The organism is Ammonicoccus luteus (assembly GCF_050880385.1).
Lineage (GTDB): Bacteria > Actinomycetota > Actinomycetes > Propionibacteriales > Propionibacteriaceae > Enemella.
The window spans coordinates 55,632-112,977 of sequence record NZ_JBNZCI010000002.1 but is presented as its reverse complement, the minus strand read 5'-3'; the positions used below and the strand labels follow the sequence as shown (position 1 = coordinate 112,977).

The window sequence follows — 57,346 nt, the reverse complement described above, 5'->3', positions numbered from 1 at the left end:
TCGGGCACCGATGAGCACGGCACCCCGATCTCGGTCCAGGCCGAGAAGGAAGGCATGACGACGCGCCAGTTGGCGGACAAGTACAACCGCGTCATCGTCGACGACCTCCACGGTCTCGGCTTGTCCTATGACCTGTTCACCCGCACGACGACCCAGAATCACTATCGGGTCACCCAGGACGTGTTCCGGGGATTGTTCGACAACGGGTACGCGATCGCGAAGCCCACCAAGGGTGCCATCAGCCCGTCGACCGGACGGACGCTGCCGGACCGCTATATCGAGGGCACCTGTCCGCTCTGCGGCGATGACGGCGCGCGGGGCGACCAGTGCGACAACTGCGGCAACCAGCTCGATCCGGTCGACCTGAAGAATCCCCGCTCGCGCATCAACGGTGAGACCCCGGAGTTCGTGGAAACCGAGCACTTCTTCCTCGACCTGCCGGCCCTGGCGGATTCGCTCGGCTCCTGGCTGTCACAGCGCACCGACTGGCGGCCCAACGTCCTGAAGTTCTCGCAGAACCTCATCGAGGACCTGCGCCCGCGAGCGATCACGCGCGACCTGGACTGGGGCGTACCGATCCCGCTCGACGGCTGGCGCGACCAGCCGATGAAGCGGCTCTATGTCTGGTTCGATGCGGTCATCGGCTATCTCTCGGCGTCGGTCGAGTGGGCGCGCCGCTCGGGTGACCCGGACGCCTGGCGCAAGTGGTGGTGCGATCCTGAGGCGCTCAGCTATTACTTCATGGGCAAGGACAACATCGTCTTCCACTCGGTGATCTGGCCGTCGATGCTCCTCGGCGTGAACGGCGAGGGCAACCGCGGCGGTGGGCCCGAGGTGTTCGGCCAGCGGTTGAACCTGCCGACAGAGGTCGTGTCATCGGAATATCTGACGATGTCCGGCTCCAAATTCTCCACCTCACGCGGCACGGTCATCTATGTCACCGACTTCCTCAAGGACTTCGGTCCGGATGCGCTGCGCTATTTCATCGCGGTCGCCGGTCCGGAGAACAATGACACGGACTTCACCTGGGAGGAGTTCGTGCGTCGCACCAACAATGAGCTCGCCAACGAGTGGGGCAACCTCGTCAACCGGTCGATCTCCATGGCACACAAGAACAACGGGGGAGTGCCCGAGCTCGGTGAGGTGCACGCGGTCGACGCGCAGCTCCTGGAGACCTCCAAGGCCGGCTTCTCCACCGTCGGGGACCTGCTGCGCCGCAACAAGTTCAAGAACGCCGTCAGCGAGGCGATGCGCATCGCCGGCGCGGCCAACCGCTATCTGTCCGAGACCGAGCCCTGGAAGCTCAAGGAGGATCCGGCCCGGCGCGACACTGTCCTGCACACCGCGCTGCAGGTCGTCTCCGACGTGAACACGATGATGACGCCGTTCCTGCCGCACGCCTCGCAGAAGGTCTTCGAGGCCCTCGGCGGCGAAGGGGTCTGGGCCGCGCAGCCGGAGGTCCGCGAAGTGTCCGAGGAGGGCAACTCGGACTATCCGGTGATCACGGGGGACTACACCGATCAGCAGGCCGTCTGGGAATCCCGGCCGATCAAGGCCGGTCAGCCGCTCGCCAAGCCGTCGCCGCTGTTCGCCAAGCTGGACGACAAGCTCGGCGAGACCGGCCCGGAGTGGGCGCCCATCCAGGTCTGATCCAGGATCGACCTCGTCTGGGCGCTTGGGGTCTCCCCGTCAGAGCCCCAGCGCGGCCTGCACGTCCTCCTTGAGCCGAACCATCAGGCCGGCAGCTTCTGACTTCGACCCCGCCAGATCCCGGGCGGTCACCTCGGGGGCGACCCGGGTCTCGAAATAGCACTTCAACTTCGGTTCGGTGCCCGATGGTCGCACGGTGGCCGTGACGGTTTCACCGCGCAACTGGATCGCATCGGTCAGGGGCAGACCGTCGACGCCCTCGGCATAGTCCACGACAGCGATCGGTTCGCCACACAGCTCCGCCGGGGGCTCGGCACGCAGTCGCGCCATCGCGGTGGCGATCACCGTGAGGTCCTCAACGCGCACCGACAGCTGGTCGCTCAGGTGCACGCCGTGCTCCAGCGCCAGCTGGTCGAGCCGGTCTGCCAGCGTCCGCCCGGCCGCCTTCTCCTCGGCGGCCATCGCGAGCACGAGGGCCGCGGCAGAGATGCCGTCCTTGTCGGAGACCCCTTCGGGGTCGCAGCAATAGCCCAGGGCTTCCTCATAGCCATAGGCCAACTCCGGCACCCGCGCGATCCACTTGAACCCGGTCAGCGTCAGTGCGGACCGCTGCCCGTGGGCCGCGGCGATCTTCGCGAGCATCGTGCCGGACACGATCGTGGTCGCATAGACACCGGTCACTCCCCGGCGCGCAAGATAGTCGCCCAGCAGGATGCCCAACTCGTTGCCGTGCAGCATCCGCCAGTCGCCCAGCCCGTCGGGGATCGCCACCGCGCAACGGTCCGCGTCCGGGTCATTGGCGACGATCAGGTCCGCACCGCGTTCCTGGGCAAGGGCCATCGCGAGGTCGAGCGCACCCGGCTCCTCCGGGTTGGGGAAGGCGACCGTCGGGAAGTCAGGATCCGGCTCGGCCTGCGCCGCCACCTCGAGGGGCGGCGCGAAACCCAACCGGTCGGCGACCTGCCGGACCACCTTGGCGCCCACCCCGTGCAACGCCGTGTGGACCCAGGAGAGGTTGCGTGGGCCGGCATTGCCGACGAGGCGGGCGACCCGCTCGAGGTATGCCTCGACCAGCTCTTCGCCGATCATGTGGTGGTCGGTGGAACGGTGGAGCATGAAGAGGGGTTTCTTGGAGGTCCGCAGCAGTCCAGCGGCAATCCGTTCATCGTGCGGGGCCACGATCTGCACACCATCGCCGAGATAGACCTTGTATCCGTTGTCCGCCGGCGGGTTGTGGGAGGCGGTGACCACGATCCCCGCGTTGCAGTCGAGGTGCTTGATGCCGAAGGCGATGACCGGAGTCGGCATCGGTTCGCTGGTGAGCATCGAATGGAACCCGAGACCGCCGATGATCTCCGCGCTCTCGCGCGCGAAGTCGGCGGACTTGTGTCGCGCGTCATAGCCGATCAGCACGTTCCCGAACAGCGCGAGTTGCTTGAGATAGGAACCCACGCCGGCGGCGGCGTAGGCCACCATCAACCGGTTCATCCGGTTCGGGCCCGGCCCGAGCTTGCCGCGCAGGCCAGCGGTGCCGAACTCCAGCATCCCGGAAAAGGAGTCGTTGAGCTCCGCGCCAGCGGCCTGATCGCCGGCCTCGGCCCGCTCCAGCAGCGCCGCGAGCTCGGCCTTGGTGTCGGGATCGGGATCCTGGCTTCGCCACTTCTTCGCGGCGGCCAGCGCCTCCGGGGTCACGGTCATCACAGCACCTCCACAAGCCCGCGCAACAGTGCCGCCAGCCGGGGCGCGGCAGCCCGGCCGGCCTCGATCACCTCGGCGTGATCGAGCAATTCGTCGCTCGTCCCAGCGGCCGCGTTGGTCACCAGTGACAGCCCGAGCACCTCGAGCCCGACCGCCCTCGCGGCGATCGTTTCGAGCGTGGTCGACATCCCGACGAGATCGCCGCCGAGAATGCCGGCCATTCGGACCTCGGCCGGGGTTTCGTATTGCGGTCCCCGGAACTGCACGTAAACGCCCTCGGGGAGCGTCGGGTCGACCGTGCGCGCGATCTCGCGCAGCCGCGGCGCATAGGCCTCGGACAGGTCCACGAACGTGGCGCCGCGCAGGGGTGTCTCCCCAGTCAGGTTGATGTGGTCCTTCAGCAGCACGGGCTGGCCGGGAGGCCACTCGGGGTTCAGCGAGCCACAGCCGTTGGTGAGGAGCAGGGTGGAAGCGCCCGCAGCGGCCACCGTGCGTACTCCATGAGCCACCGCATCCACGCCTCGACCCTCATAGAAATGGGTCCGGCCGGTCAGAATCGCCGCGACCTTGCCGGCGGGCGTGCGCACCACCCGCAGCGCACCGCCGTGCCCGGCGACAACAGGGGCGGTAAAGCCCGGGAGGTCGGCCAGATCGCAGGCTCCGAGCGGCTCGCCCAAGTCGTCGGCCGCCGATGACCAGCCCGAGCCGAGGACGAGTGCGAGATCGAGCGCCGGGATCCCGAATCGGTCCTTCAGGGCGGCGGCGGCAGCGGCTGCGGTCTCGAAGGCCGTGGGATCGACCGTGGGATGTCCGTTCACGCCGGTCATCATACGAACCGGCCCCGACATCGTGATGGCTCCCTCGCCGCCGGGCGGCCGAGTAGTCTCGGCGGTGTGCGGATCGCTACTTGGAACGTGAATTCGGCGAAGCAACGGGCGCCGCGACTCCTGCCCTGGCTGGAGCAGCGCCGTCCCGACGTGGTCTGTCTCCAAGAGACGAAGCTCACCGACGAGGCGTTCGCGGACTTGTTCGCGGAGCCGCTCGGGGAACTCGGCTATGAGTTCGCACACGCCGGCCAGAGCGCCTGGAACGGAGTGGCGCTGTTGTCGCGGATGGGGCTGACCGACGTGCGGTTCGGGTTCACCGGAGCCCCGGGTTTCCCGGACCTCGAGGCGCGGGCGATCAGCGGGGTGTGCGGGGGCGTACGCGTGCACAGCCTCTATGTGCCCAACGGCCGCGTTCCGGATTCGGATCATTACGCGTACAAGCTCCAGTGGCTGGCCGCCCTGCGCGACGTGGTCGCGGCGGACGGGCCGGACGTGTTGCTGTGCGGGGATTTCAATATCGCACCGACCGATGCCGACGTGTTCGACCCGGCCGCATATGTGGGGCACACGCACGTGACACCGCCGGAACGGGCGGCGCTCGAGGCGTTCCTGGCGCTTGGGCTGGTGGACGTTGTGCGGGTGCGCTGGCCGGAGGAAGCCGTGTATTCCTATTGGGATTATCGCGCCGGCATGTTTCACAAGAACCTGGGCATGCGGATCGATCTGATCCTGGCGAGTGCGCCGCTCGCTGCTCGCGTCGAGGCAGCCTGGATCGACCGGGAGGCGCGGAAGGGGAAAGGCCCCAGCGATCACGCGCCGGTGATCGTCGATCTCGACGAGGCACCCGACGGGGACATCGGGCCCATGATCCCGCCGCCGTCGGCCAAACCGGCGAGATCCGGATCGGTGCGCTTGCCGCAGGAGTGACGGCCACCCATTTCTGTCGTGGCCGCGTGGAAGAATGGCCGATGTGAATCGAGTCGTGATCATTGGTGGCGGACCGGGTGGATATGAGGCGGCCCTGGTGGCCCAGCAGCTGGGTGGTCAGGTGACACTGATCGACACGGATGGGCTGGGCGGATCGGCGGTGCTCACCGACTGCGTGCCGTCGAAGACACTGATCGCGACCGCCGAGGTCATGATGACCGTGCGCGGCTCCGAGGAACTCGGGGTCCGCATCGGCGACGACGCGCCCGGGAAGGGTCTGCACATCGACCTCGACACGGTGAACAAGCGGGTGCTCGCCCTCGCGGCCGCGCAGTCGCACGACATCCACGAGAAGCTCCAGGCTGAGGGCGTCACCATCGTGCGTGGCCGTGGTCGCCTCAATGGCGTCGACGAGGTCATCGCCGACACAGCCGAGGGGGAGAAGAAGTTCCCGGCGGACGCGGTCCTTATCGCGACGGGCACCCATCCGCGCGAGATGCCGACGGCTCAGCCCGACGGGGAGCGGATCCTGACGTGGACCCAGGTCTATGACCTCACCGAACTCCCGGAGCACCTGATCGTGGTCGGCTCGGGTGTGACCGGTGCCGAGTTTGCGAATGCGTACGACGCGATCGGCGTCTCCGTCACCCTCGTCTCCTCCCGCACGACCGTTCTGCCGGGGGAGGACCCCGACGCGGCGCGCGTGCTCCAGGACGTGTTCGAGCGGCGCGGGATGAACGTGCTGTCCGAGGCCCGGGCGGAGTCGGTCACCCGGGACGGTGATTCGGTGACCGTGCACCTGGCCGATGGCCGCAGCGTGACGGGATCGCATTGTCTGATGGCGGTGGGCTCGATCCCGAACACCAAGGACATGGGGCTGCCCGGAGCGGGGGTCAAGCTGGACGAGCGAGGCTATGTGATCGTCGACAAGGTGTCGCGGACGACGGCCCGGGGGGTGTACGCCGCGGGCGACTGCACCGGGGTTCTCGCGTTGGCCTCGGTCGCTGCGATGCAGGGCCGGATCGCGATGCGCCACGCCCTCGGTGACGCCGTGGCGCCGCTGGACACGGGCGTGGTGTCGTCGAACGTGTTCACGTCACCCGAGATCGCGACGGTCGGCATCACGCAGGCCCAAGTCGACTCCGGCGAGGCCAGGGCAGTGGCGATCACACTGCCGCTCGCCGGAAACGCGCGCGCCAAGATGCAGGGCATCCAGGACGGTTTCGTCAAGCTCTTCTGTCTCCCGCTGACCGGCATCATCGTCGGGGGCGTGGTGGTCTCTCCGCACGCCAGCGAGTTGATCCACGCGATTTCGCTTGCCGTGTCGGAGAAGATCACCGTCGACAGCTTCGCCAAGGACTTCACGGTCTATCCGTCGCTTTCGGGATCCATCGCCGAGGCCGCGCGACGCTTGCACGGCCACTCGACCGACCAGGTCGGCAAGCAGATCCACGTCTGACCATGAGCACGGCGAAATCGATCGGATCGGGTCGGCGAGCGGACTCCGCCGCGACGGTGGACGGCGTGCCCGCGTTGCGGCCGCCGATCGTGCGGTTGCCGAAGATGGGCCCGCAGGCACACAATCCGGGGCATCATGACGCGACGCCGGCCGAGATCCGACGTGCGCTCGACCTGATCGCCACGACCGAGACGGTCGCGGTGCTCACCGGGGCCGGCATGAGCACGGATTCGGGGATCCCCGATTATCGCGGTCCCAGTTCCCCACAGGCGACCCCGATGCTCTATGACGAGTTCGTGACCTCGGCCGAGAACCGGCGGCGCTATTGGGCGCGGGCGTTCAAGGGCTGGGCCCGCATGGGCCAGGCCCACCCGAACGCGGCGCACGAGGTGCTGGCCCGGCTCGAGACCCACGGCCGCGTGCGGGGCGTGATCACCCAGAATGTCGACGGACTGCACGAAGCCGCCGGCAGCGCCAACCTCATCGCGCTGCACGGACGGATCGCCGACGTGGTGTGTCTGGGGTGTGCGGCCGTGACCAGCCGAGCAGCGTTCCAGGATGAGCTCGCGCGGCTGAATCCCGACGCGGCACTCGATCCGGAGGCGGGCCACGCCGAGCTGCGGCCGGATGGTGACGCGGTGGTGTCGGACTGGCAGGGCTTCGTGTTTCCCGACTGTCCGACCTGTGGCGGCATTCTCAAGCCGGACGTCGTGTTCTTTGGGGAATCCGTGCCCAAGCCGCGGGTGCAGGCATGCTTCGACATCGTCGAGGCCGCTGACGTGCTGCTCGTCCTGGGTTCATCGCTGACGGTGATGTCGGGGCTGCGGTTCGTGCACCGTGCGGTCAAGGCCGACCGGCCCGTGGTGATCGTCAACCGCGGCGAAACCCGGGGCGATCAGCTCGCCACGATCAAGCTGAATCTGGGGGTCGCGGAGTTCCTGACGGCGATGGAGGCACACACGGTGTCGGTGTGACCCCGCGGGCGGGCTCAGTCGAAGAATCCGCCGAACATGTCGCCGATGCCTTCGCCGAGATCGCCGATGCCGTCACCGATGCCTTCGAACATGCCACCGATGCCTTCGCCGATGGCCCCGATGCCCTCACCGACACCCTGGAACAGGTTGCCGCCACCGAACAGGAGGCCGCCCAGCATCATGCCGGTGAGCATGTCCGAACCGCGCCAGTTGTTGTAGTAGCCCTGTGCGTACGGCTGATAGGCCGGGCCACCCTGCCAATAGGGCACGCGCTGGGCGCCGACGGAAACGGTTCGGATATAGGGGTCGGCGCCGACCTTCACGCGCTCGGCGTCCGCGGCGCACGCCGGCACCTCGCGCGGGGAACCGCCGGGAGGGGCCCAGGACACGTTCTCGGTCGACGGCCCGTGCTGGGGGTTGAAGAAGCACGGCGGACGCTTCTGGGGGAGCGGGCGACCGGCCACGCGGGCCTTGACGCACGCGATCGCATAACGTCCGTCCTCGAGGATCTCCGTGACGTGCTTGATCTCGTCGGGCTTGGTCACCGCATCGAGGGAGGCCTTCGCGTCCTCATAGGCATCCAGCGCGCGGGCATAGTCCTGTTGCATGGCCTCGTCGAGGGCGTGACCGGCGACGTCGGTGTCGAGCATCTGGAGCTCTTCACCGAACTTGGTGACATCCTCGTCCGCGACCTTCTTGACCGCCGAGACCTGGGATTCCAGCTCGGCCCGCTGACGCTGCTGTTGAGCGAGCGCGGCGCGTCGGCTGACCAGGATGCCGCCTCCGATGACGAGCACGGCGACAAGAACGACGATCAGGAATTCACCCATGGGATCCAGTCTGCCACGCGGAATCGAGCGCGACGGGCTGTGGGCAATGTGGTCCGGACCCGGACGCTCAGTCGTCGTCCTCGTCGGTGTCCAGGATCTCGCAGAGGATGGAGCCGGCCGTGACCGTGGCACCGACCTCGGCGTTCAGGCCTTGCACCATGCCGCTGCGGTGGGCATTGATCGGCTGCTCCATCTTCATGGCCTCGAGCACGAGGATCTGGTCGCCCTCGGACACGATCGCTCCGTCCGAGACCGCCACCTTCACGATCGTGCCCTGCATCGGCGAGGTCAGCGAAGTCGTCGAGGCCTCCTTGGCCTGGCCGCCTCCGCGTCGGCGTTTGGGCGGTTTGCGGTTCTTGCCACCACCGATGCTGCCGAGGGTGCTGGGCAGCTTGACCTCGATGCGCTTGCCGTTGACCTCGACGACGACGGAGGTCTTCTCGTCCTCCGCGGCCACCTCATCATCGGCCGGAGCTCCGGCCCAGGGCTCGATCCGGTTGTCGAACTCGGTCTCGATCCAGCGGGTGTGGACGCCGAACCGGCCGTTGCTGCCGATGTAGGCAGGGTCGTTGAGCACCACCTGATGGAACGGAATGACCGTGGGCATGCCGTCGATCCGGGTTTCGGCGAGCGCGCGTCGCGAGCGCTGGATTGCCTGCTCACGGTCGGCTCCGGTGACGATGATCTTGGCGACGAGGGAGTCGAACGATCCCGGCACCGTCATTCCCTTGAGATAGCCCTCGTCCACGCGCACGCCCGGCCCGGTGGGCACGGCCCAATCGGTCAGGGTGCCCGGTGCCGGCATGAAGTTGCGACCGGCATCCTCGGCGTTGATGCGGAACTCGATCGAGTGACCACGGACCTCGGGGTCGTCATAGCCGAGCGCCTCGCCGTCGGCGATGCGGAACATCTCGCGGACCAGATCGATGCCGGTGACCTCCTCGGACACCGGATGCTCGACCTGCAGCCGCGTGTTGACCTCGAGGAACGAGATCGTGCCGTCCTGGCCGACGAGGAACTCGCAGGTCCCCGCGCCGACATAGCCGGCTTCGGCAAGGATGGCCTTGGACGCCGAATACAAAGTCTCCATCTGCTCATCGGAGAGGAACGGCGCCGGTGCCTCCTCCACGAGCTTCTGATGCCGGCGTTGCAGCGAGCAGTCTCGGGTCGAGACCACGACCACGTTCCCGTGCTGGTCGGCAAGGCATTGCGTCTCGACGTGCCGCGGTTTGTCGAGGTAGCGCTCGACGAAGCACTCACCTCGTCCGAATGCCGTCACGGCCTCGCGGGTGGCGGACTCGAACAGCTCACGGATCTCCATGCGGTCACGAGCGACCTTGAGGCCGCGACCGCCGCCGCCGAAGGCGGCCTTGATCGCGATCGGGAGGCCGTGCTCGTCGGCGAAGGCCACGACCTCGTCGGCGTTTGCCACGGGGTCCTTGGTGCCCGGCACGAGCGGTGCACCGGCACGCTGGGCGATGTGGCGCGCCTTGACCTTGTCGCCCAGGCCGTCGATCGCCGACGGCGGCGGGCCGATCCAGATCAGGCCGGCATCGATCACGGACTGGGCGAAATCGGCGTTCTCGGCGAGGAAGCCATAACCCGGGTGGATGGCGTCGGCGCCGGAGCGTTTGGCGACATCGAGAATCTTCGAGACATCCAGATAGGTATCAGCCGGCGTCGCGCCATTCAGCGCATAGGCTTCGTCGGCCAGACGCACGAAAAGGCTGTCCGCGTCGGGATCGGCATAGATCGCCACACTGCCCAGGCCCGCATCGGCGGCGGCCCGGATCACGCGGACGGCGATCTCACCACGGTTTGCGATGAGTACCTTGCTGATTGCCACGGAAGTCCTCCCCTGGATGTGCTATCCCACCGGAGTCTAGGGCGACTGGACCCCGCGTGGGGGTCAGGTCAGCCAACAGTCACGTTGCCTGCGTCACTCTGCCGACGTTGCGGGCGTCACCCGACAGCAAGAGCGCGGCCCCCCGATCCCAGGATCGAGGGGCCGCACCTGCCCGTGAGCGGGTGTTCAGGGTCAGCGTCACTCGCGTCCGACAGCCGCCTCCTCGGCGTCCTGGTCCTCACGCAGAGGGCTGCCGGATTCGACATCCGCGCCACCCTTTTTCAGCGACCAACCGGTGAGCAGACCCACCATGAACACGCCGATGGCCAGCGCACCGACCGCGAAGACCACATCGCCAGGGGTCCGCAGCCACCGAATCACGGTGAGGATCGGCGTGTACAGGAACTCGGAGGACCGTGCGTACCAGAAGCCATGCTCCATGCTCGCCCAGGCCTGCGCGAGGCCCAGGGGGAGGAGGCTGAGCAGGGCCATGAGCAGCAGGCCGCCGTTCAGGCACCAGAACCCGATCGCGATCGGCTTCTCGTTCCATTCCTTGCCCGGCATGAGCGACCGGACACAGAACAGCATCAGGCCGATGCCGAGCATGCCATACACACCGAAGAGCGCGGTGTGACCGTGCAGCGGGGTCAGATTGAGGCCCTGGACATAGAACAGCGAGATCGGCGGGTTGATGAGGAAGCCGAAGACGCCCGCGCCCAGTGCGTTCCAGAAGGCGACCGACACGAAGAAATAGATCGCCCATTTGTACCCGGCGACCCAGTCGTGGACCTTCAACAAGCGCATGTTGCGGAAGGCCTCGAAGCCGACGAGAGCCAGCGGCACGACCTCGAGCGCGCTGAACGTCGCGGACCACGCCATCACGACGTCGTTGGACCCGGAGAAATAGAGGTGGTGCCCGGTGCCGATGATGCCGCCGGACAGGAAGATGACCGTTGCGGCGAGGGTCGCCGTGGCCGCCATGCCGGGACGCAGCAGGCCGAGGCGGACCAGCAGGAACGCGATCACAACCGTGGCGAAGACCTCGAAGAAGCCCTCCACCCACAGGTGCACAACCCACCAGCGCCAATATTCGGTGATGGAGAGATGGGTGTCATGGCCCATGCCGAACGCCGCCCCGAAGAAGCCCGTGATGGCGACGCAGGACATGATCAGCATGAGGATGAGGGTCCGCTGCCCACCGGCGGCGAGCGGTGCCTCCTCGGTCGGGTGATTGCCCTCGGGAGTCTTGGCGCGCTTGAGCGCCGGCCACATGGCGCGCACCATCAGCAGCAACCAGATGACCAGACCGGCGAACAGGCCGATCTGCCAGGTCCGGGCGAGGTCGAGGTATTCGTATCCCGTCGTGCCCAGCCACCAGTTCATCGGCTTGCCGTAGCCCATGCGACCGGTGATCGACAGCCACTGGCCGATCATGGAGCCGAGGACGACAACGATCAGGGCGCCGAACAGGACGTTCACCCCGAGCCGCTGGAACTTCGGTTCCCGGCCGCCGACCGCCGGGGCGACGAACAGGCCGGTCGCCAGCCAAGCGGTGGCGATCCAGAAGATGCCGAGTTGGGTGTGCCAGGTCCGCACGACCGCATACGGCAGCCATTCATCGATGGGGATGCCGTAGAGCGCGCCGCCCTCGACACCGTAGTGGGCGGTCAGGATGCCCATCGCGATCTGGAGAACGAAGAGGCCGCCCACGACGAAGAAGTACTTGAGCGTGGCCTTCTGCGACGGAGTCGGCTTGTAGCCCAGCAGCGGATCCTTGGTCGGGATGTCCTCGCGCAGTTCACCGTCGTCGGCGTGGAGATTGTGATACCACACCAGCCCTGCGATGCCGAGCAGCAGGAGGATGATCGAGATGATCGACCAGAGAATGTTGGTGGTGGTCGGAACGTTGTCGATCAGGGGCTCGTGCGGCCAGTTCTGCAGATAGCTCACGTCGGAGTCGGGAGCGTTGGTTGCGGCCGACCAGGAGGACCACCAGAAGAACGCGTTCATCTGGCGCATCAGGTCGGGGTCGCTCAGTGTGTTGGCAGGGATCGCGTACTCGACATGGCCCTGGGCGAAGATCTGCGCGTAATAGGCCGAATTGGCCTCCCACGCCGCCACCCGGACCGGCGCGATCGTCACGGCCCCAGTGTCCGCGTCATACGTGTTGGTACGCAGCGTTGCCTTGAGCCGTGCCTTGTAGGCAGCCTGCTGCTCGACGTCGAGGGAGTCGTAGCCGCCGGGGCCGGCGTACTCATCAAGAATGAACACCGCCTCGCGGTGGAGCCAATCCGCGGACCAGTCGGGCGCAACATACGCACCATGTCCCCACACCGAGCCGATCTGCTGACCGCCGATCGACTGCCACACCTTCATTCCGTTGATGATGTCGTCGCCGGTCATGAGCTGGCGGCCGTCCTCCGCCACCACCCGGTCCGGCACCGGCGGCTTGTGCTGATTGATCTGCTGTCCCATATAGAGCAGGACGCCGAACGATCCGACCAGGACGACTATGAGCGCGACCCACCATCTCAGGTCCCGTGCCGGGAGCCTGCGCCGCGATGTCGCAGGCTGACTTGTCAAGGCCATGACAACTCCTTTAATCACGCTTATTCCGTGAAAAAAAAGGTACGCCCGGGGGATGACCTTGGCAAGCATTTCGGATAAGAGGCACTGCCGCGTGACCCGAAAGTACGCCTTGCGCGGGAGTGCGGCACCTAATTCTCCGAAAATTCCTTGCGTGTCGGAGGAACTGGGACGCGACGGTCAGGCCTTGGCAGAGAATCAGGAACGATCGGGACGAGGGCCGAGATCGGGTTGGCCTGCCTAGGCTGTCCACATGCGTGCTTTCGCCCTCGTCGTCGTGCCTGCCGTCCTGCTGAGCGGGTGTGGACTCATCGGAGGAAGTTCCGGTGAGTTCGAGGTCGAGGGCGAGAGCTATCGGGCGAGCCGCGTGGAGTGCGGGCGCACGGATGGCCGGATCGTGGCCACCCTCACCGCCGGCGCTGCGGCCATGCAGGTGGTGATGACCGACGGGCCCGAGGCGACCGTGGAGGCGATCCACGCGGGGCAGCGCGGCGGGCCGGCACTGCTCGAGATGGCTGACGGCACTGGTCAGGCCGAGGTGGTGCGCACCGAGGACAGGTTCGAGCTGTCCGGTGTGCTCGTCCACACGCAGCACTCACAGAACGCGCCCGTCGGCAAAGAGGAGGAGTTCACCGCCTCGTTCACCTGCGGGCGCTATTCGGAGGGCTGAGACGGGTCCGGAACCGGACCGATCAGAAGAAGATGCCGAGCGCGAGGGTCACGACCCAGAGGAAGCCCACGATCTGCAGCGCACGATGGTTCAGGACGACGTCCTCGGGCTCACCGGCGTCACCGCGATCGACCTCCAGCGCATACTGCAACAACCCGATCGTCAGCGGAATGATCGAGATAACGAGCCAGGGGAGACCCCACAGGCCGCCGCCGGGCGCGGGCGTGCCGGGCGCCGCGCCGCCACCGATCGCCCAGAGGCAATAGGCGACGAGCGTGACCGCGGCGGACAGGTGCCACGCGAACCGCAGATAGGAAACCGTGTATTCCTTCAACGACTTCCGCGTGCCCGCGTCCGAGCCCAGGACAACCATCTCGGAATAGCGCTTGCCGGCGACCATGAACAGCGAGCCGAAGGCCGCCACGAGGAGGAACCAGGCGGAGATGTCGATGGCCGAGGCGACGCCACCGGCAATCATGCGCAACAGAAAGCCGGAGGCCACCATCGCAAGGTCGATGATCGGCTGGTGCTTGAGGAACTGTGTGTAGAGCAGCTGCAGCACCAGATAGACGACCAGGACCACGCCCAGCATGGGGGCGGTGAAGAAGCCGATCGCGAGGCTCAGCGCACAGGTCACGGCAGCGAGGACATAGGCCGTGCCGACCTTCAGCTCGCCGGCGGCGATCGGACGGAAGCGCTTCTTGGGGTGGAGGCGGTCCTCCTCCACGTCCTTGGCATCGTTGAGGAGATAGATGGTGGCGCTGATCAGCGAGAAGGCGACGAATGCCAGGAGGGTGTTGATCAGGACCTGGACATAGTCCTCATTGCCGCGGGTGTGGAACCCGGCGGTCAGGGGAGCGGCGAAAACGAGGACGTTCTTCACCCACTGGCGCGGGCGCATGGCGCGCAGCCACGCGGGCAGATAGGTCTTCGGCGGCAACTGCCGGCTCGGAAGCACAGGGTGCTGTTCAGTACTCATGACGATCCTGAGGCTAGCCGACTACCGTGGGCCGGGTGCTGCGCCGTGCCGTCCCGCGAATCCTGCTCTCACGCGTCGCTGCCCGTCTGTCGACCGCGCTCTTGATCGTCGTCGTGCTGGCAACGGTGTCCGCCTGTGCCGGAGGAGGAGCCGCCTCGCCACCCCGTCCGGCGCCGTCGTTCAGAACGGTCGCGGTGCCGCCGGGCGGCGTGAGCCTCGCGCAGTTGGGCTTTCAGCACGGTCCCGTCGGGGCGATCACGGTCCCCGAGGATGCCCGGACCGGGCTGCGCGTCGACCAGCCGAACATGGTCACGATGACGTTCGTGGCGCCCGCGGGCGAGGCTATCGGTGCGTGGTTGCGCGGGCATCTCGCCGAGGGTGGGTTCCGCCTCACGGCGGAGAGCGCTGAGGGTCTGGTGTTCGAGGGGCACGCCTGGGCCGGCGCGTTCACCGTCAGCGGTGAGGGTTCGGCCCTCACCCTCAGGCAGTCGCCGGGCGCTGCGTGACGGGGTCAGTTCGGCGTTGACCACAGCTCGGGCCAGGAGATCCCGAGCTCGGTCAACAGGTCCCGCAGCAGTGGCAGGCTCAGCCCGACCACGTTGTGCGGGTCGCCGTCGATGCCGGCGATGAACGGGCCGCCGAGTCCGTCGATGGTGAAGCCACCGGCGACGGCCAACGGCTCATTGGTGGCCACATAGGCACGAATCTCCTCGTCGCTCAGGTCGGCGAACCGGACCAGCGTCGAGCCCGTCGCGGTGACCTGGTGCACCCCGCGGTCCCGCAGGATCACGTGGTGGCCGGTGTGGAGCACGCCAGTGCGTCCGCGCATGAGTTGCCACCGGGCGACCGCCTCCTCGGCGGAGGTGGGCTTTCCGAAGGCCTTGCTCTCGAACTCCAGCAGCGAGTCGCAGCCGATCACGATCACCGGCTCGTGACCGGCCAGCTGCTGGCTGACGACTTGGGCTTTTCGCTCCGCCAACAGGGCAGCCAGGATGACCGGTCGCCTCGCGGTGACACCTTCCTCGTCGACCCCGGAGACCATGACCTCCGGCTCGACCCCGGCCCGCTGCAGGGTCTGCAGGCGCGCGGGGGATGCCGAGGCGAGAACGACCCGGATCACTCGGTTCATCAGTAGCGGCGACCGCCGCCCAGGAGGCCACCGAGCAGGTCGCCGAGAATGCTGCCACCACCCTGCTGCTGGGCAGGACGCTCGGCGGGCGCAGGGTCGTCGAGCGGAATCGTCTGCGGCGCAGGGTCCGAACCGGCGGACGGGCCGGACGGCGACTGCGGCGCGGGGCGCTGGAACTCGCCTCGCTGGGGCGCCGGCGCGGGCGCGGGCGCCTGGAAGCCACCACCGCTGCCACCGCCCAGCATGTCGAGCAGGATGTCCGGCAGGCTCGGGGTGCGCTGCTGTTGCTGGGCCTTCGACTGGCCGCCACCGGTCAGGCCGTCGAGAATGTCACCGAGGATGCTGCCACTGCCGCGGCCGGCACCGCCCGGCGCTCCCGCACGGCCCTCGGTCAGCCGCTTGGCGAGATAGGCCAGGACGATCGGCGCCAGATAGCGCATCAACTTCTGCACCATCTCGTTGTTGCCACCGGCCAGCTGCGAGCCCAGGCGCTGGGTCACCTGCGGCGTGTTGTCACCGAACACATTCTGGACAATCGCGTCACCATCCGCGGTGTCCACCCGGTCCAACTGAACGCCGCCGTCCAGGAGGGGCGAGTTGGCATGGTCGTTGAGCGCGGTGGCGAGGGATCGGGCGCCGGCGTTGTCGTCGGCATTCGCCGACATGCCGCCGATGAGGGCCGGGATGAGCTGGCGGGCCATCTGCTCGGCTGTGGCCGGATCGGTGCCCACCTGGTTGGCGAGCTGGCCGAACGGGATGGAGTTGAGGATCTCCTGCACCGCGTCCACGGCGACTCCTTTCGCTGCGCCGGCCCCGGTGGGCAGGCAGTGCAGTTACGGTAGCGAATCGCCTGTGCCCGTGCGACACCGCGTCGGCGGTCAGTGGTCGATGTCGCGCCAAGCCCCCGGACCCGGGTACGCCGCACCCCGCAGCACGCGCGTGTAGGACCGCCAGCCACCGACGCGCGGCCGGTCGGAGCGCCGGACCTCCGGGCCGTCGGCGGGCGACGCGGCGGCTGCGGTCAGCACCGTCACGATGGCCGCGAGTTCCTCGGCCGTGGGGGAACCCGACACCACCGTCACGACCGGCGGGTGACTGACTGAATCGCTCATCACAACCTCACAGCGGGATGTTGCCGTGCTTCTTGGGTGGCAAGGACTGTCGCTTCGTGCGCAGCAGCCGCAGCATGCGGATGATCTCGTAACGCGTCTGATGCGGATAGATCACCTGGTCGATATAGCCACGTTCGGCCGCGACATAGGGGTTGGCGAGTTCGTCGTCATAGGCCTGCATGAGCCGAGCACGCTCGGTATCGGGATCGGACGATCCAGCAAGTTCCTTGCGGTAGAGAATGTTCACCGCGCCCTGAGCGCCCATGACCGCGATCTGGGCCGTCGGCCAGGCGAGGTTGACGTCGGCGCCGAGATGCTTGGACCCCATGACGTCATAGGCGCCGCCATAGGCCTTGCGGGTGATGACCGTCACGAGCGGCACGGTCGCCTCCGCGTACGCATAAATCAGCTTGGCGCCACGCCGGATGATGCCCGCATGCTCCTGGTCGACACCCGGCAGGAAGCCGGGCACGTCGACGAACGTGAGGACGGGAATGTTGAACGCATCACAGGTCCGCACGAACCGCGCGGCCTTCTCGGAGGCATCGATATCGAGACAGCCTGCATAGTGCAGCGGCTGGTTGGCGACGATGCCGATCGAACGCCCCTCCACGCGGCCGAACCCGGTCACGATGTTCGGCGCGAACAGCGGCGAGGTCTCCAAGAACTCGTCATCGTCGAGAACGTTGGTGATGACGGACTTCATGTCATATGGCTGATTGGGGGAATCCGGGATCAGCGTGTCGAGCAGTCGGTCGTGCTCGGTGACCTGCAGGTCGTCCTCGTCGTCGCCATAGAGCGGCGGATCCTCGAGGTTGTTCTGCGGCAGATAGCTGAGCAGGTCGCGCACGTAATCGATCGCGTCCTCCTCGTCCGCCGCCAGATAGTGCGCGTTGCCCGACTTGGTGTTGTGCGTGCGGCCGCCGCCGAGCTCCTCCATCGACACGTCCTCGCCGGTGACCGTCTTGATGACGTCCGGGCCGGTGATGAACATCTGGGAGGTCTGGTCGACCATCACCACGAAGTCGGTGAGCGCCGGCGAATAGACATGCCCGCCCGCGGCTGCACCCATGATCAGGGAGATCTGCGGGATCACGCCCGAAGCAATGGTGTTCCGCTTGAAGATCTCCCCATAAAGGCCGAGCGAGACCACGCCTTCCTGGATGCGGGCACCGCCGCCCTCGTTGATGCCGATCAGCGGGCATCCCGTCTTGAGGGCGAAGTCGATGATCTTGACGATCTTCTCGCCATAGACCTGTCCCAGCGACCCGCCGAACACGGTGACGTCCTGGGAGAACACGCACACCGGGCGCCCGTTGATCGCGCCGACGCCGGTGACGACGCCGTCGCCGTAGGGGCGGCGCTTGTCCATCCCGAACGCGGTCGACCGGTGCCGGGCGAACTCGTCCAGTTCTGCGAACGATCCCGGGTCGAGGAGCAGGTCGATGCGCTCCCGGGCGGTCAGCTTGCCCTTGGCATGCTGCTTCTCCACTGCGGCGGCCGACCCCGCGTGCACTGCTTCGTCGGTGCGCCGGGCGAGGTCTGCGAGTTTGCCAGCCGTGGTGTGGATGTCGATCTCCATAGTGGGCAGCGTAGCGTCGGGGACACCGGCTCGCCGGAACGGCCACAAATCTCCGACGTGGGATGCGGCACGTTTCTGCCGTGGCGAGGCGTATCGGCCCCTCGGGTAATCTCGGGGACCGTGCCCGCAACCCCGCCCCCCGACGCCGCTGCCCTCACCGCTGACCTCGTGGGGGCCGGCTCGCCGTGGACCTCGGTGACCGTGCTGGCCGCAACCGGGTCCACCAACGAGGACCTGTCCGCCGCCGCCCGTCGCGGCGCCGCAGACGGCACGATTCTCATGACCGACAACCAGACCGCAGGACGCGGCCGTCTTGATCGGGCCTGGACGACTCCGCCGGGTGTTTCGGTCGCCACCTCCGTGCTGCTCCGGCCGGTCGGCGTCCCTGTCGAACGGTGGCCGTGGCTGTCCCTGATGACCGGACTCGGGCTCGTGGACGGGCTGCGGGTGGCCACCGGTCTGCCGGTCGGGCTGAAGTGGCCCAACGACGTGCTGGTCGCGGACCGGAAGCTTTGCGGTCTGCTCGCCGAGCGCGTCGAGACCCCGACCGGGCCCGCGGTGATCCTCGGCTTCGGCATCAACGTGTCCATGGACCGCGACGAGTTGCCGGTCGACACCGCCACGTCCCTGCGGTTGGAGGGTGCCCAGGTCGACAAGACCGCACTCATGAGCGAGGTCCTCCGGGCACTCGCGGCGGCGTACTCGCTCTGGCGCGAAGCGCCCGACCAACTCGCGGTCCGCTATGCCGAGCGCTGCGTGACGATCGGGCGGCACGTGCGGGTGCAACTCACCGACGCGGAGATCACCGGCACCGCGGTCGGCATCGACCCGGCGGGTGGATTGCGGGTGGAGACGCCCGAGGGAGTACGCACGTTCTCCGCCGGCGACGTCGTCCATCTGCGTCGCGTTCCCGACCAGATCAAAGACCGCTGAGTTCCGTCCTCGGCAACGAGGACGCGGGGGAAGCCGGGCGTGTCGTTTACGCTGACGGGGTGACGATCCCTCTCGAACAGACCACTCCGGCACAGCAGGCGCCGGGGCTGTTCACCCAACTCTTCCGCTTCACCGTGACCGGTGGGTTCTCGGCGATCGTCGACTTCGGCTCCCTGCTGATCATGACGCACCTGATCGGGCTGCCGGACAACATCGCCAAGGCGATCTCGTTCGTGCTGGGGACCACGACGGCCTATGCGATCAACCGCCGCTGGACGTTCAAGGCCGCGCCGTCGACGCGCCGTCTGGTCGCCGTGTGGGTCTCCTATCTGCTCACGTTCGCGCTGCAGGTCGGGCTCTATGCCCTGACGCGGCCGTGGCTTATGGACCACGTCGACTATCCGACCGCGCAGCTCATCGCGTTCGTCATCGCGCAGGGCGCGGCGACGATCTGCAACTTCGTGATCCAGCGCTGGGTGATCTTCCGGCTGATCTGATCAGACCCGCGACAGGAACGCGGCGACGTCGTGGAGCTCGTCCACCGCGATCGTGTGCCCACGCTGGTAGTAGTGCCGCTCGACGTCGAAATGCTCATCCAGCCACGGGATGCTGCGCTCGCGCTTGTCGGTGGCGATCACGTCGTCCTCGTGGCCGATGCCCTGGAACAGGGGCAGTCGCCGTTCGGCGAGCTCCGCATCGCGGGGGAGGTCGCCGTTGTGCACGAAGCTCGACAGGTGGCACACGGACGCGAAACGACCCGGCTGCAGGCGGGTGAGTTGCACAGCGACCGCGCCGCCCTGTGAGAACCCGAACGCATGCACGCGCGCGTACTCCCGCTCCAAAGAATCCAGCCAGCCCAGCACCAAGCCGGCCGACCGATCGATCATCGTGTGATCGGTGCTGTCGACCGCAGGGTTGAATTCGAACCAGGCATAGCCGCCGAACGGACTCGTGGCCGGGCCCCGCAGTGCGGCGACAGTCAGCTCGCGGGGCAGATATTGCGCCACGCTGAACAGGTCCCGCTCGTCCGCGCCGAAGCCGTGCATGGCGATGACGAGCTCGTCGCCGGTGCCTTCCCGCCACAGCACCGCACTGTTGTCGATCTGGGTCATGGTTCTCCTGTCGGTCCGGCCACACATTATCGCGGGCGGACCGCCACCGTCCGTTCCGGTCGGCTGACATCCGCCCGGTGGCCTCCGTGCTATCTGTCAGACTGTCGGGGTGTCAGAGCCCCGAACTTTTGTGGTCGGCATCGTTGGCGGCGGCCAGCTGGCCCGGATGATGTACGCAGCGTCCGTGCGTCTCGGCATCACCGTCCGGCTGCTGGCGGAGGGGCCCGCGGTGAGCGCCGCCCAGGTGTGCCATGACGTGGTCGTGGGGGACTACACGGATCCCGCAACCGTGCGGGAATTCGCGGCGGACTGTGACGTCATCACGTTCGACCACGAGCACGTGCCGACCAGCATCCTGCGGGACCTCGAGGCGGCCGGCATCCAGGTGCGTCCGGGCCCCGCTGCGCTGATCCACGCCCAGGACAAGGCCGTCATGCGCGAGCGCCTCAGCGGTGCCGGCGTCCCGTGCCCCGCCTGGCGGGTCGTCGCGCATGCGGCCGACCTGCAGGAGTTCGCGGCTGCTCAGGGCGGATATCCGGTGGTCGCCAAAGCCGCGCGCGGTGGCTATGACGGCAAGGGTGTCTGGAAGATCGACTCCGACGAGGACGCGGAGGAACTGTTCGCGGGCATCACCGATGGCGTGCCGGTGGTCGCGGAGGAGTTCGTCGACTTCGACCGGGAACTGTCTGCGCTGGTGGTCCGTTCGCCGTCCGGGCAGGCCGTGGCCTATCCGATCTCCGAGTCGATTCAGACCCACGGCATCTGCACAGAGACGATCACGCCCGCGCCGGGTCTCACCGCGGACCAGGCGGTCGATTTTCAGCGCCTGGCGCTCGGCGTCGCCCATGACCTCGGCGTTGTCGGGATGCTGGCGGTGGAGCTGATGCAGCGCAAGGACGGCAGCGTCGTCGTCAACGAACTCGCCATGCGCCCCCACAACACCGGCCACTGGACCCTGGACGGATCCCACACCTCCCAGTTCGAGAACCATCTGCGCGCCGTGCTCGACCTGCCGCTCGGCGATCCCACGACCCGGGCACCGTGGACGGTGATGGCCAATGTCCTCGGCGGCTCGGTCGCCGATCTGCCGTCCGCCCTGCTGCACTGTTTCGCTCGTGACCGGCGGCTGCGGGTGGAGTTGTATGGCAAGGAAGTCAAGCCGGGCCGCAAAGTCGGTCACGTGAACACGTTCGGTGACGATCTCGACGAGGTCCGGCGCCGGGCCCACCACGCCGCGAACTATCTGATGGGGATCGAGGACCATGACTGACATCGGCAAGGAGAACACCGATCGTGGCGGCAGCACCACCGGTTGGGGACGACGAGGCATCGGGCGGAATGCCGAGGCGCGGGTCGGCATCGTGATGGGCTCGGACTCCGACTGGCCGACGATGCAGGCGGCGGCCGAGGCACTCACCGAGTTCGACATCCCGTTCGAGGCCGACGTCGTCTCGGCCCACCGGATGCCGACCGAGATGATCGACTATGGCCGCACCGCGCACGAGCGCGGGCTGGAGGTCATCATCGCCGGCGCAGGCGGGGCGGCGCATCTGCCGGGGATGCTGGCGGCCGTGACCCCGCTGCCGGTGATCGGTGTGCCGGTCGCGCTCAAATATCTGGACGGCATGGACTCGCTGTTGTCGATCGTCCAGATGCCGGCAGGCGTGCCGGTGGCGACCGTCGCTGTCGGCAACGCCCGCAATGCGGGCCTGCTCGCCGTCCGCATTCTCGCCGCCGGGGATCAGGCGCTGACCCGGCGGATGCTGGAGTTCCAGGAGGATCTCAAGCAGGCCGCTCACGCCAAGGGTGAGAAGGTGCGCGCCGCCACCGGACGGAACTGACGACCGTGGGCCGGGTTCTGACGGGCGCGGGCTTCCTGTTCCGCGGACTGGGCATCGTGCTCTCGCGCCCGAAGCTCTTCGGCTTGGGCATGGTGCCGCCGCTCGTCACCTCGGTGCTCATGGTCGTCGGGCTGGTCGTGCTCGGGCTGAACCTGGATTCGATCGTCGGTGCGCTCACCGGTTTCACCCAGCAGTGGGGCACGGCGGGGACCGTGGTGCGCGCGATCATCGGCGTGGTGGTGTTCCTCGCCGCGATCCTCGTCATGGTGCTCACCTTCACCACGATCACGCTCACGCTCGGTGACCCGATCTATCAACGGATCTCCCGGCGGGTGGACGCCGAACTCGGGCCGCTGCCGCCGGAGCCGGACGAGGCCACGGGCGCGATGATCGCTCGATCGCTGTCCCAGGCGGTTGCGACGGTCGGGCTCTCGGTGCTGGCCGCGGTCGGTTGTTTTCTCGTCGGGCTGGTTCCGGCCGCCGGGGCGGCCCTGGCCGCGGTCGCGTCGGCCCTCACCGGTGGCCGGTTGATGGTCCGTGAGATCACCGGACCCGCGTTCGAGCGTCGCGGGCTGTTGCAGACCGCCGACCGGCGGCCCGTGCTCAAGGGCAACGGCGCGTTGGCGTTGGGTTTCGGCGTGCCCACGTTCTGGTTGTTGTCGATCCCGGGGGTGGCGGTGCTGGTCCTCCCCGCGGCTGTCGCCGGGGCGACGCTGTTGGTCCGTCGGATGCTGGGCGAAGGGACTTCCCCGGACCCTCGCGAACATTAGTGACTGGCCAGTAATATCGGGGCGTGAGCACCTTCGATGACATGTATCGCCCGACCGAGGACCACGAGATGTTCCGCGCCGCGATTCGCGAGATCGCGGAGGAGAAGATCGCTCCCGCCGCGGCGGCGGTGGACGAGAACGCGGAATTCCCGGCGGCGGCCTATGCCGCGCTGAAGCAGGGCGATTTTCACGCGCCGCACATTCCCGAGGAATACGACGGCGTCGGAGCCGATGCGCTCGCGACCGTGATCATCATCGAGGAGGTGGCCCGTGCCTGTGCCTCCTCCTCGCTCATCCCCGCGGTCAACAAGCTGGCCACGTTCCCCTTGTTGTTGGCCGGATCGGACGAGCTCAAGCAGGCGTACCTGCCGAAGGTCGCCCGCGGCGAAGGACTCATTTCCTATGCGCTTTCGGAGCCCGATGCCGGCTCCGACGTGGCCGGCATGAAGGCGCGCGCCGTGGCCGACGGCGACGACTGGGTGCTCAACGGGACCAAGGCGTGGATCTCGAATGCCGGAGAGGCTGAGTGGTACACGGTGTTCGCGGCCACCGATCCCGCGGCGAAGTCCCGCGGCATCTCGTGCTTCGTGGTGCACAAATCCGACGAAGGGGTGTCGTTCGGCGCCAAGGAGAAGAAGCTCGGCATCAAGGGATCTCCCACCCGTCAGGTCATCCTCGATTCGGTCCGGATTCCGGGCGACCGCCTGGTCGGCGAGGTCAATCAGGGCTTCGTCGTGGCGATGAAGACCCTCGACCACACGCGCATCACGATCGCGGCGCAGGCCGTTGGCATCGCCCAGGGCGCTCTGGACTTCGCGCTCGGCTATGTCCAGGAGCGCAAGCAGTTCGGCCGGCCGGTGGCCGACAACCAGGGCGTTCAGTTCATGCTGGCGGACATGGGGATGAAGTTGGAGGCGGCGCGACAGTTGACGTACGCCGCAGCCTGCCGGTCCGAGCGCAATGATGCGGACCTCACCTACTTCGGCGCCGCTGCGAAGTGTTTCGCCTCGGACGTCGCGATGGAGATCACGACGGACGCGGTGCAGCTGCTGGGTGGTTATGGGTACACGCGGGATTATCCGGTGGAGCGCATGATGCGGGACGCCAAGATCACCCAGATCTATGAGGGCACCAATCAGATTCAGCGCATCGTGATGGGGCGCCAGCTGTTGCAGGGGCTTCCGCGCAACCGCTGAGTCCGTCGGGATCTGACCCGTGGGGCGGGTCAAAGCACGAGGGCCCCGGACCGGCGTCCGGAGCCCTCGCTCACAGCAACGTCATTCGACGACGCGCATGTTGAAGTTGACGGTCGTGCCCTCGATGGAGGTGACGTTGACGTCGACCTTGTGCTCTTGGCCATCGACGACCATCGTGCACTGCATCGTCTGACCGATCTCGCCCTTGAGGTCCTCGGGGCAGTCGACGCTTTCCACCGTGCCGTTGATCTGCTCCCCGAGGCGAGTCTGAATCGTTTGCTCCACCGTGCTCTCGTCGACGGTGAGTGTTGTCGAGCATCCGGTGACCGCGAGCGTCAGTCCGGTGAGGGCGGCTGCACCGCCGAGCAGAAGCGAGCGGAACATGTCGGAACTCCCTTGTTCGGGCCACCCGGCGGCGGCCAATGCCATGCCAGACGTCCCGTGGGCACGCTCGGTTCCCACGGTCGACCCCGATGTCACCCGGACTGCGGATGAAGGGTTGACGGCCGAGTCGCCTATTCGCCGGGGAGCTTGCTGAACCGCCCCAATTGCGAGGTATCGCCAGCCGCGATCTCGGCGAACATCTCCGCGGACTTCTCCTTGTCCCAGATCATCGAGGAGCCCGCGCTGGTCGTCGTGTTGGCGCTCGACACCGGCACCATCACGGTGTAGCCCTCGCCCCTGCCAATGCGCATCATCGGCAGCGCCAGGCGGGCCAGCGTGGCCATCCCCGTGTCCTGGTCGGTGTTGATGGATTCCGCTGCGCCGGTGTTGATGCCCCACCAACGGAACGGATTCACCAGCGTCATCGGTGACGCGGCCTTCTTGACGACCCCGGCCACCATCTCGCGTTGGCGCTGCATGCGGCCGAGATCGCCGAGCGGGTCCGCATAACGCATGCGCACATAGCCGAGCGCGGTCGGGCCGTCCATGGTCTGGCATCCGGCGGGGATGTCCAGTCGGGAGTAGTGGTCCTTGATCGCGGTCTTGGGACACATCTCTATGCCGCCGAGCGCATCGATCACATTGACGAACCCACCGAAGCCGATCTCTGCGTAGTGGTCCACCCGCAGCCCTGTGTTCTGCTCGACGGTCTGGATGAGCAGCGGGGCGCCGCCGAAGGCGTACGCCGCATTGATCTTGTTGCGCCCGTGACCCGGAATCGTGACGAAGGAGTCGCGGGGGATCGAGATGAGCGCGGGCTTCCCGAAGGTCGGGACGAACAACAGCATCATCGTGTCGGTGCGCCGGCCTTCGATGTCCCCGGTGCCGAGACGCTTCCGCTCCTCGGCGCTCAGCCCTTCCCGGGAGTCGGATCCGACCAGCAGCCAGAGCGTGCCGGGCTGTTGTGACGGCCGCTCGCCACCGGTCGGCATCGCGTCGACCTTCGTCGTGTTCGTCCAGGCATAAACGGGTGTGCCGATGAGGAACACCAGCCAGGCGAGCACCAGCACGGTGACGAGCCGGAAGAAGTTCCGCACCGGTCGCCGCCGCCGTGTCCGGCGCTGGGTCGGCCGAGCCGCTGGGCGGGCCGACCGCGCGGACCGTGCTTCGGGTGCCGGGGCGGGGGCGGGGGACGGTCGGGCCGGTTGCCGTCGGGTGGCCTGCTCGGCGGGCCGCGGCGGCGGCGCGGGCGTCACCTTGCGGCGTGCCCGGCCTTCGTCCGGAGGTGTCGACTCCCGGAAGGACATTCTGCGGCGACCGTCCGGTTGCGATTCCGGACGCGTCCGCTCGGGCTCGTCGCCCCCATCGGAGCGATAGAGCCAGTCCAGATCATCGTCTCGGCCGGGTGCCATGGATCCAAAGGTAACCGGGCAGGCGGTCCCGTGCACCTTGTCGCCACTTGGTAACGGTCGGCGTGGCGCGCGGACTGTGTTTCGGTGCCGCTTCATACTGAAACGACCCAGCAAAGGGTGCTTCCTTCCCCCTCGCAGCACCGAAAGGCCCGACAGTGGCGAACTCCCGGACCGATCGCAGCAGCACTGTGCCCAATTCGGGGGCGCGTGAACAGCAGGCGAAGCCCTACCGTTCCGCTGCCCAGATCCGCAGCGACCGCCTGCGCCTTTGGCGTGGCTTCGGTCGGGTGGTGATGACCCTGCTGGTCCCCGGCTCGGCACAGTTGCTGTCCAGGGAGAAGAAGATCGGCCGCTGGGCCATGCGGATCTGGGCCGGAATCGTGGTGAGCGTGCTCGCTTGGATCCTGCTGCTGTTCCTGAACCGCACCGCGGCGGTCGCCATCGTCACCTTCAAGCCGGTCACGATCCTGATCACGTTGGTCCTCGCGCTGGGCGGAATCGGTTGGGCGGGCCTGCTGCTGCACGCCTGGAAGCTCTCCAACCCGATCGCGTTGCAACCGAAGCACCGGCTCGGTCTCGGGGCGTTCACGCTGGCGCTGGCGCTCGGTCTGTCGGGGACGGGGCTTGCCTCGGCGTCGGTGGTCAACGCGCAGAGCGACTTCATCGGCAGCGTGTTTGCCGGCGGCGGTGACACCCAGGTCAAGCAGGGTCGCTACAACGTGCTGCTGCTCGGCGGCGACGCGGGCGCCGGCCGCGAGGGGTTGCGGCCGGACTCGATCCACGTCGCGAGCGTTGACGCCAAGACCGGGGAGACCGTGCTCTTTTCCCTGCCGCGCAATCTGGAGGATTTCTCCTTTCCGGCCTATTCGCCGATGAGCAAGCACTATCCGGACAAGTTCACCTGCCCGGACCACGCCTGCATGTTGAACGCCGTCTACACCGCCGCCAGCGAGAAGCCCGGTCTTTATCCCGGCGTGCGGGACCCCGGTGCGATCGCCACGGCCGAGGCGGTCGAATGGATCACCGGTCTGGACATCAACTATTACGTGTTGATCGACCTCGACGGCTTCAAGGCCCTGATCGACGCCGTCGGCGGGATCAACCTGGACATCATGAAGCCGGTGCCGGTCGGGGGCGGTTCCACTGCGGTTCACCGCTATATCGAGCCCGGCACGAACGTCCACCTCAACGGCCAGGACGCCCTGTGGTTCGCCCGTTCTCGGCATGACTCGAATGACTACGAGCGCATGGCCCGGCAGAAGTGCGTCATGAACGCCATGCTCAACCAGCTCGATCCGCTCACGGTGACCACGAAGTTCACCGAGATCGCCGGCGCGGGCAAGCAGGTCCTGAGCAGCAACGTCCCCGCAGGCGAGATGAACCGGTTGATGGATCTGGCGATCAAGGCGCGGGAGACGAAGGTGCGGTCGGTGTCGTTCGTCCCGCCGATGATCTATCCGGGTGCTCCGGACTTCCACGTGATCCGCACCACCGTTGCCGAGCGCATCGCGGCCTCCGAAGGGGTGCCACCGGCTCCGGTCGAGGAGCCCGAGGCGGCAGCACCCGCCCCGGCGAGCGGTCAGGCTCCCGCCCCGGCCCAGCCCCGCGGCCAGGCCCCGGCCAGGCCTCCGGTGCCCGCGCCCGCCTCGACGAACCCGGCCGACACCGACGACCTCGGGGTCGTCTGCCGGGCGGCCTGACCGCGGGAGGTCAGGCCCGGCGGGACGTGTCGACCGTCCGGCCGCCCCCGCGGGCGAGGCCCGTCAGGAACCCGGCCCCCCAGCTCACGTGCATGGTCGCGATGACCTCCGCGAAGCGGGCACGCTCGCGGGTGGTGCCGTCCGCACGCCTGGCGGCGAGCCCCAGGAAGCCCGCGTACGCCACCGGCGCCAGATGCGCCGCCCGCAACAGGCGCGCGGGTCCGCGGAACCGGCGTACCCCCTCCGCAATCCCGACCGCCGCACTCGCGCCCAGGCCGACCACTAGCGCGGGTGCGGCGAAAAAGCGCAGCGGGGTGCGGGTCGCCAGACTGCGCACCAGCGCACCGCGCCACACCCCGGTCGACCAGAACTGCCGGGCCAAGCGGTCACGGGTGTCGCGCGGCCAATAGGTCACCCGCAGTTCCGGGGTGAACCAGACCTGATAGCCGGCCTCGCGGATGCGGAGGTTCAGCTCCCAGTCCTCACCCCGGCGCACGGTCTCGTCATAGCAGCCGACCTCGATGAGGACCTCACGGCGGAAGATACCGAGGTACGCAGACTCGCACGGACCCTCGTCCCCGCCGCTGTGATAAGCGCCGCCGCCGAGGCCGAAGGGGGAGTTGTACGCCGCCGCCACAGCTCGCTGATAAGCGCCTCGACCGGTCGCCGCCATGATTCCGCCGCAGTTGGCCGCACCCGTGCGGCGCAGGGTCTCCACCCCGACGCGGGCATAGTCGTGGGGGATCTCGGAGTGTGCGTCCACCCGGATCACGATCGGGTTGCGCGTGGCGGAGATCGCGAGGTTCAGGCCCGCCGGAATGTGGGCCACGGGGTTGTGCACGAGCCGGATGCGTGATTCCGCAGCGGCGAGCGACTCCGCGAGCTCGGTCGTGCCATCGGTGGACGGGCCGAGGGCGAGGATCAGTTCGGTCTCCCCGGCGTACTCCTGCCCCAGCACCGACCCCACCGCATCCGTGAGATAGTCCCGTTCGTTGAGCACCGGCATCACGAACGACACGGCCGGCCAGGTGCCCTCGGGCCACGTCGCGAGCGGGCGGCCGGGCGCTGTTGCATGTTCGGTCACGCGTCCACCTTCTCGTCCGCGGCGATCGCTGCCAGGGCAGTCTCGTCCACAGCCGCCGCGACCACGCTCGAGCCGCCGCCGAGCAGCGGTGCGGCGAGGCACGCCCGCACCGCGGTCCACGCGTCCTGCGGGTCGACGACCAGCACCCGCGCGGGCGACGGTTCGACCGCTGTCAGCTCCGCGAACGTGCGCGCGTCGTCGCCGACTTCCCAGGCGGTGGCAGCGGGGGAGTCGGGACCCTCGCCGAACCAGTCGTCGGGTTGTGCGAGCGCGGTGCCGGAGAAGTCGGTCCAGCCGTCCGGCAGGTCCTTCAGGCCGAGTCCCAAGGGGTGGAGGGAACAGGCGTACGCCGGCACTCCGGGCGTCCCGGTGGGTGACGGGCCCGCGACGATCACGTCGCCGGCGTCATCGGTCACGGTGAGGCCCGCCTGCCAGGCCGCCATCGTCCAGATCAGCGTCATCCAGTGCCCGGGGTGGTCGGCGGCGAGGCGCAGTTCCACCCGGTCACCGGGCACCAGCCCGGCCTCGTCGACCAGCAGGTTCGAGGTCTTCGCGACCCAGTTGGCGAAGGAGCGCGCGGAGAGCTCGGTGCGTGCGGGCAGTCCGCCGGACGAGCCGCCCACATAGCAGGTCAGGAAGGGTCCGGATCCGTCGGAGGATGCCCGGCGGGCCAGCAAATCATGGAGCAGCACGCGGCCAGCATAGGTGGCTGCGGCATGGCTAATGTGTGGCGCATGCGCTATGTCGTGATCATGGCCGGTGGCTCCGGCAAACGCCTTTGGCCACTGTCGCGCCAGGGCATGCCCAAGCAGATGCTGCACCTGGTGGGGGACACCAGCCTGCTGCGGATGGCTTTCGACCGTGTCGTCGACGTCGTCGGTGCGGAGCGGGTCTGGGTCTGCACCGGTGCGGACTATGCCGACACCGTGCGCGCCGAACTGCCGGAACTGCCCGCGGAGAATATCCTCGGTGAGCCCACCGGGCGGGACTCCCTCAACGCGGTCGCGTGGCCGTCCGCGGTGCTGGCCGCCGAGGACCCCGATGCCGTCGTGGCGATGGTGACGGCGGACCAGATCATGCAGCCCGTCGAGGCCTTCCAGGACGCTCTGCGCACCGGCTTCGAGGTCGCCGAGGCGGATGCGACGGCGCTGGTGACGTTCGGGGTCGTGCCGACGACGCCGCACACGGGCTATGGCTATCTCCACCGCGGTGCGGGCGTCGAGGGCCATCCCGAGGTCTTCGAGGTGCTCGAGTTCAAGGAGAAGCCCGACCTCGCCACCGCGCAGGGCTACCTCGACTCCGGTGACTACTGGTGGAACGCCGGCATGTTCGTCTGGCGCGGGGCGACCCTGCTGGCCCAACTCGAGCATCTGGTGCCGGACTGCCATCGCACGGTCCGGACTCTCGCCGCGGAACCGGAGCGGCTCGCCGAGTTGTTCCCGACACTGCCGAAGATCTCGGTCGACTATGCGGTCATGGAACCGGTCTCCCAGGGCCGCGGTGCAGGCGGCGCCCGCGTCGTCGCCGTGCGGCTGCCCATCACCTGGCACGACGTCGGCGGTTTCCCGGCGCTGGCCGAACACCTGCCCCGCGATGAGCACGGCAACGCCGTCGACGGGTCGTCGCTGCTCCTGGACGCCCGCGACAACCTCGTGATCAACAAGGCCGACGACGGCACCGTTCTCGCCGTCCTCGGCATGACCGACACCATCGTCGTGCGGCACGGAAACGTGACCCTCGTCTGCCCGGTCGACCAGGCCGAGCGGATCAAGGAACTCGTCGCCCTGGCGTCCGACGATCTCGGCCCCGCCTATGCGTGACGTCGGCGTCGCGTTCTGACCCGCCCCACGGGTCAAATCACAATTGCTCGGACCCACCCACCCGGAGCAGGCGCTCCACCCAGCCGCGATCGCCGGCCGGGACATCGCGGCACACGGCCGCGAGCAGTTCCGCCCCGTCCAGGGTGACGACCTCGTCATAGCGGTCCGCCTGTCCCGTCGCCCGCAGCACCGCGTCGAGCACGGCCTCGCGCCGACCGAGGCGGAAGAAGTCCTTGGTCGCCTCCCGCAGCAACGCCGTGGCAGAGCCGTCCTCGTCGGTGACCAGCCGCTCGAGGCCGCGTACCACCGCGAACGGCCGCCCGCCCAACTTCGTCTTCGCCAGGTCCGCGGCCGCCGCGATCTCGTCGGCGACCGCCATCTCGGTGACCCGCAGGTCGTTGCCGTAGTCGTCGGTGCGGCCGACGTGGGAGTCGAGGGGGAGCACGCCGGCGATGCCGATCGCCAGGTCCGTCTGACCGGTGCGCCAGGCGCGGCCGGAGGTGTCGGTGATGAGTACGCCGAGTCGGTGCCCCGTCGCGTCGGTCAGCGCCCGCCGGATCCTGCGGGCCGAGGCATCCGGGTCGGTCGGCAGCAACAGCGCCTGCCCGGCGGCCACATTGGAGGCATCGATCCCGGCCGCTGCATGCACCAGACCCAGGCGATGCTCGACGATCACGGTGTCGCCCCGGCGGGCGACGATGCGCCGGGACTCCGCGACCCGGGCCGCCTGCTTGTCGGCCACGTCGATGTAGCGGTCCTCGGCCTTCGACACGATCTTGGAGGTGACGACCAGGATGTCACCGTCGCGCAGGGGGCCGCGAGGGTCGTCGGCCAACGCCCGGAGCGCGAGATCGGCGAGGTCGTCCCCGGGGCGCACCTCGGGAACGCCCGACGGCGCGAAGATCTCGATCACGCCGCGAACTCCACGCCGGCCCGGATGAAAGCGGCCGTGTCGGCGGGGGAGGACATCAGCAATGGCACGGCGAGGGCCGGCAGTCCGCCCCGGGTGACCGCATCGACCGATTCCGCGTCGGTCGTGTCCATCACCCACGCGTCGAGGATCCCGCCGGGCCGACTGCGCGGCCCGTAGTGCAGCCCCACCGCAGCCGCGGACACCTCGACCCCGATCGCCGGCAGGAGCCGGTGGGCCATGCCGAGCACGGGAGCGCCGCCCAGGATTCCCGCGAAGCCCAGGACGCGGGCGCCGGTGGCGCGCAGGGCAGGACGGACGCCGGCGACGCCCAGGATCGGGCCGATGGACACGACCGGGTTGGACGGGCCGACCAGCACGAGATCGGCGGTCGTGAGGGCCTCGGTCACCGCATCGGTCGCGCGGGCGGAGTCGAGGCCCACCTGAACGACGTCGAGGACCGGGGGTTCGGCGTGGAGACGCACCCAGAACTCCTGGAAATGCACAGCCCGCTTTCCGGCCGTCGCCTGCGGGTCGGCGATCACGACATGGGTCTCGACGCGGTCGTCGGTCATCGGCAGCACGCGGAGCAACGGGTCGTCGATCCAGCGACTTGCGAGGGCAGCGGTGATCTCGGTGGCCGTCGCGCCCGCCGCGAGGAGTTGGGTGCGCACGAGATGCGTGGCGACGTCCCGGTCACCGAGGGCGAACCAGGTGGGTTCGACGCCATAGGTCTTCAGCTCGGCCATGATCGACCATGTCTCATCGGCTCGGCCCCAGCCCTTGCCGGAGTCGATGCCGTCGCCGAGTGCGTAGAGCATCGTGTCGATGTCCGGACAGATCCGGAGCCCATGGAGCGTGACGTCGTCGGCGGTGTTCACAATGACGTCGATCTGGGCCTCGGGGAACGCGGCGCGGACGCCCCGGACGAACCGGGAACCGCCAACGCCGCCGGCCAGCACCGCGACCCGGGCGGGGTCTGCGCTGTGCGCGGGGTCTGCGGGGGCGTTCGATGGGGAACTCACGGGGCAAGTCTGTACCCGACGGATAATCTGACCGCAAGGACAGCCACGCGACGTGAGGAGGAGCGATGGAGCTCTCGGGGATCAAACGACTCTTGGTGCCGGCCGCGTCCGTGCTCGTCGGCGCTCTGGTGGTGGTCCAGCTCGCCATGGTGGCCGCTCTGATCACCGGTCGTGGCTTCACCTTCGACAGCAGCCTCGCCTGGTTGCCGATGCTGCTGGCGATCGTGCTCGGATTGGCGACCGTGTGGGGTGGTGCTCGGGCGGAAGCCCGGCCGGCCATGGTGGGCGCCATCGTGGCTACGGTGACCGCTGCCATCGTGCTGCTCGTCACCTGGATCGTGCCGACGGCCGAGGCATGGTCCTTGCTCTCGTTCGGGACGGTCGTGACCTGGACGCTGTTCCTCGTGAGCACCCTCGCAGTGCAGGTGCTCGCGCTCGTGCTGCTCGTCCGCCTGCTGCCGCTCACCAGGGCTTCGGGAGCGACGTCGGAGACGCCGGCTCTGCCGTCGGCCGGGCTGCCGGAGCTCCCCGGGGACGAGCAATCGGGCCGGGCGCCGGTCTGGCAGCCGGACCGTGCTGCGGGAGCCCACTGGCACACCGCCGGCGCTGCGGCAGCCGGCGCGGCGGCAGCCGATTGGGGCCGTCCGGGTGAGCGAGGGGGATGGGCGCCACCGCCGCGCGCACCCGAGGAGTTCGGGCCCCAGGAGTTCGGACCCAAGCAACTCGGGCAGGCGCCTGACCCGGATGTGACGAGGATCTCTCCTGAGCCACGGCGTGTCGGCGGGACGGATCCTGCTGCCGGTTCCGGCAGGACTGTCGACTTCGGGCCCCAGGCCCTGGCCCGTCGCTATGCGGAGGGCGAGGAGGACATGACCCGGCCGGCGCCCCCCGGCACGCGGCGGCAGCCGCCGCGGTGGACGCCTCTGGAGGACCCGACCCAGCCTCCGCCGCAGGCCTGATCGCCCCCAGCCAATCGCCCGTTTCAGATCTTTCGCACGCATTAGCACCACGGTCTGACACATTTGGCGCTTGACTTGGCAGTAACTACACGGCTGTAATTCCATCACCGTGGTTCGGAAGAGGCTGTGGGAACGGGCGAGGAGGGGACCATTGCAGGACATGCTGGCGATCGTCGCGATGGACGGCGAGGACGACGATGGGTTCGGATGGCAAGAGCGCGCCCTGTGCGCGCAGACCGATCCGGAGGCGTTCTTTCCGGAAAAGGGCGGATCGACGCGCGAGGCCAAGAAGGTGTGCCTGTCGTGCGACGTGCGGAGCGAGTGTCTGGATTATGCGCTCGCGAATGATGAACGGTTCGGAATCTGGGGTGGCCTCAGCGAGCGCGAGCGACGCAAGCTGAAGAAGCGGGCGGTCTGATCACGGGTGGCTAACATGAGGGGGCGATGCAAGCCCCCTCAGCCGTTCCGGCCGGTTGAGAGCTGAGGGCAACGTCGCCCGGAGGGGCTCCGACTGGAAGGGTTCGGCAAAGGACTTGATGAACGCACCCATGGACGATGTCCGCCCGCAGGGCCAGCCCGCGCCCCACCGGATCGTTGCCGATGAGGCCTGGGACTGGGTCGACGAGGTCGAGGCCCAAGCCGCGATCGACGTCTCCAACCAGCGGGTGACCGCAGTCCTCGTCACGCACAACGCCGGCGCGTGGCTGCCGCAGACGCTGCAGTCACTGCGGGCCCTCGAGCCGGCACCCGAGCGGTTCATCGCCGTCGACACGGGCTCCCACGACGACAGCCTCGACCAACTCCGGGACTCGAAGCTGTTCTCGATCGGCGTCGTCGCCGAGGACCGGGACACCTTCGGCCGGGCCATCGGCAAGGCGATCGAGGCGCTGGTGGAGGCACATCCCAGCCGGGCCGAGATCGGCGACGACGAATGGCTCTGGCTCCTCCATGACGACATCACCGTGGCACCGGATGCCCTGCGGCACCTGCTCGAATGCGCCGTCACCCACCCCGACGCCGACATCATCGGGCCAAAACTCCTCCAGCCCGGACGCGGCGACGGCCCCCGGCGCATTGCTGAGCTCGGGGTGACGATCTCCGACACCGCCCGCCGGCACTCCGACCTCGAGCCGGGCGAGATCGACCAGCAACAGCATGCCTCCACCGAGACCCTCGGGTTGAGCACCTGTGGCATGCTCGTGCGCCGCCGGGTCTTCGAGACGCTGGACGGGCTCGCGCCCGAGCTGCCGGTGTTCCGGGACGGTGTCGAATTCGGCTGGCGCGCGAACCGCGCGGGGCACCGGGTCCGCACCTGCCCCGGAGCCGTCATCGTGCACCGGCAGGCCGGCCGCAGCGGGCTGCGTCGCAGCCGCCTGATCGGCACCGACCCCGAGGTTACCGACCGCGTTCTCGGCATGCGGACAGTCGCGGCACATCGCGGGTCGCTCGCGTCGGCACGATTGGTGTGGGGCTGTCTGCTCCGCGCGCTCGGCTTCCTGCTGGCCAAACGACCCGACCGGTCGCGCGCCGAACTGAAGGCCCTGGGCCGGTTCTTCGACTCCGGGCCCACGCGCTCGTTGCGGGACCGGCTTCCCGCTTCGGCGGGGGAGGAAGCGGCGGCGCGGGTGAGGGACCTGCGCCCGCCCTGGTGGTCCAGCTTCGCCGTCGCCGTCGATGCCATCGCCGGTGCCGTCTCGGACCGCTGGCAGCAGTCGTTCGGCCACGACGCCGACACCTCGATCGACGAGCTGACCGGGGACGAGTTCGCCGCGGTCGCCGACCGGCCCCACCGCTCCGCACTGAGCAACCCCCTGATCATCGCGCTCATCGTCCTCACCGCGTCGGCACTGATCGCCGCCCGCGGGCTCATCCGTCCCGGACACCTGAGTTCCGATGTGCTGCTGCCCGCCCGCAGCACGCTCGGCGCTGCCTATCAGGCCTATCTCGCGCCGGTCATCGGCGCCCCGGGCATCGACCCGCCGCCGTGGCTCGGCTGGACGGCGCTGGGCTCCACCCTGACCTTCGGCCAGCCGGACTGGTTCGTCAGCATCCTGCTGCTCGCGGGCGCCCCGCTGACGCTGCTCACCGCCACCATGTTCCTCCGGCGAGTCGTGCGCGACGCCCGCGTGCGCATCGCCGCAGCAACGCTCTATGCACTGGTGCCCCCTCTGCTGGGGGCCGTCAACCGGGGCCTGCTCGAGGTAGCCGTCGTCGCCCTCCTCCTGCCCCTCCTCGGCCTTGCCGTTCGAGCGCTGGTCCGGGGCGACACCGACGGCCCGGAATCCTGGCGCAGCGCCTGGTCGACGGGGCTCCTGCTGGCCATCATCCTCGCGTTCGCCCCCGTGCTGTCCGGCCTCGTGTTCCTGGCGACGCTCGCCGGACTCGTCTTCCTCCGACGGGACCGCGCCCGCCTCGCGCGCCTGGCGGTCGCCATCGCCGTGCCCGTCGTCCTCCTGCTTCCGTGGCTCCCGGCGCTCGTCCGCAGCTGGTCCAGAGTCCTGGTCGGTCCTGATGCGGGCCTCAGGGGGCTCGCTGCGTCGGACAGTTGGACGCTGCTGTTGGGGCGTACGGCCGGCGACGGCCTGCCCTGGCTGTGGCTCGGTGCCGCCTTTTTCGGGCTGCTGTGGGCGCTCGCCCTGCTGGCCGCCTTCATCCGACCCGCCAGCCCTGCCCTCTGGGCCGGCTGGGGAGTCGCGCTCGTCGCCTTCGCGTTCGCGGCGCTGCTGGGTGGTCGGCTGGCGACGGTGTTGCCGCAGGGTACGCGGGTCAGGCCCGACGTGGAGGCGCTGCTCCTCGTCACGTTCGCCGGGCTCATCCTCGCGGCCGCCGTCGGGTTCGGCCCGGTCGCCCAGGCGCTGATGCGCCGTGGCTTCGGTGTGGCTCACATCGGCACGGCGCTGGTCGCCCTCGCGACTGTGGTCGCCCTGCTCGCCGGCATCGTGTGGTGGGTCGTGGCCGGTGCGGCGGGACCGGTGCGGCGCACGGAGGTGGCCGAATTGCCCCCGTTCATCCGCAACGCGATGCAGTCCGATGCCCGCACCCGGACGCTGGTGCTCGAGTTCGACCCCGCGGCCACGGCCGCCACCGAAGCCCCGCGCTGGTCGCTGGTAGCCGATGACCAGAACCGGCTCGGTGATGCCGACCGCGGGCTCGCCTTCGCCGGCTCCGGATCGATGCAGCAGCGCACCAGCAGCATGGTCGCCCGCCTGGTCAGCGGGGCCGGGGACGAACGCGTGGCCGAAGACCTGGCCTCGCTGGCCGTCAGCCATGTCTGGGCCCGCGGCGCGACCGAGGAACAGCGGTCTCGCATCAACAACACGCCGGGGCTGGGCGCGGAAGCCGTCCTCGGCGAGACGGTCGTGTGGGCCGTGGACGGGACAACGGGCCGCTATCTGATCACCGGTGGTGCTGAGGGGATGGTGGTGCCGGCGCGCGCCTTCGGCGGCGGTGAGATCGACCTGCCCGCCGTCGACCACCCCCGGCGTCTGGTGATCCACGAGCCCACCGATCCGCGCTGGCGGGTCCGCTTCGACGGCAACGAGTTGCCGCTCCAGACCGCCGCCGACCGCACGACCGCGGAACTCCCGGCCGCCGCCGGCCATCTCGAGATCGATCTCCCTGCCCCGCGGCATGCATGGCTCGCGCTCGGGCAGCTCCTCCTGCTGATCGTGGTGGCCGTCCTGTCTGCCCCCGCACTGACCGGCGGCCGACAGACCGTGGCCCCCGTCGGCGCCCGCAGTGCGACGTCCCGGAACGAGGAGGAGCGATGACCTCACCCGTCGTCCGACTGGCTGTGGTGGGTGGCCTCTGTCTCGCCATCGCCGGCGCCACCCTCGGCGGCGCAGCGCTGCCGGTCAGCGAACCTCGGCCGCTCCCACCGGTCGATCCGGACGGCCGCACGGTCACCGTGTGCCCCGCGGCGCCGACCGTCAACCTGGTCTCCACCACCACCTGGGGCGCGCTCAACACCCGGCCCATCACCGAGGAGCGGGCCTCCCCGGTGCCTGCCGGGCGCGGCCTCACGTTGACCGACCAGAGCAACCCAGTGGTCATGATCGCCGAGGGCCGCCAGAACGAGGGTGCGGCCGCCGCGGTCTTCGCCCGCCATGCCGAGGGCCCGGAACGCGGCCTTTCGATGGCGCGCTGCGGCACCCCGGCGACCACTACGTGGTTCACCGGTCTGGTGTCCGATCCCGACGGCGGCACCGCCGGCCGCACCGAGGTGCTGCTGATCAACGCCGATGCCGGCTCCGCCGAGGCCGATCTGATTCTGTTCGGCCCCGACGGGTTGCAGGTCGCGCCGGGCGCACGGGGGATCGCGGTCCCCGCACGGAGCGCGCGCACCGTCGCGCTCGACACTCTGTTCACCCGCGCAGAACCCGTCGGTCTCCAGGTGCGGACCACCCGCGGCCGTGTCGCCGCGGTCGTCCAGCAACGCACTAGCGCCGGGGCTCAGCCGGCCGGGACGGACTGGCAGGTCGGGTCCGCTCCGCCCGCCCCCGAGCAGGTCGTGGCGGGCATCCCCGCCGGCCCCGGTCCCAGGACGCTGATCCTCACCAATCCGAGCTCGCGTCGCACCACGGCGACCGTCGAGGTGCTGGGCCCCGACGGGACCTTCGCCCCGGTCGATGCGAGCACCGTGGACGTGAACGCCGAAGCCACCGCGGCGGTGCCGCTTCACCCGGCGCTCAACGGCGAACCTGGTGCGGTCCGGATCCGGGCCGAACAGCCGCTGACCGCGGCCGTCGTGTCCCGCAGCGGTGACGATCCGCTCGCCGATATCGCGGTGCAACCGTCGAGCCCCGCGCTGTCGGCGACCAGCATCGGTGGCGTGGCCGTGGCCCAAGGTGTCCGGGGCACCCTCCTGGTCACCAACCCGGGCGAGCAGGAGATCACGGTGCCGGCGCGGGTGGTCGGGACCGACGGAGCGGAGTTGGGGGCGACCGAGGTTCGCGTACCTCCGGGATCCACCGCCCCCTGGATCATCGACGGGATCGACCGTCCGGCCGCCGTGCTCGTCCGCGCGCCTGCCGGCGGGAGCGCGTACGCCGGACTCGTGCTCACCTCGGGTGAGGCCCCGGCCGGCGGTCTCGCGACCTCGCCGTTGTCGGTGCCCGCGCAGGAACAGGGCGGCGGCATCGAGCCGGTCTTCGATCCGGGAGCCGGTCGCTGATGGGGAACCGTCGCAGGGATCGGCATGGTCGGGGGCTGCGCGGACCGCTCGCGCTGCCCAACGAGCACGGAGCCACGGTCCGACTCCGTCGGAGCCACAGCCGGGACGACTTCTTCACCGAGTGCGTCGCGGGGTCGGCGGCTCGGATCAACAAGCACTGCCCCGAGGCGTTGCGGGGCGTCGAACTCGGCGTGGAGGAGGTGCCGCACCTTCCGGTCGCGTGGAGCGGCAACCAGGTCCCGCTGGCCGCGGCGATCGAAGCCGGCGACGACCACCCCGCGCGAGTCGTCGTCTATCGCCGACCGTTGGAGCACCGGGCCGCCAGCCGGCGGGGGCTGCGGATCCTGGTGCATCGCACGATCGTCGAGCAGCTCGCTGCACTGACGGGGCTGACCCAGGAGTCGATCGACCCCGAGGGTTACGGCTTGGACACCGACTGGTGAGTTTCCGCGTGGCACCCCTGGGGGAGTCGGGCCAGAGGTTAGGTTGACTCGCGTGAAACCAAGGGTGTGCTCCAAGACCGGCTGTTCGGCCGCTGCCACGGCGACCCTGACCTATGTCTATGCCGATTCGACCGCAGTCCTCGGGCCCCTCGCCCACCGTCACGAGCCCGGCAGCTATGACATGTGCAGGCACCATGCGGCCGGCCTGTCGGCCCCGCGCGGGTGGGAGATCATCCGCCTGCCGGTGGGCGACGATCCGCAACCCGTGCGCTCCGATGACGACCTGCTCGCGCTGGCGAACGCGGTCCGCGAGGTCGGGTTCGCCTATGAACCGCACGGCCAGGCCGCCGCGGAACCGGCGCCGACCGGAGTCGTGGAGCTCGCTCGCCGCCGGCATCTCACGGTCCTCGCCGACCCCGACGCCTGACACCCCTTCCGGGGCGTGGGCCGCTCCGCCCCGGCGGGGTAGGCTGCCGAGTGATGCTGACGCAAGAGATCTTCAAAGCCAACGACATCCGGGGCCTCTCCGGCGGCCCGGATGCCCAGTGGGATGCCGACGGCGCCTATGCGCTCGGTGTCGCCTTCGTCGAGACGCTCGATCTGTTCCGTGCGGAGAAAGCGTTCGTGCTCGGTCGGGACATGCGGGAGACGGGTGAGGAACTCAGCGCGGCGTTCGCCCGCGGCGCGATGTCTCTCGGCGTCGACGTGGTCGACATCGGCCTGTCGAGCACGGATCAGTTGTGGTACGCATCGGGTCGCCTCGAGCTGCCCGGCGTTCAGTTCACTGCCTCGCACAACCCGGCGACCTACAACGGCATCAAGTTCTGCGTCAGTGGCGCGCGGCCGGTGACGCCGCATCAATTGATCGACATCGCGCGCCGGGCGTTCGACTTCGAGGCGCGGCAGAACTCGCCGACCGGACGCGCGCTCGGCCGGTTGCGGCACCAGGATCTGCTGCAGCCCTATGCGGAGCACATCCGGTCGCTCGTCGACACCAGCGAGATCCGCCGGCTCAAGGTCGTCGTCGACGCGGGCAACGGCATGGCCGGTCACACGGTCCCGGTCGTGTTCGAGGGGATCGATGTCGAGCTCATCGGGCTCTTCATGGAGCCGGACGGCACGTTTCCCAACCACCAGCCCAACCCGCTGGAGCCCGAGAACCTCGTGGATGCCCAGCGGGCGGTGCAGGAACACGGCGCGGATCTGGCGCTCGTGTTCGACGGCGACGCGGATCGCTGCTTCATCATCGACGAGACCGGTGAGGTCGTGAACCCGTCGGTCGTCACCGCCCTCATCGCGAGCCAGGAACTCGCGCAGGAGCCGGGCGCAACGATCGTCATCAACACGATCACCTCCCGGACGGTGAAGGAGGTCGTCGAGGAAGAGGGCGGCCACACGGTCATCTCGCGGGTCGGCCACACCTATGTCAAGGCAGCCATGGCCGAGCACGACGCGATCTTCGGCGGCGAGCATTCGGCCCATTACTACTTCCGTGAGTTCTGGGGAGCCGACACCGGGATGCTGGCCGGCCTCCATGTCCTCGCGATGCTCGGCAACACCGACGAGCCGCTGTCCCAACTCGTCAAGCGTTTCGATCGATACGCCAACTCCGGCGAGATCAACTCCACCGTCACCGACGCGAACGCCACGATGAACCGCGTGGCCAAGGCATTCGAGGGCCGTGGCCAGGTCCACTTCCCCGATGGGTTGCTGGTGGAGGGCAACGACTGGTGGGTGAACCTGCGGCCGTCCAACACCGAGCCGTTGCTGCGTCTCAACGTCGAGTCCCGCAGGCCGGAGCACATGGCGGAACTCCGCGACGAAGTGCTCGCGCTGGTGCGAGGGGAGTGACCATGATCGATCTGGATCCCGAAGTTCTCGAGGTGCTGGCGTGCCCGAACTGCCACTCCTCGTTCGCCGTCGACCCCGAGCGTTCCGAGCTCGTCTGCACGGGCACCGGCTGCGGGCTCGCCTTCCCGGTGGAGGGCCGCATTCCGATCCTGCTCGTCGACGAGGCCCGTCCGGCGCGGTCGTCCGGCAGTTCTCCGGCATGACCGAGTTCGACGACAGCCGGCTCGAGGATGCCGCGGCCCTAGCCCGGGCAGACGATCTTCTGCGGCGGTTGGCGAGCGCCGGCGCTCGCGTACGCATCGAAGCCGAAAAATCCGCCGGCCCGATCGCTTCGCTCGAACCGTCGAAACCACGCGCGATCATCGCCGTCGGGGCCGAGGCACGGCTGGTGCGGGCGATGCTCGAGCCGACCGCTCCGGTGCCGTTCGTCGCTTGGCCGCGACATGGCCTTCCCGGCTGGGTCGGCACGCTCGACCTGGTGGTCGTCATGGCCCCGGACGGCGGGTCGCCGGATCTCATCGCGACGGTCCACGAGGCCGTCCGGCGCGGCTGCTCGATCATCATCGCGTGTCCGCCGGCGTCGTCGATCGCAGAGTACGCAGGATCCCGCGCCACAACCCTCCTGCCGACCAGCACCGGTGACAGCCTCGCGGTGGCGGTGCAGATGCTGGGCGCGCTCGCCCGCATGCACCTGGGTCCGGAAGTCGACCCGCAGCGGGTCGCGGACGCCATGGACAAGGTCGCCGAGGACTGCTCGCCGTTCGTCGATCTCGCGGTGAACCCGGCCAAGGATCTGGCGCTGTCCATGGCGGATGCCCTGCCGCTGGTCTGGGGTGGTTCGGTGCTGGCCGCTCGCGCCGCGCGGCGCGTGTCCGAAGCGCTCCGGGCCGCCAGCGGTCGTCCCGCGTTGGCCGCTGACTCGGGCGAACTGGAGATCGTCATGGACGCTGCCATGGCCCATGACCCGTTCGCCGACCCGTTCCTGCAGTCGGCCGCCGACCGGCGTCCGGCGCTGCTCGTCCTCGACGACGGACTCGGCGACGATGCAGTCCACGTGGCGCGCAACCGCCTGCGCGGCAAGGCCGAGGTGCGCGACATCCGGTTCTGCCAGATCATCCATCACGACGGTTCGGAGATCGAACGCTATGCGTCGCTGTTGCAGACCGGCTGGTTCGCTGCGGCGTACCTCGAGGTCGGTCTCGGCAGCGACTCGGCGGAGCGCTGACGACTCCTCGTGCTTTGACCCGCCGGACGGGTCAGAACGCGACGACCGCTGCACCCTCCCGGCGGGCACGGCCGGGACCGGTGGCTGCGCCCACTAGGCTCAGCATCATGGATTTTCGTGTCGCAGACCTGTCCCTGGCCGAGTTCGGGCGCAAGGAGATCACCCTCGCCGAGCATGAGATGCCGGGGCTGATGGCGATGCGGGAACGCTATGCCGCCGAGCAACCGCTCGCCGGAGCGCGGATCGCCGGTTCGCTGCACATGACCGTGCAGACCGCCGTGCTCATCGAGACCCTGGTCGCCCTCGGAGCCGAGGTGCGCTGGGCCTCCTGCAACATTTTCTCCACCCAGGACCACGCGGCAGCCGCGATCGCGGTGGGCCCGTCCGGCACCGCCGAGCAGCCGGCCGGTGTGCCGGTCTTCGCCTGGAAGGGTGAATCGCTGGAGGAATACTGGGACTGCACCGAAGCGATCCTCACCTGGCCGGACGGCCAGCCGCCGAACATGATCCTGGACGACGGCGGAGACGCGACACTGCTCGTGCATCGCGCGGTCGAGGCGGTCAAGTCCGGCGAGTTGCCGACCGCGACCGAGGACGACCCGGAGGAGTGGCACGTCATCTGTGCGCTCATCGCCCGCAACCTCGCGGAGCAGAGGACCGACTGGGTCGCGCTCGCCAACGCCGTCAAGGGTGTCACCGAGGAGACCACCACCGGCGTCCACCGGCTCTATGAGATGGAGCGCGCCGGGTCGCTGCTGTTCCCTGCGATCAACGTGAACGACTCGGTGACGAAGTCGAAGTTCGACAACAAGTACGGCTGCCGCCACTCCCTCGTGGACGGCATCAACCGCGCCACCGACGTGCTCATCGGCGGCAAGGTGGCGGTCGTCTGCGGCTATGGCGATGTCGGCAAGGGCTGCGCCGAGTCCCTGCGCGGTCAGGGCGCCCGTGTGATCGTCACGGAGATCGACCCGATCTGTGCGCTGCAGGCGGCGATGGACGGCTATCAGGTCGCCACGCTCGACGAGGTCGTCGAGACGGCTGACATCTTCGTCACGGCGACCGGCTGCTTCGACGTCATCACCGCCGAGCACATGAGCCGCATGAAGCATCAGGCGATCGTCGGCAACATCGGTCACTTCGACAACGAGATCGACATGGCTGGACTCGCGAAGATCGACGGCATCGAGAAGATCGAGATCAAGCCGCAGGTGCACGAGTGGCGCTTCCCGGCCGGCCACTCGATCCTCGTCCTGTCCGAGGGCCGCTTGCTCAACCTCGGCAACGCGACCGGCCATCCGAGCTTCGTGATGAGCAACTCGTTCACCAACCAGGTGCTCGCCCAGATCGAGTTGTACGCCAACACCACCGCCTATCCCACCGGCGTCTATGTGCTGCCCAAGCATCTGGACGAGGAAGTGGCCCGACTGCACCTCGCTTCGCTGGGGGTCCGACTGACCACGCTCACGCAGCAGCAGGCGGACTATCTCGGCATCCCGGTCGAGGGGCCTTACAAGGCGGACAGCTACCGCTACTGATTGACGGTCGTGGCCGGGCGTGCGCCGCGGGGCACCGCATAGTGCAACAACGCGCCCACGCCCGGCTCGACGTCCTGCCAATCCCCGTCGAAGCCGATGACCGCGATCGCGGACGTCGGGAACTTCGTGTCCATCGACGCCCACCATTCGTGGTTGCCCACGCGGCGAGCGAGCAGGCGGACGAAGCTCTCCAGGCTCGGGTTGTGTCCGATCACCATCAAGGTGTGCACGGCGTTGTCGCTTGCCTGCACCAACTCGAGCAGGTCGTGCTCGTCGGCGTCATAGATCTCGCGCAGATGCTCAACCCGCCCCACTCGGGCGCCCCCGGCCAGCACGCGCGCCAGCGTCTGCCGCGTCCGCTCGGCCGTCGACACGATCACCTTGTCCGGCACGATCCCCCGGGTTGCCAGCCATTCGCCGGCGGCCACACCATCGCGGCGCCCCCGGGTGGACAGCGGCCGCTCGTGATCAGGCAGTCCGGTGGACCAACTCGACTTGGCGTGCCGCAGCACCACCAGGATGCGGTCGGAGCACGGCACGCCGGCCATGGTCAGGCGTCGCTTCCCGAACCGTCGCCGCCGTCGCCACCCTCGCCGGGATTCATCGATTCCCAGATTTCCTTGCACTGCGGGCAGACCGGGAAACGATCAGGGTTCCGGGACGGGATCCACACCTTTCCGCACAGGGCGACCACCGGTGTCCCCATCACCATCGCCTCCATCAGCTTGTCCTTCGGCACATAGTGCGAGAACCGCTCGTGGTCGCCTTCTTGATAGCGGTATTCGGTCCGCTCATCCAGGATGGTCTGGGCGCCTGGGCTCAATTGCTGCTCGGTCACATGGTCATCGTACGCGACCCCGCCGGGGGACCGGTTTGACCGCCGCCGCCGCGCCCGATGGGATGGGCCGGTGCGAACATCACCTTCCGGTCCCGATCTGCGCCCCTTGGCGGTCGGCATGCTGGCCGGGGTGTTCGCGGCGGCGTTCGAGGGCATCGCCGTGGCGACCGCGATGCCGGCCGCCGCGCAGGACCTGGGTCAGATCGAGCTGTATGCCTGGGCCTTCAGCCTCTACATGGTCGGTATGCTCACCGGCGCCGTCGCCGCCGGTCGGCTCGCGGACCGCCGCGGCCCGCTCCCGCCACTCGCGGTTGCGCTGGTGGTGTTCGCGGTCGGACTGCTGATCGCGGGTTTCGCGCCCACCATGGCGTGGCTGCTGATCGGCAGGCTCATCCAAGGACTCGGCGCGGGCGGGCTCAACGTCGGGCTCTATTTCGTCGTGGCCCATGCCTATCCGGAGAAGTCCCGGCCGCTCATGATGACCCTGTTCTCCGCGTGCTGGATCCTGCCGGCCTTCGTCGGCCCGCCGGTCGCGGCGTGGGTGACGAAGACCTGGAGTTGGCACTGGGTCTTCCTCGGCATCGTGCCCCTCATGGGTCTCGCCGCCATCCTGGTCCTCCCGCCGCTGATCCGGCTGCAGTCGCTTCACAAGGTCCGTGAAGGCGCCAATCCTGTGCCCGCGTGGATCGGGTTGGTGTTGTCGGGTGGTGCGGTTCTCGTGCAGTACGCCGGCCAGCGCTTCGCCGATGACCGCGATTGGCTCGTGGCGGTCATCGCGGGTGTCGCGGGTGTGGTGCTGTTGGCGCTGGGCCTGCCGCGGCTCATGCCCGCGGGGTTCCTCCGGTTCGGCCAGGGGTTGCCCTCGGTCATGATGACCCGGGCACTGGTGGCCGGCTCGTTCTTCGGGGCCGAGGCGTTCATCCCGCTCATGCTGGTTGAACTGCACGGGCAGAGCCTCACCCGCGCCGGCATGATGCTCACGATCGGCTCGGTGGGCTGGTTCATCGGATCCTGGCTCCAGTCCCGGCCGTGGTTCCGCGTCGAGCGGCACATGATGATCGTGTGGGGCGCGATCGCAGTGGCGCTCGGCATCGCGGGCACGGCGCTGGTGGCGTGGCTGCCGGGGCTCTGGGTGGGCGTGGCGTGGCTCATCTGGCCCCTCGCCGGATTCGGCATGGGGCTGGTGATCGCCAGCACGGGTCTCGCCCAGATGGCGTTCTCCCCGCCGTCCCAGCAGGGACGCAACGCCTCGGCGATCACTTCCGGCGAATCGCTCGGCAACTCCGTCATCACCGGCCTCGCCGGGACGATCTTCGCCGCGCTCCACTTCACCGCGGCACCGGTCGTCGGGTTCGGCGCACCGCTGACCGCGATGATCGCCGTCGCATGCATCGGCGTGTTGGCCGCCGCGCGGATCGGCCCGGTCCGGTCCTATGCGGTGCCCGAGACCCAGGTGCGATAGCCCCCACTCAGGTTCCGTGCTTCGCGCCCGTGCGCGGCGAGCAGGCGCGTCGCGATGTGCCCGCGGATGCCGACCGCACAGTGGACGAGCAGCTCACCCTCGGGGAGCTCGTCCAGCCGCTCCCGGAGATCGTCCACCGGAATGTTGATGGCGCCCGGGATCGCGCCGGCCGCGAACTCGCCGGGAGTCCGCACGTCGATCAACGCCGCGCCGTCGGCCATCGCCTCGTCGAGCTCGTGCCACTGGATCGAGCTGGTCATGCCGGTCCGGTGGTTCTCGGCAATGAAGCCGAGCATGTTGACCGGATCCTTGGCGGAGGAGAACTGGGGCGCGTACGCCAACTCCAACTCGGCAAGCTCACTCGCCTTCAGCCCGCCCTGCATGGCGGTGGCGATCACGTCGATGCGGCGGTCCACACCGTCGCGGCCGACGCCCTGCGCGCCCAGGATCTCGTCGGTCTCCGGATCCACGAGCAGCTTGAGCGCCATCGTCTCGGCGCCGGGATAGTACGTCGCGTGGGAGGCCGGATGGGTGTGGATCGCGAGGTGCGCCCGCCCGGTCTCCCGCAGCTTCTTCTCGTTCCAGCCGGTCGAGGCGACCTGGAGCCCGAGGATGCCCACGATCGCGGTGCCCTGGGTGGGGCGGCCCGCGCCGGAGAGCCCGGCGATGTGGTCGGCGACCCGCCGGCCCTGGAGGTTCGCGGTGTTCGCCAGCGGGATCATCGCGGGCTTGCCGGTCAGCCGGTCGATCTTCTCGACCGCGTCGCCGACCGCGTAGATGTCGGAATCGTCGGTGCGGTGGAATTCGTCGACGACGATCCCGCCCCGCTCACCGACCGCCAGCCCGGCGGATTCGGCCAGGGCGGAGTCCGGGCGTACGCCGATAGCCGCCACCACCAGATCGGCCGGCAGCCGCGTGCCGTCGGCCAGGGCGACGTCGGTCGCGCCGACCTCGGTGACCGCCGCACCGAGCCGCAGGTCGATGCCCGCATCACGCAGAACCTGGTGCACCGGCTGGACCATCTCCGGGTCCAACGGCGCCATCACCTGGTCGGTGGCCTCGACGACCGCCACCTGGAGGCCCCTGTGCAGGAGGTTCTCCGCGACTTCGAGCCCGATGAAGCCGCCTCCGATCACCACGGCGGTTTTCGCCTCCCCGACGGCCGCAACCATCGCGTCTGTGTCCTCGACGTCGCGCAGCGACAGCGCGCGCTCGATGCCGGGGATCGGCGGGCGCACGGGGCGGGCGCCGGGGGAGAGGATGACTTTGTCGTACGCGAGTTCGGTCTCCGAACCGTCGTCCAGCGACCGCACGCAGACGATCTTGCGCTCACGGTCGATGCGGGTGGCCTCGGTGCGCACGCGCACGTCGATCCCGAAGCGCGCTGCCAGGGACTGCGGGGTCTGCAGCAGGAGCGCCGAACGCTCCTCGATCACCCCGCCCACGTGATAGGGGAGGCCGCAGTTCGCGAACGAGACGTTGCCACTCCGCTCCACTACCACGATCTCTGCGTGCTCTTCCAACCGACGCAACCGTGCCGCCGCGCTCATTCCGCCGGCGACTCCACCGATGACAACCACTCGCATATCCGCACCTTATGCCCCTGGGGGTATATCCCCCGTTCCGTGTCCCACCGTTGGGAACAACACCCAACGCCTGCCTAACATGGGCTCGATGACCGAACCCGACCTCTTCAGCACCGGGGCCGCCGACGGGGGCCTGCCCGACCTGCGTGCCAAGGGTCTGTCGCCCGCCTATCCTGCCAAGGCCGCGTGGGGCACGGTCAAGACACTCCGTGCGTGGCAGGCCGCCGCGCTGGCGCACTATCGGGAGACCAACCCGAAGGACTTCCTCGCGGTGGCGACGCCGGGGGCGGGCAAGACGTCGTTCGCGCTCACGCTGGCGGCCGATCTGCTGCAGCGCAGGGTTGTCCAGCGGATCGTCGTGGTCGCGCCGACCGAGCACCTGAAAACACAGTGGGCGGAGGCGGCGCACCGGGTGGGGATCAACATCGATCCGGACTTCGGGGTGAAGCAGGGCAGGACGTCCAAGGCGTTCGACGGGTTCGCGCTGACCTATGCGGGCGTGGCGATGAACCCGCTCGCCCTGCGGATCCGCATCGAGCAGCAGTCCACGCTCGTGATCCTCGACGAGATCCACCACGCGGGCGACGCGCTGAGCTGGGGCGACGCGGTCCGCGAGGCGTTCGATCCGGCGAGCCGCCGGTTGGCGTTGACCGGGACCCCCTTTCGCTCCGACACCAACCCCATTCCGTTCGTCCGCTATGAGCCTGACGGCACCGGCGCCCTGAGATCTGCGGCGGATTTCTCCTATGGCTATGGCGAAGCGCTCGCCGACGGCATCGTCCGGCCGGTGCTCTTCCTGTCCTATTCGGGGGATATGCACTGGCGCACGCGCGCCGGCGACGAGGTGGCTGCGCGCCTGGGGACCCCGCTCACCCGCGACTTGGAGTCGCAGGCTCTGCGGACCGCGCTGGACCCGAACGGCGCCTGGATTCCGGCGGTGCTGACGGCGGCGGACAAGCGCTTGACGGAAGTCCGCCGCCATGTCCCCGACGCCGGCGGCCTCGTGATCGCCTCGGACCAGGAGAAGGCACGCGCGTACGCCCGCATCCTCCACCAACTCACCCACCACCGTCCGACGGTCGTGCTCTCCGACGAGCCCGGCTCGAGCAAGAAGATCACGAAATTCAGCGAGTCCGACGATCGCTGGATGGTCGCGGTCCGGATGGTGTCGGAGGGCGTGGATGTGCCGCGCTTGGCGGTCGGGGTGTACGCCACGACCACGCTCACCCCCCTCTTCTTCGCACAGGCCGTCGGCCGGTTCGTGCGGGCGCGCGCGAAGGGGGAGACCGCATCGGTGTTCGTGCCGAGTGTGTCGCGCTTGTTGGCGTACGCCTCCGAACTCGAAGCTCAACGCGATCACGTGCTCAAGATCACCGGCGGCGTCGACAGTGAGGAGGACCTCCTCATCGCCGAGGCGCAGCGGGAGGAGCAGGCCAGTTCCGAACTGCTCGAGGACGGCGAGTTCACCGCACTCGCCAGCGAGGCGGACTTCGACAAGGTGGTGTTCGACGGCGGCGAGTTCGGGCTGCAGGCCATGGCCGGGTCCGAGGAGGAGCAGGACTACCTCGGCCTGCCCGGTTTGCTCGAACCCGACCAGGTCAAGGATCTGCTGCGCCGACGCCAGGCCGAACACCTCGTGCGCACGTCGGGCCCGACCTCGGACGAGAGGGCAGCCGAACGAGCTGCTGCCCAGGCCACCCACCAGCAGCTGCGGGAACTGCGCAAGGAACTCAACGGGCTCGTCGGCGCCTGGCACCACCGCACGGCACAGCCCCACGGGGTGATCCACAACCAGCTGCGCGAGGCGACCGGCGGGCCACCGACCGCGGCGGCGGACGCGACCCAGCTGCAGGAGCGCATCGATCTCATCCGCCAGTGGGCGGTCACGCGCAAGAGTTGAGCGGAACCGTGCGGCCCGCCGGATCGCGGTCTTCCGGTAGGTGGGTTCGCGTCGTTGTGTTTTGACCCGTGGGACGGGTCAGAACACGACGGCTCGACCACTCCTTCCGGAGGGGCGGTCGGGAGCACGTCAGAGGGCAATCGCGGTCAGAGCGCAATTAACGTCAGGAACATGACGCCGATGAAGACCAGTGCGGCGATCAATCCGACGAGCGTCCAGAATTGCCACGCAGGGGTGACCGCATGCGCCGGGGAGTTGGCCTCCAGCGGAGTTGCTGACATGGCCGGGCGGTTCACCGCCGGCGGGAACTGTGCGGTCGTGGGACCTGCCGGCGGTTGGCCGGTGGGCAGCGGGCTGTTGGGTGGTTGGCCGGTGGGCAGCGGGCTGTTGGGTGGTTGGCCGGTGGGTGGTCGTACGCCGACCCCCGCTGCTGGCGACGGGAAGCGCTGCCGCGTCACCTCGGGATCGATCGTCGGCGGCCCAGCGAATGTGGCGGCCCGTCCGGCGGTGGCATCGGCGAGCTGGTCGAGTGCGGTCCCCATCAGCTCAGCAGTTGCCGGCCGGCGGGCCGGGTCGACCGAGAGTGCGGCCTGCAGGAGTCCATCGAGCTCTGGGGGAGCGCCGATCCGGGCCGCGAGCGGCGCAGGCCCGTCCTGCTGGCCCCGGGCCATCACGTCGTGGACGGTCTTGACCGCGAACGGCGGCCGGCCGGTCAGGACCGCATGCGTGACGCAGGCCATGGCATAGATGTCCGACCAAGGCCCGAGCGCTCCGCCCATGGCCTGCTCCGGGGCCATGAAAGCCGGCGTACCCGCCGTCATCGTCGCCGCCTGTTGATCCACCATCTCCTTCGCCACGCCGAGGTCGGCGAGCAGGACGCGCACCGAACCGTCCGGGGTGGAATCGAGCAGCAGATTGCCCGGCGTCACGTCGCGGTGGATCACGTGGTGGCGGTGCAGGACGTGGAGAGCCCGGCAGGCCTCGGCGCACAGCCGCAGCGTGCGCGCGGGCTCGATCGGGTTGTGCCGCAGATCGTTGAGCGAACCGGCATCGCAGTAGTCCATGACGAAATACGGCCGACCGTCGGCGAGCGTGCCGATGTCATAGACGCGCACGATCCGTTCGTCGCGGATGCGACGCATGAGGCGTGCCTCGGCGAGGAACCGATTGCGCACGTCGTCGTTGGTGGACCAGTTGTCGGCGAGGACTTTGACCGCGACATCGACATCGAGATCGTCGTCGCGGCCGAGCCACACGGTCGCGAAGGACCCAGCGCCGAGGCGGCGCACGAGGCGGTACCGACCGATTCTCTGCATGGTGACCATCATTGTCACCCACGGACGGATCTCGGGCCGGCTTTCGTTCCTGGCGCGCGTGGCATGCTGGGGTGGTGAGTGACGAGATTCCTGTCGGCAGTCCCCCCGCCCCGCCAGGTCGGCATGCGGCACCGGGCGGGTGGTACGAGGACCCCGTCGACGCCCAACGTGAGCGCTATTGGGACGGCTGGCAGTGGACCCGCAACGTCCGGCCGCGCAGCGGGGGGAGCGCTGACCACCGACGGGGCGCCCGGAACGAGGCCGGGTCCTATGGCCAGTCCGGTGCGTACGGCCAGTCCGGTGCGTACGGCCAGTCCGGTGCGTACGGCCAGTCCTCCGGGTCGTACGGGCAGTCGTCGCCGTACGGCTCCCCCGGCCAGATGCCGCCCGGGCCTCCCGGCCAAACGCCCTATGGGCCACCGGGCGGGAGCTTCGCGCCGGGCGCGCCGGGGCAGGGTGGGCTGGCGTACCGCATGGTGCCCGCGACCGCCGACGGAGTCCCGCTGGCGGGCTGGTGGCACCGCGCGGGGGCGTACCTCGTCGATTATTTCCTGCTCAATGCCGTGGTGCAGATCATCGCCGCGTTGACGCCGCTGGGTGACGGTGTCGCTCGAGGCCAGAATGCCGCCTCGGCCTATCTCACCGAGGTGCTGACGACCGGTGGCCAACTGAACTTCGGTGAGTTCCTCGGGATGATGAACACGCCCGAGCTCATGATCCTCAACGTCGTGACCGTGGTGCTGTTCATCGTCTATTCCGGCCTGATGCTCAGCGCCCGCGGCGCGACGCTGGGGAAGATGCTGTTCCGGCTGCGCGTCGTGCCCGTCGATGAAGGGCACAGCGGACCCGGTCTGCAGCCCGGCAAGGCGTGGCTGCGGCCCGTGGCGACGCAGTTGCTGGCGATCCTCCCGTTCGTTTCGCTCGTGGACTATCTCTTCCCCCTGTGGGACCGCAAGAAGCAGACGCTCCACGACAAGGCGGCACGCACTCAGGTCGTCCGCGAGGAGGGGCGTCGACAGAGCCATCGCTGAGGCCTGAGAGGGCCCTGCCGCTGGCTACGGTGCTCGTGTGCACGACCCTGCAGGAACAGGCCCGCCCGGCTGGTTGATCGCCGGCGTCATCGTCGCGGTCTTTTTCGCCATGACCGCACTGGCGGCGGCCGGCAGCCGACCACCGCGGAACGTGCCGATGTCGGGGGCTGAACAGTACGTCGCCGCGGACGGCACCCGCGCCATCCTCACCGGGCCCCGCTCCACGCAGGTCCGCTGGACCAGCCACCAGCCGGGCATCCGGCCGTTCGTCGACGGACCCCCGGAGTTCGTCCGCGCCACTGTCGACGAACCTGACCACGGCAGCGCCGGAGCCTGGCTGGTCGAGAGCGAGGACGACGGGCAGGGCAGCCACCCCCACCTTTTGCGGTTGGATCGCGACGGTCTGCGCACCTGGACCGCGATGTGGCCCGAGCAACACACGTTCACCCCCGGCCGGCTCGAGGTTCCGGCCGATCCCCGGGCCGGCCAGCAGGAGACCACGACGGGCACGGCGAGCAACGAGCGGGGGACGGTGCCGTACTCCTCCACGCTCCAAGTCTTCGACGCCGCGTCCACCGGTCCGGGGTGCCTGGAGTTCCGACGCACCGACCGGATCGGCACGGCCGCGGAGCGGGTGACGAGCCGTACGCGCTGCCCGGACCGGGGTGTCGTCTCGCTCACCCTGCCGGTGGAACCAGCCGCCGGGCCGGCGGCTGAGGCGACCTGGAGTCTCGTGCCGGAGTGGCCTGAGGGTGCGGACCCGCGGCCCGACCTCGACCTGACCGACGTCGCGGCCGGGCCGCTCACCGGCCTGCAGCCCGAACCTCTGACCTTCGAGCGCGGTGGACTCGTCACGCTGGTCCCGCCCGCGGGCGCTCCGCAACTGATCGACGACCGCCTCGTGACCGCCAACACTCAGACCGGCAACATCGTGTGGGCAGAGGGTGCGGGCGCGACCTACCGCCCGGGGCCGTGGGTCAGCGTGGGCGGCGACATCCTGAGCACTGCATGGTGCGGTGAGGTCCTGGCGGTCGCGACGAGCCGGCGTCGGCTGGTTGCCCACGACGGCGCGGGGCGGTGGTTGTGGACGTCCGAGTTCGCCGATGTCGTGGGCAGCCCGCCGACCCGGATGGGCGACCGATTCCTCGTCGCGACCAAGGACGGCGAGCTCCACGCGGTCTCCTGTCGCGACGGCCGGGTCACCTGGTCGGCCGGGCCGGTCGTGAGTGTGCAGCCGCCTGCGGTCGGCCCGGCGGGGGTGCTGGTGGCGGGGGACGGTGGAGTACGCCTCCTCGATCCGACCACCGGCCGATCACGCTGGGAGCGCGACCTCCCCGATGACATCACCGGGCTCGCCCAGTTCGACGAGCTGGCGTTCGTGGGGGACGACGGCAACAGGCTCTTTGTCCTCGACGCCGCGTCGGGTGCCCTCCTGACGACGCTGTCGTTGCCAGACCAGGCGGAGGAGCTGCACCGGGTCGGTGACACGATCGTGGCCCGGTCCACGACCCGGATCCTCGGGGTGGCGCAGGGTGGCTCGACCGAGGACTGGCGTTTGGCGTGGAGTCTGCCTTTCACCGGACACACGAGTCTGGCCGGGGCCGACCACGTCGTGGTGGCGAGCGTGGACGAACTCGTCGTGGTCGACGCCCACGGCGCGCTGGTCGAACGCCGCCCCTTGGCCATCGACCCGGCCACCGCGAGCGTGTTCCTCAGTCGAACCCCGGATGGTCTCCTGGCCGCCGACGGGCTCGGCAACGTCGTCCGGTGGCGGCGATGACCGCGCCACAGCCGGCCGGGATGCTGCAGCCGCAGCCCGATCCGCCGACGGGACGGGCGCCGACGTGGTGGCGTACCTCCCTTGAAATCATCCGCGACACCGCCGCCAAGGTGTTCTGGGAGCCCATCGTCGGCGGCAGCCCCCGCTGGCGTGCCTGGCCGCGGGGGCTGCGCACGATCGCCGTGCTCGCCGGCCTCGCCTATGTGGTCTGCGCGGTGCTCATCCTCGCCTCGGCACAGATCCGGGCGAGCGACCCGCTCGTGCACACGAACGGTGACACCTATCCGGCCTGGGCGACGATGGTCCTGCTGTGGTCGGTCGTGCTCGTGCTCGCGCTCGGCCTGACGGCGGCGCTGCACGCGCATCCCGTGATCAGGGTTGTCGTGCTGCTCTATGTCTCCTTCACGTTCGTCTTCCCCGCCGTCGGCGCCAACGCAGCCGCAGTCTGGGCCGTGCTGTGCGTCGTCGGGCTGATCGTGTTCTTCATCGTCCGTGCGAGACGGCGGTTCGCCTGGTTCGAGTTCCCGGTGGTGCTGTCCCTGGTGGCGTTGGGGTTGTACGTGCCGCTCGCCACAGCCCCCTTCGGGGCCGGGGCGGACCTGCGTCCGTTGTACCTGGCGTTGCTGATGAGCGTCGTCAGCACGCTGGCGGCGCCGGTGTTGGTGATGGCGGGGTACGCCCCGGCCGAGGTCGCCGTCACCCTCGGCGAGTGGCTCGTGAACCGCATCGGCGTGGAGACCGCGGGCAGCCGCTGGCGGCGCCGCGTCGTCGGGGGCGGGGTGGTCGTCGGGCTCGCCGTCCTGGTGTTCGACGTGGGTCAGGGCCTCCGAAACCAGGCGTGGGACTTCCGGGCCGACGCCTGGTGGGCCTCGGCGCTGGTCGTGGCGGTCAGCCTCGGCTGGTGTTGGCTGATGCTCCGCCGGCGCCCCGGGGAGCCGCCGCGGGAACCGACGGCGTATGCCTGGGAGAAGTACGGCTGGTGGATCGCCGTCCTGTGGATCGCCGTCATCATTCCGCTCGCCATCCTCATCGTGGGGTCGGCCGTGCTGAATCTGTTGGGGCAGCCCGCGCTGTTCCGCGTCGTCCAGGCAGCCGCGAACAGCGAGCAGCTGTTCGGCGTGTGGCGCCTGATGGTGTGCGTCGTGGCCGTGCTGTGGCTCGTGCGTGCCCGGCGGTTGGGGGAGCGGGTGGCCCCCGTCCTGCTGGTGTCCTTCGTGACGATGACCGCGCTGGGCGCGGCGCGGCCGGTCAGCGACGGACGGCTCTCGGTCTCGTGGAGCCTGCAACCTGTCGTCGCGCTCGCGGTCGGGGTGAGCCTCGTCGCGGTCGTGGTGGCCGTCGTGCGCCGGCGTGGGGTGGAGCGCCAGCTCTGGATCGCCTTGCTGGCGCTGGTGCTCAGTGCGCTGGTCGGCCGACGCGAGCTGCTGGCCGAACCCGGGTCGCTGGCCGCCGGGGTCTCCGGCCTCGCCGTGCTCCTGATCGGCCTCGTCTGGCGGGTGCTGACCGACGCCGGGTTCACCCGGGGGGACAGCCGCTGGTTCCCGTTGCCGAGTCGCGTGTTGTTCTTCGCCGCCAACGCCCTGCTCGGCACGCTCGTCCTCGCCCATCTCGCGCTCACGCGTCAGGAGGACCCGCCGGTGGACGTCGAATCGATGGCCATGCTCGGCGTCAACCTCATCGGTGCACCCCTGGTGCTCGGTGCGATCGTGCTGGGGCTCGTGTCCACAATCGGGTTGGAGGCGCCGCCCCGGCGGGTCGGGAGGGGTACGCTGCGGGAGTCGCCGCCCGATGAGAAGACAGTGATCCGTGAGAACCCTTCCTGATGCCGACCTGATCGAACTCGCCGCCGCCTACGGCGTGTCGTCCCGCTTCACCGATTGGAAGGGTCGTGACACCACGGTGTCCGCCGAGTCCCTCCGTGCGGTGCTGGCGGCGATGGACGTGAAAGCGGACACTCCAGAGGAGATCGCCGCTGCGCTCGAGGATCGGCGCCTCGCGTCCTGGCGGCGGATGTTGCCGCCGTGTGTGGTGAGCCGGGAGGGTCGGTCGGCGCAGTTCGTGGTGCACGTGCGGGGTGGGGCCGGCGTACGCGTCTGGGCCGACCTCGAGACCGGCACCACCGTCCCGGCCGCGCAGATCGACAACTGGGAACCCGACCGCGACGTCGACGGGCGCTGGACCGGGCAGGCCAGCTTCGTGCTCCCGGCGGACCTGCCGCTCGGCTATCACACGATCCGCGCCGAGTCCGAGGACACGGCCGCCGCGACCACCCTCATCGTGACCCCGGATTTCGTCGGGCTGTCGACGAGCATGGGGGAGCGGTCGACGTGGGGGTTGGCGACGCAGCTCTACAGCGTTCGGTCCCGCAACTCGTGGGGCGTCGGTGACCTCGCGGACCTCACCGATCTAGCGGTGTGGTCGGCTGCCGAGCACGGCGCAGGATATGTCCTCGTCAACCCCATGCACGCCGCCGAAGCCGAGGTGCCGCTCGAGCCATCGCCCTATCTTCCGACCAGCCGTCGTTTCTTCAATCCGCTCTATCTGCGGGTGGAGAGAATCCCGGAGTACGCCGAACTCCCCACCTCCGAACTCGCCCGCATCCGGCTCCTGCACACGGAGTTGGTCGACGCGGTCGGCGCGACGGACACCATTGACCGCAACCGCAGTTGGACCGCCAAGGAGTCCGCGTTGCGGGCCATTCACGCAGCGGGTCGCACGCCCGGTCGGGACATTGCCTTCCGCGCCTATTGCGCGGCCGAGGGGGAGGGGCTCACCCGCTTCGCCACCTGGAACGTGCTCACGATGGCGCTCGGCCGGGACTGGCGGGAGTGGCCGGAGGAATATCGTGACCCGGCCAGCCCCGCAGTAGCCCGCTTCCGCGCCGAGAACGACGCCGAGATCGACTATCACTGCTGGCTGCAGTGGTGCCTCGATGAGCAGTTCCGCAGCGCCCAGGCGGCGGCGAACGAGGCCGGGATGGAGATCGGAATCGTGCATGATCTGGCGGTGGGCGTGAACCCTGCGGGGGCCGATGCCTGGTCGCTCGGGTCGGTGTTCGCCAAGGACGTCAGCGTCGGGGCGCCGCCCGATCAGTTCACCCAGCTCGGTCAGGACTGGGGGCAGCCGCCGCTGCGCCCGGATCGCTTGGCGGAGACGGCCTACATGCCACTGCGCACGATGCTCGCCGCCATCCTGCGTCACGCCGGCGGCATCCGTGTCGATCACATCATCGGGCTCTTCCGGCTCTGGTGGGTGCCGCGGGGGCGGCCGGCGACCGAAGGTACCTATGTCGGCTATGACCACGAGGCGACCATCGGCATTCTCGCGCTCGAGGCGAGTCGCGCCGGAGCGGTCGTGGTGGGCGAGGACCTGGGGACGGTCGAACCCTGGGTGCGCCGCTATCTCACCCAACGAGGGATCCTGGGCACCTCGGTGCTCTGGTTCGAACAGGACTGGAACGTGCCGGGCGGTCGGCCGCTCGAGCCGCAGGACTGGCGCGAGTTGTGCCTCGCCTCTGTCACGACTCATGACCTCCCGCCGACCCTGGGCTATCTCGCCGGTGACCACGTGCGGCTTCGGCATCGCCTGGGTCTGTTGACGGAATCGTTGGAGAACGAGTTGGCGCACGACCGCGCCGAGCGGGAATCGTGGCTGAGCAAGCTGCGCGAGCTCGACCTGCTGGAGGAGGGTGTCGAGCCGACTCCCGACCAGGTGCTGGTGGCGCTGCATCGCTATCTGGTACGCACGCCTTCCCGCATGCTCAATCTCTCGCTCGTGGATGCGGTCGG

At 69.0% G+C, this 57,346-nt stretch carries 51 protein-coding genes (2 of these 51 only partly in view); 30 read left to right on the top strand and 21 right to left on the bottom strand.

Features of this window, described 5'->3' with window-relative positions; all coding sequences use genetic code 11:
- A protein-coding gene (metG, locus tag ACQ260_RS05835; protein WP_432558478.1) for a methionine--tRNA ligase crosses the window boundary here: on the top strand, positions 1-1,650 show its 3' portion. It extends 141 nt beyond the left edge of the window; the window shows 1,650 of its 1,791 coding nt (coding positions 142-1,791); the start codon falls outside the window, past its left edge; the stop codon is at positions 1,648-1,650.
- Positions 1,651-1,689: 39 nt separating this feature from the next.
- On the opposite strand, the gene ACQ260_RS05830 is transcribed toward metG, so the two are convergent.
- Positions 1,690-3,348: a phospho-sugar mutase gene (locus tag ACQ260_RS05830; RefSeq protein ID WP_432558477.1), complete on the bottom strand. Its 1,659-nt coding sequence runs from the start codon at positions 3,346-3,348 to the stop codon at positions 1,690-1,692.
- Positions 3,348-4,166 carry a purine-nucleoside phosphorylase gene (locus tag ACQ260_RS05825; RefSeq protein ID WP_432558476.1) on the bottom strand — a complete coding sequence of 273 codons (819 nt, stop codon included), beginning with the start codon at positions 4,164-4,166 and terminating at the stop codon, positions 3,348-3,350. The genes ACQ260_RS05830 and ACQ260_RS05825 overlap by 1 nt, the downstream gene beginning before the upstream one ends.
- A gap of 75 nt (positions 4,167-4,241) precedes the next feature.
- Here ACQ260_RS05825 and ACQ260_RS05820 point away from each other — a divergent pair, with 75 nt between their 5' ends.
- The 3 genes from ACQ260_RS05820 to ACQ260_RS05810 are packed head-to-tail and all read left to right on the top strand — an operon-like array spanning position 4,242 to position 7,535.
- Positions 4,242-5,102 carry an exodeoxyribonuclease III gene (locus ACQ260_RS05820; RefSeq protein ID WP_432558475.1) on the top strand — a complete coding sequence of 287 codons (861 nt, stop codon included), beginning with the start codon at positions 4,242-4,244 and terminating at the stop codon, positions 5,100-5,102.
- Between the two features lie 34 nt (positions 5,103-5,136).
- Entirely contained in the window at positions 5,137-6,561 is a 1,425-nt protein-coding gene (locus ACQ260_RS05815; RefSeq protein ID WP_432558474.1) for an NAD(P)H-quinone dehydrogenase, read from the top strand.
- A gap of 2 nt (positions 6,562-6,563) precedes the next feature.
- Positions 6,564-7,535, top strand: coding sequence for an NAD-dependent protein deacetylase (locus ACQ260_RS05810; protein ID WP_432558473.1), 972 nt, complete (start codon positions 6,564-6,566; stop codon positions 7,533-7,535).
- A gap of 14 nt (positions 7,536-7,549) precedes the next feature.
- Here ACQ260_RS05810 and ACQ260_RS05805 read toward each other — a convergent pair whose 3' ends face one another.
- The 3 genes from ACQ260_RS05805 to ACQ260_RS05795 form a co-directional block, all read right to left on the bottom strand.
- Positions 7,550-8,365 carry a hypothetical protein gene (locus tag ACQ260_RS05805; protein ID WP_432558472.1) on the bottom strand — a complete coding sequence of 272 codons (816 nt, stop codon included), beginning with the start codon at positions 8,363-8,365 and terminating at the stop codon, positions 7,550-7,552.
- A 67-nt stretch (positions 8,366-8,432) separates the two neighbouring features.
- Entirely contained in the window at positions 8,433-10,211 is a 1,779-nt protein-coding gene (locus ACQ260_RS05800; protein WP_432558471.1) for an acetyl/propionyl/methylcrotonyl-CoA carboxylase subunit alpha, read from the bottom strand.
- A gap of 198 nt (positions 10,212-10,409) precedes the next feature.
- On the bottom strand, positions 10,410-12,800 hold the full coding sequence (locus ACQ260_RS05795; protein ID WP_432558470.1) for a nitric-oxide reductase large subunit: 2,391 nt from the start codon (positions 12,798-12,800) through the stop codon (positions 10,410-10,412).
- Positions 12,801-13,050: 250 nt separating this feature from the next.
- On the opposite strand from ACQ260_RS05795, the gene ACQ260_RS05790 reads away from it, so the two are divergent.
- A complete protein-coding gene (locus ACQ260_RS05790) occupies positions 13,051-13,467 on the top strand; it encodes a lipoprotein LpqH (RefSeq protein WP_432558469.1) in 417 nt (138 codons plus the stop codon).
- Between the two features lie 22 nt (positions 13,468-13,489).
- Here ACQ260_RS05790 and ACQ260_RS05785 read toward each other — a convergent pair whose 3' ends face one another.
- Positions 13,490-14,446 (bottom strand): decaprenyl-phosphate phosphoribosyltransferase, encoded by a 957-nt coding sequence (locus ACQ260_RS05785; RefSeq protein WP_432558468.1) that lies wholly within the window; start codon positions 14,444-14,446, stop codon positions 13,490-13,492.
- 35 nt (positions 14,447-14,481) lie between these two features.
- Between ACQ260_RS05785 and ACQ260_RS05780 the strand changes: the two genes are divergently transcribed.
- Positions 14,482-14,952, top strand: coding sequence for a hypothetical protein (locus ACQ260_RS05780; RefSeq protein WP_432558467.1), 471 nt, complete (start codon positions 14,482-14,484; stop codon positions 14,950-14,952).
- 5 nt (positions 14,953-14,957) lie between these two features.
- Here ACQ260_RS05780 and ACQ260_RS05775 read toward each other — a convergent pair whose 3' ends face one another.
- From ACQ260_RS05775 to ACQ260_RS05760, 4 genes are all read right to left on the bottom strand, one after another.
- Positions 14,958-15,575 carry a Maf family protein gene (locus ACQ260_RS05775; RefSeq protein WP_432558466.1) on the bottom strand — a complete coding sequence of 206 codons (618 nt, stop codon included), beginning with the start codon at positions 15,573-15,575 and terminating at the stop codon, positions 14,958-14,960.
- A complete protein-coding gene (locus ACQ260_RS05770; RefSeq protein WP_432558465.1) occupies positions 15,575-16,363 on the bottom strand; it encodes a DUF937 domain-containing protein in 789 nt (262 codons plus the stop codon). The genes ACQ260_RS05775 and ACQ260_RS05770 overlap by 1 nt, the downstream gene beginning before the upstream one ends.
- A 90-nt stretch (positions 16,364-16,453) precedes the next feature.
- Positions 16,454-16,687, bottom strand: a complete 234-nt coding sequence (locus ACQ260_RS05765; RefSeq protein ID WP_432558464.1) for an acyl-CoA carboxylase subunit epsilon — start codon at positions 16,685-16,687, stop codon at positions 16,454-16,456.
- 7 nt (positions 16,688-16,694) lie between these two features.
- Positions 16,695-18,269 carry an acyl-CoA carboxylase subunit beta gene (locus ACQ260_RS05760; RefSeq protein ID WP_432558463.1) on the bottom strand — a complete coding sequence of 525 codons (1,575 nt, stop codon included), beginning with the start codon at positions 18,267-18,269 and terminating at the stop codon, positions 16,695-16,697.
- A 120-nt stretch (positions 18,270-18,389) separates the two neighbouring features.
- On the opposite strand from ACQ260_RS05760, the gene ACQ260_RS05755 reads away from it, so the two are divergent.
- Positions 18,390-19,202: a biotin--[acetyl-CoA-carboxylase] ligase gene (locus tag ACQ260_RS05755; RefSeq protein WP_432558462.1), complete on the top strand. Its 813-nt coding sequence runs from the start codon at positions 18,390-18,392 to the stop codon at positions 19,200-19,202.
- A 59-nt stretch (positions 19,203-19,261) separates the two neighbouring features.
- Complete coding sequence (locus ACQ260_RS05750; RefSeq protein ID WP_432558461.1) at positions 19,262-19,699, top strand: GtrA family protein; 438 nt, start codon at positions 19,262-19,264, stop codon at positions 19,697-19,699.
- On the opposite strand, the gene ACQ260_RS05745 is transcribed toward ACQ260_RS05750, so the two are convergent.
- Positions 19,700-20,314 carry an alpha/beta hydrolase gene (locus tag ACQ260_RS05745; protein WP_432558460.1) on the bottom strand — a complete coding sequence of 205 codons (615 nt, stop codon included), beginning with the start codon at positions 20,312-20,314 and terminating at the stop codon, positions 19,700-19,702.
- Positions 20,315-20,423: 109 nt separating this feature from the next.
- Here ACQ260_RS05745 and ACQ260_RS05740 point away from each other — a divergent pair, with 109 nt between their 5' ends.
- The 4 genes from ACQ260_RS05740 to ACQ260_RS05725 are packed head-to-tail and all read left to right on the top strand — an operon-like array spanning position 20,424 to position 24,121.
- Positions 20,424-21,584 (top strand): 5-(carboxyamino)imidazole ribonucleotide synthase, encoded by a 1,161-nt coding sequence (locus ACQ260_RS05740; RefSeq protein ID WP_432558459.1) that lies wholly within the window; start codon positions 20,424-20,426, stop codon positions 21,582-21,584.
- Positions 21,577-22,155: a 5-(carboxyamino)imidazole ribonucleotide mutase gene (gene purE, locus ACQ260_RS05735; RefSeq protein WP_432558458.1), complete on the top strand. Its 579-nt coding sequence runs from the start codon at positions 21,577-21,579 to the stop codon at positions 22,153-22,155. Before ACQ260_RS05740 ends, purE begins: the two co-directional genes overlap by 8 nt.
- A gap of 5 nt (positions 22,156-22,160) precedes the next feature.
- Positions 22,161-22,925, top strand: a complete 765-nt coding sequence (locus ACQ260_RS05730; protein WP_432558457.1) for an EI24 domain-containing protein — start codon at positions 22,161-22,163, stop codon at positions 22,923-22,925.
- A gap of 41 nt (positions 22,926-22,966) precedes the next feature.
- Positions 22,967-24,121: an acyl-CoA dehydrogenase family protein gene (locus ACQ260_RS05725; protein ID WP_432558850.1), complete on the top strand. Its 1,155-nt coding sequence runs from the start codon at positions 22,967-22,969 to the stop codon at positions 24,119-24,121.
- Positions 24,122-24,202: 81 nt separating this feature from the next.
- Here the strand turns inward: ACQ260_RS05725 and ACQ260_RS05720 are convergent, their stop codons facing one another.
- Positions 24,203-24,505: a DUF4333 domain-containing protein gene (locus ACQ260_RS05720; RefSeq protein WP_432558456.1), complete on the bottom strand. Its 303-nt coding sequence runs from the start codon at positions 24,503-24,505 to the stop codon at positions 24,203-24,205.
- Between the two features lie 131 nt (positions 24,506-24,636).
- Positions 24,637-25,917, bottom strand: a complete 1,281-nt coding sequence (locus ACQ260_RS05715; protein ID WP_432558455.1) for an LCP family protein — start codon at positions 25,915-25,917, stop codon at positions 24,637-24,639.
- A gap of 188 nt (positions 25,918-26,105) precedes the next feature.
- Between ACQ260_RS05715 and ACQ260_RS05710 the strand changes: the two genes are divergently transcribed.
- Positions 26,106-27,617, top strand: coding sequence for an LCP family protein (locus tag ACQ260_RS05710; RefSeq protein ID WP_432558454.1), 1,512 nt, complete (start codon positions 26,106-26,108; stop codon positions 27,615-27,617).
- 10 nt (positions 27,618-27,627) lie between these two features.
- Here the strand turns inward: ACQ260_RS05710 and ACQ260_RS05705 are convergent, their stop codons facing one another.
- Together ACQ260_RS05705 and ACQ260_RS05700 are read right to left on the bottom strand one after the other, a co-directional pair.
- Positions 27,628-28,701 carry a glycosyltransferase family 2 protein gene (locus ACQ260_RS05705; RefSeq protein WP_432558453.1) on the bottom strand — a complete coding sequence of 358 codons (1,074 nt, stop codon included), beginning with the start codon at positions 28,699-28,701 and terminating at the stop codon, positions 27,628-27,630.
- On the bottom strand, positions 28,698-29,393 hold the full coding sequence (locus ACQ260_RS05700; RefSeq protein ID WP_432558452.1) for a TIGR03089 family protein: 696 nt from the start codon (positions 29,391-29,393) through the stop codon (positions 28,698-28,700). The genes ACQ260_RS05705 and ACQ260_RS05700 overlap by 4 nt, the downstream gene beginning before the upstream one ends.
- 42 nt (positions 29,394-29,435) lie before the next feature.
- On the opposite strand from ACQ260_RS05700, the gene ACQ260_RS05695 reads away from it, so the two are divergent.
- On the top strand, positions 29,436-30,521 hold the full coding sequence (locus ACQ260_RS05695) for a mannose-1-phosphate guanylyltransferase (protein ID WP_432558451.1): 1,086 nt from the start codon (positions 29,436-29,438) through the stop codon (positions 30,519-30,521).
- 37 nt (positions 30,522-30,558) lie between these two features.
- Here the strand turns inward: ACQ260_RS05695 and cofE are convergent, their stop codons facing one another.
- Positions 30,559-31,434, bottom strand: coding sequence for a coenzyme F420-0:L-glutamate ligase (gene cofE / locus ACQ260_RS05690; RefSeq protein ID WP_432558450.1), 876 nt, complete (start codon positions 31,432-31,434; stop codon positions 30,559-30,561).
- Entirely contained in the window at positions 31,431-32,456 is a 1,026-nt protein-coding gene (cofD, locus tag ACQ260_RS05685; RefSeq protein ID WP_432558449.1) for a 2-phospho-L-lactate transferase, read from the bottom strand. Before cofD ends, cofE begins: the two co-directional genes overlap by 4 nt.
- A 65-nt stretch (positions 32,457-32,521) precedes the next feature.
- Here cofD and ACQ260_RS05680 point away from each other — a divergent pair, with 65 nt between their 5' ends.
- The 10 genes from ACQ260_RS05680 to ahcY all read left to right on the top strand — a co-directional run bounded on the left by ACQ260_RS05680 (position 32,522) and on the right by ahcY (position 43,645).
- Positions 32,522-33,415 carry a hypothetical protein gene (locus ACQ260_RS05680; protein WP_432558448.1) on the top strand — a complete coding sequence of 298 codons (894 nt, stop codon included), beginning with the start codon at positions 32,522-32,524 and terminating at the stop codon, positions 33,413-33,415.
- 160 nt (positions 33,416-33,575) lie between these two features.
- Positions 33,576-33,833, top strand: coding sequence for a WhiB family transcriptional regulator (locus ACQ260_RS05675; protein WP_432558447.1), 258 nt, complete (start codon positions 33,576-33,578; stop codon positions 33,831-33,833).
- 118 nt (positions 33,834-33,951) lie between these two features.
- Entirely contained in the window at positions 33,952-37,185 is a 3,234-nt protein-coding gene (locus tag ACQ260_RS05670) for a glycosyltransferase family 2 protein (RefSeq protein WP_432558446.1), read from the top strand.
- Positions 37,182-38,588: a DUF5719 family protein gene (locus tag ACQ260_RS05665; protein WP_432558445.1), complete on the top strand. Its 1,407-nt coding sequence runs from the start codon at positions 37,182-37,184 to the stop codon at positions 38,586-38,588. Before ACQ260_RS05670 ends, ACQ260_RS05665 begins: the two co-directional genes overlap by 4 nt.
- The gene (locus tag ACQ260_RS05660) at positions 38,588-39,031 is read left to right on the top strand and encodes a metallopeptidase family protein (RefSeq protein WP_432558444.1); all 444 of its coding nucleotides are present in this window, start codon (positions 38,588-38,590) and stop codon (positions 39,029-39,031) included. The genes ACQ260_RS05665 and ACQ260_RS05660 overlap by 1 nt, the downstream gene beginning before the upstream one ends.
- A 52-nt stretch (positions 39,032-39,083) precedes the next feature.
- Positions 39,084-39,458, top strand: coding sequence for a DUF3499 domain-containing protein (locus ACQ260_RS05655; protein WP_432558443.1), 375 nt, complete (start codon positions 39,084-39,086; stop codon positions 39,456-39,458).
- Between the two features lie 53 nt (positions 39,459-39,511).
- A complete protein-coding gene (locus ACQ260_RS05650) occupies positions 39,512-40,882 on the top strand; it encodes a phosphohexomutase domain-containing protein (protein ID WP_432558442.1) in 1,371 nt (456 codons plus the stop codon).
- Positions 40,883-40,884: 2 nt separating this feature from the next.
- Positions 40,885-41,085, top strand: coding sequence for a Trm112 family protein (locus ACQ260_RS05645; RefSeq protein ID WP_432558441.1), 201 nt, complete (start codon positions 40,885-40,887; stop codon positions 41,083-41,085).
- The gene (locus ACQ260_RS05640) at positions 41,082-42,107 is read left to right on the top strand and encodes an SIS domain-containing protein (protein WP_432558440.1); all 1,026 of its coding nucleotides are present in this window, start codon (positions 41,082-41,084) and stop codon (positions 42,105-42,107) included. Before ACQ260_RS05645 ends, ACQ260_RS05640 begins: the two co-directional genes overlap by 4 nt.
- A gap of 107 nt (positions 42,108-42,214) precedes the next feature.
- Positions 42,215-43,645 (top strand): adenosylhomocysteinase, encoded by a 1,431-nt coding sequence (gene ahcY / locus ACQ260_RS05635; protein WP_432558439.1) that lies wholly within the window; start codon positions 42,215-42,217, stop codon positions 43,643-43,645.
- Here the strand turns inward: ahcY and ACQ260_RS05630 are convergent.
- Both ACQ260_RS05630 and ACQ260_RS05625 read right to left on the bottom strand, forming a co-directional pair.
- Complete coding sequence (locus ACQ260_RS05630; protein WP_432558438.1) at positions 43,639-44,184, bottom strand: SixA phosphatase family protein; 546 nt, start codon at positions 44,182-44,184, stop codon at positions 43,639-43,641. The two genes, ahcY and ACQ260_RS05630, sit on opposite strands and share 7 nt — an antisense overlap.
- An 11-nt stretch (positions 44,185-44,195) precedes the next feature.
- Complete coding sequence (locus ACQ260_RS05625; RefSeq protein WP_432558437.1) at positions 44,196-44,483, bottom strand: DUF3039 domain-containing protein; 288 nt, start codon at positions 44,481-44,483, stop codon at positions 44,196-44,198.
- Positions 44,484-44,553: 70 nt separating this feature from the next.
- Here ACQ260_RS05625 and ACQ260_RS05620 point away from each other — a divergent pair, with 70 nt between their 5' ends.
- On the top strand, positions 44,554-45,945 hold the full coding sequence (locus tag ACQ260_RS05620; RefSeq protein WP_432558436.1) for an MFS transporter: 1,392 nt from the start codon (positions 44,554-44,556) through the stop codon (positions 45,943-45,945).
- Here the strand turns inward: ACQ260_RS05620 and ACQ260_RS05615 are convergent.
- The gene (locus ACQ260_RS05615; RefSeq protein WP_432558435.1) at positions 45,915-47,531 is read right to left on the bottom strand and encodes an FAD-dependent oxidoreductase; all 1,617 of its coding nucleotides are present in this window, start codon (positions 47,529-47,531) and stop codon (positions 45,915-45,917) included. The two genes, ACQ260_RS05620 and ACQ260_RS05615, sit on opposite strands and share 31 nt — an antisense overlap.
- An 88-nt stretch (positions 47,532-47,619) precedes the next feature.
- On the opposite strand from ACQ260_RS05615, the gene ACQ260_RS05610 reads away from it, so the two are divergent.
- A complete protein-coding gene (locus ACQ260_RS05610; protein WP_432558434.1) occupies positions 47,620-49,431 on the top strand; it encodes a DEAD/DEAH box helicase in 1,812 nt (603 codons plus the stop codon).
- Between the two features lie 146 nt (positions 49,432-49,577).
- Here the strand turns inward: ACQ260_RS05610 and ACQ260_RS05605 are convergent, their stop codons facing one another.
- The gene (locus ACQ260_RS05605; protein ID WP_432558433.1) at positions 49,578-50,747 is read right to left on the bottom strand and encodes a serine/threonine-protein kinase; all 1,170 of its coding nucleotides are present in this window, start codon (positions 50,745-50,747) and stop codon (positions 49,578-49,580) included.
- Between the two features lie 74 nt (positions 50,748-50,821).
- On the opposite strand from ACQ260_RS05605, the gene ACQ260_RS05600 reads away from it, so the two are divergent.
- The 4 genes in view from ACQ260_RS05600 to malQ are tightly spaced (at most 37 nt apart) and all read left to right on the top strand, a layout consistent with a single transcriptional unit that may run on beyond the window.
- The gene (locus tag ACQ260_RS05600; RefSeq protein WP_432558432.1) at positions 50,822-51,778 is read left to right on the top strand and encodes an RDD family protein; all 957 of its coding nucleotides are present in this window, start codon (positions 50,822-50,824) and stop codon (positions 51,776-51,778) included.
- Positions 51,779-51,815: 37 nt separating this feature from the next.
- A complete protein-coding gene (locus ACQ260_RS05595) occupies positions 51,816-53,558 on the top strand; it encodes an outer membrane protein assembly factor BamB family protein (RefSeq protein ID WP_432558431.1) in 1,743 nt (580 codons plus the stop codon).
- A complete protein-coding gene (locus ACQ260_RS05590; protein WP_432558430.1) occupies positions 53,555-55,381 on the top strand; it encodes a hypothetical protein in 1,827 nt (608 codons plus the stop codon). Before ACQ260_RS05595 ends, ACQ260_RS05590 begins: the two co-directional genes overlap by 4 nt.
- Positions 55,365-57,346, top strand: the 5' portion of a protein-coding gene (gene malQ / locus ACQ260_RS05585; protein ID WP_432558429.1) for a 4-alpha-glucanotransferase. It continues 157 nt past the right edge of the window; only the first 1,982 of its 2,139 coding nucleotides appear in the window; it begins with the start codon at positions 55,365-55,367; its stop codon lies beyond the right edge, outside the window. Before ACQ260_RS05590 ends, malQ begins: the two co-directional genes overlap by 17 nt.

Excerpts from the sequence above, each read along its gene's own strand:
- ACQ260_RS05830 (WP_432558477.1), bottom strand. The coding sequence starts at position 3,348 with ATGACCGTGACCCCGGAGGCGCTGGCCGCCGCGAAGAAGTGGCGAAGC.
- ACQ260_RS05815 (WP_432558474.1), top strand. The coding sequence starts at position 5,137 with ATGGCCGATGTGAATCGAGTCGTGATCATTGGTGGCGGACCGGGTGGA.
- ACQ260_RS05810 (WP_432558473.1), top strand. The coding sequence starts at position 6,564 with ATGAGCACGGCGAAATCGATCGGATCGGGTCGGCGAGCGGACTCCGCC.
- ACQ260_RS05805 (WP_432558472.1), bottom strand. The coding sequence starts at position 8,365 with ATGGGTGAATTCCTGATCGTCGTTCTTGTCGCCGTGCTCGTCATCGGA.
- ACQ260_RS05795 (WP_432558470.1), bottom strand. The coding sequence starts at position 12,800 with ATGGCCTTGACAAGTCAGCCTGCGACATCGCGGCGCAGGCTCCCGGCA.
- ACQ260_RS05790 (WP_432558469.1), top strand. The coding sequence starts at position 13,051 with ATGCGTGCTTTCGCCCTCGTCGTCGTGCCTGCCGTCCTGCTGAGCGGG.
- ACQ260_RS05785 (WP_432558468.1), bottom strand. The coding sequence starts at position 14,446 with ATGAGTACTGAACAGCACCCTGTGCTTCCGAGCCGGCAGTTGCCGCCG.
- ACQ260_RS05775 (WP_432558466.1), bottom strand. The coding sequence starts at position 15,575 with ATGAACCGAGTGATCCGGGTCGTTCTCGCCTCGGCATCCCCCGCGCGC.
- ACQ260_RS05765 (WP_432558464.1), bottom strand. The coding sequence starts at position 16,687 with ATGAGCGATTCAGTCAGTCACCCGCCGGTCGTGACGGTGGTGTCGGGT.
- ACQ260_RS05760 (WP_432558463.1), bottom strand. The coding sequence starts at position 18,269 with ATGGAGATCGACATCCACACCACGGCTGGCAAACTCGCAGACCTCGCC.
- ACQ260_RS05745 (WP_432558460.1), bottom strand. The coding sequence starts at position 20,314 with ATGACCCAGATCGACAACAGTGCGGTGCTGTGGCGGGAAGGCACCGGC.
- purE (WP_432558458.1), top strand. The coding sequence starts at position 21,577 with ATGACTGACATCGGCAAGGAGAACACCGATCGTGGCGGCAGCACCACC.
- ACQ260_RS05725 (WP_432558850.1), top strand. The coding sequence starts at position 22,967 with ATGTATCGCCCGACCGAGGACCACGAGATGTTCCGCGCCGCGATTCGC.
- ACQ260_RS05720 (WP_432558456.1), bottom strand. The coding sequence starts at position 24,505 with ATGTTCCGCTCGCTTCTGCTCGGCGGTGCAGCCGCCCTCACCGGACTG.
- ACQ260_RS05715 (WP_432558455.1), bottom strand. The coding sequence starts at position 25,917 with ATGGCACCCGGCCGAGACGATGATCTGGACTGGCTCTATCGCTCCGAT.
- ACQ260_RS05695 (WP_432558451.1), top strand. The coding sequence starts at position 29,436 with ATGCGCTATGTCGTGATCATGGCCGGTGGCTCCGGCAAACGCCTTTGG.
- ACQ260_RS05680 (WP_432558448.1), top strand. The coding sequence starts at position 32,522 with ATGGAGCTCTCGGGGATCAAACGACTCTTGGTGCCGGCCGCGTCCGTG.
- ACQ260_RS05675 (WP_432558447.1), top strand. The coding sequence starts at position 33,576 with ATGCTGGCGATCGTCGCGATGGACGGCGAGGACGACGATGGGTTCGGA.
- ACQ260_RS05670 (WP_432558446.1), top strand. The coding sequence starts at position 33,952 with ATGAACGCACCCATGGACGATGTCCGCCCGCAGGGCCAGCCCGCGCCC.
- ACQ260_RS05665 (WP_432558445.1), top strand. The coding sequence starts at position 37,182 with ATGACCTCACCCGTCGTCCGACTGGCTGTGGTGGGTGGCCTCTGTCTC.
- ACQ260_RS05660 (WP_432558444.1), top strand. The coding sequence starts at position 38,588 with ATGGGGAACCGTCGCAGGGATCGGCATGGTCGGGGGCTGCGCGGACCG.
- ACQ260_RS05650 (WP_432558442.1), top strand. The coding sequence starts at position 39,512 with ATGCTGACGCAAGAGATCTTCAAAGCCAACGACATCCGGGGCCTCTCC.
- ACQ260_RS05645 (WP_432558441.1), top strand. The coding sequence starts at position 40,885 with ATGATCGATCTGGATCCCGAAGTTCTCGAGGTGCTGGCGTGCCCGAAC.
- ACQ260_RS05640 (WP_432558440.1), top strand. The coding sequence starts at position 41,082 with ATGACCGAGTTCGACGACAGCCGGCTCGAGGATGCCGCGGCCCTAGCC.
- ahcY (WP_432558439.1), top strand. The coding sequence starts at position 42,215 with ATGGATTTTCGTGTCGCAGACCTGTCCCTGGCCGAGTTCGGGCGCAAG.
- ACQ260_RS05615 (WP_432558435.1), bottom strand. The coding sequence starts at position 47,531 with ATGCGAGTGGTTGTCATCGGTGGAGTCGCCGGCGGAATGAGCGCGGCG.
- ACQ260_RS05610 (WP_432558434.1), top strand. The coding sequence starts at position 47,620 with ATGACCGAACCCGACCTCTTCAGCACCGGGGCCGCCGACGGGGGCCTG.
- ACQ260_RS05605 (WP_432558433.1), bottom strand. The coding sequence starts at position 50,747 with ATGCAGAGAATCGGTCGGTACCGCCTCGTGCGCCGCCTCGGCGCTGGG.
- ACQ260_RS05590 (WP_432558430.1), top strand. The coding sequence starts at position 53,555 with ATGACCGCGCCACAGCCGGCCGGGATGCTGCAGCCGCAGCCCGATCCG.